Genomic DNA, 52,689 nt, shown 5'->3' with positions numbered 1-52,689 from the left:
ATGGCCGAGGCGGCGGCCTGGCGGAAAATCTCCGTCAGGCGGAGGGTGGGCAGCCGCCGGGAGCGGAGCAGATCCGAGAGCAGATTGCCCGGCCCCACCGAGGGAAGCTGGTGGGGGTCCCCCACCAAAACCAGACGGCATCCGCCGGGCAGGGCGGCCAGCAGGGCCTGCATGAGGACAAGGTCCACCATGGAGGCCTCGTCCAAAATGACAGCGTCGGTGTCCAGAGGCTCCCGTTCGTTGTGGGCGAAGGTGAGTCCCCCCGTCTGGCTGTCGTACCGGGGCTCCAGGAGCCGGTGGATGGTGGAGGCCTCGGCGCCGCAGGTTTCGGAAAGCCGCTTGGCCGCCCGGCCGGTGGGGGCCGTGAGGGCGGTGCGCAGCTGCAAATGGTCGAACAGAGACAGAATGCCCCGGAGAGAGGTGGTTTTTCCGGTGCCCGGCCCGCCGGTGAGGAGCATCACCTGCCGCTGGGCGGCGGTTTTCACCGCCTCCACCTGCAGGGGGGCGTAGGTGAGACCCTGTTCCCGCTGAATTCGGTCCAGGAGCGCGTCCAGGTCCTCTGGGGGGCAGAGCGGTTCCCCCTCCATCTCCAGCAAGGCGTTGGCCACATAGGTCTCGCAGTAGTGGAGCCTGGCCAGGTAGCAGGCATCCTGGCCGGCAATTTCCTCCCGAACGATGGTCCCGCGGTCCGTCAAGCCCTCCAAATGGTCCTCCAGCACGGAGGACTCCGTCCCCAGCAGCCGCTGGGCGGCGGTCAGAAGCTTGGCATAGGGGAGAAAAACATGGCCGTTGTCCAAGTTGTGAGAGAGGGTGTAGAGAAGCCCCGCCTCCAGGCGCAGAGGGTCGTCCGCCTCCAGTCCCAGCTCCCTGGCCAGCTTGTCCGCGGCGGGGAAGGGGGTGAAGAGGGGTTCCTCCGTGAGAAGGTAGGGGTTGGCCCGCAGGGCGGTGAGGGCCAGGTCTCCATACCGCCGGTACAGGGGCATGGCCAGGGAGAGGGAGAGCCCATGGGCGGAGAGAAAATCCAGCAGCCGCCGCATGGAAAGCTGCATACACAGGGACTGGTGGATGGTCTCCGCCCGTTTGGGGGAGATGCCCTTCACCTCGGTGAGCCGGCGGGGGGCCTCCTCGATCACCGTCAGCACATCCTCCCCAAAGGCATCCAGCAGCCGCCGGGCCATGGCGGCCCCCACCCCCTTCACCGCCCCGGAGGCCAGGTATTCCAGCAGGGCCTTTTCCCCCACAGGCATCCGCCGCTCCACGATCTCCGCCCGGAACTGCTCCCCGTAGGTGCTGTGACGGGTCCACTGTCCGTGAACGGACAGGCCCTCCCCCGGGCTGATGCCCGGCATGGTGCCCACCACGGTGACCTCTTCCCCTGCCTCCGGGGCCTCCAGGCGCAGAATGGTATAGCCGTTCTCCTCATTGCGGTAGATGACGGAGGAGACGGTGCCGTCCAGTAAAATCAGTTCAGAGGGAGAAGTATCCATGGTCGTCCTTCCTTTTCAGGATGAGGGTGGCCTCCTCTGCCGGGCAGAAGAGCAGGGAGGTGTCTTTGCGCTGGAGTGCCTGGACCAGGTCCTGTCCGGCGGGGGTCAGTCCCGCGTCCACAATGAGCAGGGTGAACTGGGAGAGTTTTTCCCCCTGCAGCCAGTGCAGGTGGCGCAGGGTTTGCTCCAGCCCGTCGCCGTCCCCCACGGCGGGGATCACGGCAAAGACGGGGACCGTGCCCTGCTGGGCGGGGGAGATCAGGCGGGTGAAAATGAGGCGGTTGAACCACAGCAGCAGCGCCGCGCACAGTAGGGCCATCAGGATTTCCACAAGCAACACCTCCAGCCCATTCTATGCCGGCGCGGGCGGATTGGGACCTGACTGCGGGCAGCCCGGGTGGAAAAGCCCTGCGGCTTACTTTAACAGCTTCTTCAAGTACCGGCCCGTGTAGGAGGCCTCACACTGGGCAACCTCCTCGGGGGTGCCGGTGCACACCACGTGGCCGCCACCGCTGCCCCCTTCCGGACCCAGGTCAATCACGTGGTCGGCCCACTTGATGACATCCAAATTGTGTTCGATGACCACCACGGTGTTGCCCCCCTCCACCAGACGGTCCAGGACCTCCAGCAGCTTGTGTACGTCGTAGGTGTGCAGGCCGGTGGTGGGCTCATCCAGGATATAGATGGTCTTTCCCGTGGAGCGCCGGGCCAGCTCTGTGGCCAGCTTCACCCGCTGGGCCTCGCCGCCGGACAGCGTGGTGGAGGACTGGCCGATTTTCAGGTAGCCGAGCCCCACCGAGGACAGGGTCTCCAGCTTCCGGCGGAGCTTGGGGAGGTTGGCGAAGAAGGCCAGTCCCTCATCCACGGTCATGTCCAGGACATCGTGGATGTTTTTTCCCTTGTACTTGACCTCCAGGGTCTCCCGGTTGTAGCGTTTTCCCTTGCAGACCTCGCAGGGAACGTAAATATCGGGGAGAAAGTGCATCTCGATTTTCAGCAGTCCATCCCCGGCGCAGGACTCGCACCGGCCGCCCTTCACATTGAAGGAGAAGCGACCGGGCCCATATCCCCGGGACTTGGCGTCGGGGGTGGAGGCGAAAAGCTCCCGGATGTCCCCGAACAGCCCTGTGTAGGTGGCCGGGTTGGACCGGGGCGTCCGGCCGATGGGAGACTGGTCGATGTCGATGACCTTGTCCAGAAATTCCTCCCCCTCCAGCGCCGTGTGCTTGCCTGGGCGGACCTTCATCCGGTTCAGGTCGGCCCCCAGCCGCTTGAAGAGAATCTCATTGACCAGAGAGGACTTCCCGGAACCGGACACACCGGTGACGCAGGTGAACGTCCCCAGGGGAAAGGTGACGTCCACGTGGTCCAGATTGTTCTCCGCAGCCCCCCGAATGGTGAGGCTGTGCCCGTTGCCGGTCCGGCGGCGGGAGGGGACCGGAATTTTTTTGGCGCCGGAGAGATACTGGCCGGTGATGGATGCCGGCACGGCCATGATCTCCTCTGCGGTGCCTGCGGCGATGACCTGGCCGCCGTGGACCCCGGCGGCAGGGCCGATATCCACAATGTAGTCCGCGGCCCGCATGGTGTCCTCGTCGTGCTCCACCACAATGAGGGTGTTGCCCAGGTCCCGCAGGCGCTTGAGGGTGTCCAGAAGCATGTCGTTGTCCCGCTGGTGCAGGCCGATGGAGGGCTCGTCCAGAATGTACAGCACCCCCATGAGGGAGGAGCCGATCTGGGTGGCCAGCCGAATCCGCTGGCTCTCGCCGCCGGACAGGGTGCCCGCCTGGCGGCTGAGGGTCAGATAGGACAGCCCCACGCTTTGCAGGAAGGTCAGGCGGGAGCGGATCTCCTTGAGGATCTGCTGGGCAATCTGGGCCTGGGTTTCCGTCAGGGTCAGATGATCCACAAAATCCAGGGCGTCGGTGACGGATTTGTGGCAGAATTCGTCGATATTCAGGTTCCCTACGGTCACCGCCAGGGCCTCCTTTTTCAGCCGGCGGCCCTGGCAGGTGGGGCAGGGGCACTCACTCATGCATTCCTCCAGCTCCTTCCGGGAGGCATCGGACTGGGTTTCTGTGAACCGCCGCTCCACGTTGTGTAAAATTCCCTCAAAGGCCTGGCTGAACGTGCCCTGTCCGTCGGCCCGGTGGTAGGTGAGCTTGAGCTTTTCCCCCCGGGTGCCATGGAGGATGACCTCCTGGGCCTCCGGGGAGAGGTCCTGGAAGGGGGTGGTGAGCTGGAAGCCGTATTGCTTGCCCAGGGCCTCAAAGTACATCCGGGCGATGGAATCCCCCTTCACATTCTGCCAGCCGGAGACGGCGATGGCGCCGTCCAGGATGGACAGGGCGGGGTTGGGGATGACCAGCTGGGGATCGGCTTTCATCTGGCTGCCCAGACCGGTGCAGGTGGGGCAGGCGCCGAAGGGACTGTTGAAGGAGAACATCCGGGGGGCCAGTTCCTCAATGGAGATGCCGCAGTCCTCGCAGGCGTAGTTTTGGGAGAAGGTGAGGTCCCTGTCCTCCTGTACCAGGTTGATGAGCAGAAGACCTCCCCCCAGGGAGGCGGCGGTCTCCACCGAGTCGGTGAGCCGGCGGAGGATGTCCGGCCGGATGACCAGACGGTCCACCACGATTTCAATGTTGTGCTTCTTGTTTTTCTCCAGAGAGATGTCCTCTGTGAGTTCATAGAGAGCCCCGTCCACCCGACAGCGTACATAGCCGGATTTCCGGGCGTTGTCCAAAACCTTGACGTGCTCCCCCTTTTTCCCCCGGACCACAGGGGCCAGCACCTGAATGCGGGTGCCCTCGGGCAGGGAGAGAATCTGGTCGATGATCTGGTCCACGGACTGCTGGCGAATCTCCTTGCCGCACTTGGGGCAGTGGGGGGTTCCCACCCGGGCCCACAGAAGACGGAGATAATCATAGATCTCCGTTACGGTGCCCACGGTGGACCGGGGATTTTTGCTGGTGGTCTTCTGGTCGATGGAGATGGCGGGGGAGAGACCGTCGATGTAGTCCACATCGGGCTTTTCCATCTGGCCCAGAAACATCCGGGCATAGGAGGAGAGGGATTCCACATACCGCCGCTGTCCCTCAGCGTAAATGGTGTCGAAGGCCAGAGAGGACTTCCCGGAACCGGACAGGCCGGTGATCACCACCAGCTTATCCCGGGGGATGGAGACATCAATATTTTTTAAGTTGTTGGCGCGGGCGCCTTTGACGTGAATGTGAGATTGCATGGGAGTATCTTCTTCCTTTTGTGTTATTGCTGGGTGAGGTCCGCCACCTGCCCGCCCACCAGGGCGATCAGATCGTCGGGGGCCACCTCCACCTGATACCCCACTTTTCCGGCGGAGCAGATCATGGTGTCCACCAAGATCACCTCTTCCGCGAAGTAGGTGGGAAAGGACTTGGACATCCCCACCGGCGAGCAGCCCCCGTGGACATAACCGGTGAGGGGGAGCAGCTGCTTTTGGGGGAGCATGGAGACCGATTTCACCCCGGCGGCCCGGGCGGCCTTTTTCAAATCCAGGGTCTCGGCCACGGGGATGACATACACGAAGTGTTCCCCCTTGGGGCCCTGGGCAACCAGGGTCTTGAATACCTGCTCCACAGGCTTGCCCAGCAGGCCGGCGGCGGTGACGCCGTCGGGGACCTTGCCCTTGGGCAGGGGAACCTCATAGGCGGTGCAGGGGATGCCCGCCGCCTCTAATATGCGGACCACGTTGGTTTTTTCTTCCTTATTTTTTGCCATGGGATCACCTCAGAATGTACACGGAGGCCAGAATGCACACCAGGCCCAGAACGACGCCCAGGGTCATTGGTTCCCCGAAAGCGGCGATGCCCACCAGGGAGGCCACCACGGGCTCCACGGAGGCCAGGATGGAGGCCTTTCCGCTGTCGCCCAGGTCGCTGAGCCCCTTGGTGTAGAGCAGATAGGGAATGACTGTCCCCACCACCATAAGCCCCAGGGAGAGGAGAATCCCCATGGGGGAGTGGAAGGTGGTGCTAAGGTCCCCGGGACTCGTCATGAATAGAGAGCCAATGCCGGCGATGAGAAAGGTATAGAAGGTGACGGTAAAGGGCTGGTAATGCTTCAGCGCAAACCGGCCGAAAATGGTGTAGGAGCTGTAAAACAGCCCGCTGCCAATGCCCAGAAGCAGGCCCTCAGGGGTCAGGGTCAGGGCACCGTTGAGGATGCCGGCCACAAAGCAGCAGCCCAGGAAGGCCAGCACCAGCGCGGCCAGTTTCCGCTTGGTGATCCGGTCCTTCCAGAGAAGGGCGGACAGGATCACCACGAAGGTAGGGGCGGTGTAGAGCAGGATCGCGGCCACCGCCAGGGAGGACACCTGCTGGCTGCGGAAGTAGCAGAGGGTAAAAAAGAGAATGCTGATGAGGCCGGAGCAGAGGAAAATGGGCAGATGGCGGAGGCGAATGCGAAAAATACTGCGGTCATAGACCAGAAAAATCAGGCCGAGAATGAGGCAGGCCCCCAGATTCCGCAGCATGACCACGGTCTCCGGGGCGATCCCCAGGGCGGACAAATGCCGGTTAAACAGCCCCAGGCACCCCCACAGGGAGCCGGCAATGAGAATACAGACCATGGCAAAATAACCGGACTTGGGAAGGGCGGCAGCGCCCGCCTGTTTCGTTTGCTTCATCGGGAAAGCTCCTTTCTGTCAATCCAAAATACCGGTACTTGCTGGGGACAAGCAGAGGGACCCGGCCAGCGAAGCGCCAGGAGATACAGGGTCAAAAGACAGCAGTGGTACTGCATGGACATAGAGAAGCCTCCTTCAGGGGTCAGCCGGTCTCGCTGGCCCCCCTCAATTCTATGATTTGATCCCGCAGAATGGCAGCGTACTCGAACTCCAGCCGGCGGCTGGCCTCCTTCATCTCCTGTTCCAACTGGGCGATGAGGCTGGCCTTCTCCTTGGGGGTGAGGGCCTTGGCCCCCTTTCCCTTCCTCTCCTTGCCGTCGGCGGCGTGGGAGATCTCGATCAGGTCCCGGACCGATTTGACAATGGTCTTGGGGACAATGCCGTGGGCCTGGTTGTAGGCGTTTTGAATTTCCCGCCGGCGCTGGGTCTCCTCCATGGCCGCGGCCATGGAGGGGGTCACCCGGTCGGCGTAGAGGATGACCAGGCCCTGGGCGTTTCGGGCCGCCCGGCCGATGGTCTGAATGAGGGAGGTCTCCGAGCGGAGAAAGCCCTCCTTGTCCGCATCCAGGATGGCCACCAGGGAGACCTCGGGCAGGTCCAGCCCCTCCCGGAGGAGGTTGATGCCCACCAGCACGTCAAAGGTGCCCAGGCGGAGGTCCCGGATGATCTCCATCCGCTCAATGGTGTCCACGTCATGGTGCATGTACCGCACCCGGATGCCTGCCCCCTGGAGATAGCTGGTGAGGTCCTCCGCCATCTTTTTGGTCAGGGTGGTCACCAGGACCCGTTCCTGCCGGGGGGTGCGGGCGTTGATTTCCCCGATCAGGTCGTCGATCTGGCCCTCCACAGGGCGGACCTGGACCACCGGGTCCAGCAGGCCGGTGGGGCGGATGACCTGCTCCACGATCTGGCCCGAGCGGCTGCGCTCATACTCCCCCGGAGTGGCGGAGACATAGATCACTTGATTGACCCGCTGGGAGAACTCCTCAAAGTTCAAAGGACGGTTGTCAAAGGCGCAGGGCAGCCGGAAGCCGTAGTCCACCAGGGTGGTTTTCCGGGCCCGATCCCCGGCGTACATGGCCCGCACCTGGGGGAGGGTCACGTGGCTCTCGTCGATGAACAGAAGAAAATCCTTGGGGAAGTAGTCCAGCAGGGTCATGGGAGGGGACCCGGCGGGCCGGCCGGCGATGACCCGGCTGTAATTCTCAATGCCGGAGCAGTAGCCCAGCTCCCGCATCATCTCAATGTCGTACAAGGTGCGCTGGGAGATGCGCTGGGCCTCCAGCAACTGGTCGTTGGCCTTGAAGAAGGCCACCCGTTCCTCCATCTCCCGGTAGATCTCCTGGATGGCGGCGGCCATTTTTTCCTTGGAGGCCACATAGTGGGAGGCCGGGTAGATGGCCACATGGTCCACCACCCGGGTGGGGGTGCCGGTGACCACGTTGATCTCGCTGATCCGGTCGATCTCGTCCCCGAAGAACTCCACCCGGATGGCCCGGTCGTTGGCGTAGACGGGGAAAATTTCCACCGTGTCCCCCCGGACCCGGAAGCGGTTGCGGTCGAAGGCCACGTCGTTGCGCTCATAGCGGATCTCCGTGAGCTTGTTCAGCAGCTGCTCCATGGGCCGCTCCTGGCCGGTGCGCAGGGAGATGACCATGTTGGCGTAGTCGATGGGGTCCCCCAAGCCGTAAATGCAGGAGACCGAGGCCACCACGATCACATCCCGCCGCTCAAAAAGGGCGGAGGTGGCGGAGTGGCGCAGGCGCTCAATCTCGTCGTTGATGGCGCTGTCCTTCTCAATGAAGGTGTCGGTGTGGGGGATATAGGCCTCTGGCTGGTAGTAGTCGTAGTAGGAGACAAAGTATTCCACCGCATTGTTGGGAAAGAACTCCTTGAACTCCGCGCACAGCTGCGCGGCCAGGGTTTTGTTGTGGGCCAGGACAAGGGTGGGACGCTGGACCTGCTCAATGACCTTAGCCATGGTAAAGGTTTTGCCGGAGCCGGTCACCCCCAAAAGGGTCTGTTCGTTCAATCCCAGCTCCACGCCCTGGGCCAGGCTGGCGATGGCCTGGGGCTGATCCCCGGAGGGGGTGTAGTCGCTGACGACCTGAAATTTAGGCATAGAAACCTCCCGTACAGTTGTTTTCAGATGGGGGTTAAAAGGAATTTAAGTGACGGCTGTCCTTCAGGGAGACCATGTCGTCATCGGTCATGATGACATGGTCATACAGTGTGATGCCCAGGGGCTGAAGGGCGTCCCGGATGTAGTGGGTGATAAAAATATCTTCCTGGGAGGGGGTGGCGATGCCGCTGGGATGGTTGTGGGCCAGCACCACGGCGGTGGCGCCCAAGGCCAGGGCCTCCGTGGCAATCTTCCGCAGACTGATCTCATTGGCGCTGGGGCTGCCCTCGCTGAGCAGCCGGACCCCCAGGAGCTTGAGCTTTCCGTCGAAGCAGGCCAGAAAGGACATCTCATTTCGGGCCCCAAAGAAGTAGGGGAGAAACAGGGTGCGCAGGCTGGCGCTGTCGGAGATGATCACGTCGGCGCTGGTTCGGGAGGCCAAGTACCGGGCGGCAACGGCGGGGATGAGTTTCAGGAGGACCACGGTGTTCTCCCCCACGCCGGGGACCTTGGCCAGGTCGGCGGGGGAGGCGTCCAGAACGCCGGACAGGGAGCCAAAGGCCTCCAGCAGGCGGTGGGCCAGGGGGTTGACGTCTCCCTGGAGGCGGGAGTAAAATAGGAGGAGCTCCAGCACCCGGGGCTCGGAGAAATGGCGGAGCCCGCCCTGCAAAAATTCCCGCTTCATTCGGTCCCGATGCCCCTCGTGCACACCCATGACAGGCCCCTTCCTTTCCGGATTTTGTACCTTTTATCATACCGCTTTTTTGCCCCTTCGACAAGGGAAAGATGACCGGAGAAGGGTGAAAATCGGGAGAAAGACGCTGACAAAGGGAGAAACTTATGGTATGATAGCCAGAAAGTGACGAAACTCCCCGGGGTTTCGCAAGTTTGCGTCTGCCATCAGAGGAGGAAACCCAATGCGTATGAGAAGAAAAAAGAATCTGGTGCCCCGGATGGAGCGGTGTGCCCAGTGGCTGATTTCGGACCCCCAGGCTCTGCGGGGCAACTGGCGCTCCCTGCTGCCCGGAGCCAAGGAGCTCCGGATCGAGCTGGGGTGCGGCAAGGGCCGCTTCACCTGCCAGACGGCCGCCGCCGCGCCGGAGGTCCTGTTTGTGGCGGTGGAGCGGGTGCCGGACGCCATGGTCATGGCCATGGAACGGGCCCGGGACATGGAGCTGCACAATGTCTTCTTTATTGACGCCGACGCGGCCAATCTGCCGGCGTTTTTTGCCCCGGATGAGGTGGACCTCATCTACATTAACTTCTGCGACCCTTGGCCCCCCAAGCGCCACGCCAAGCGGAGGCTGACCCACCGGGATTTCCTGCTGCGCTACCGGCAGGTGCTGCGGGCGGGGGGAGAGATTCACTTCAAGACGGACAACGTGGGGCTGTTTGCCTTTTCCGTGACGGAGTTTCCCTTGGGCGGTTTCTATCCAGAGCAGGTGACCCACGACCTCCATGCCCAGGGCATCCAGGGGATTATGACCGACTATGAGGAAAAATTCCATAACATGGGCACCAAGATCAACCGCTGTGTGGCGGTGAAAGGGGATCTTCCCCCCCAGCCTGTACTGGAAGCGAACACTCCGGAGGCGTGAGGGGAGAAGGCCAAAAAGGGACGAAAAACCCCACCGGTTCGAGAGAGTATCTCTAGCCGGTGGGGTTGCCTTTTGAGAGCGGGAGCAAAAAACCCTGGGAACGAAGAAACTTCGGCCCAGGGTATCCAAAAGAAAGGGGAAAGGGGACTACATGCGCCGCCCACCGAACAGGCGGCTGACTTGGTCCTGGAGCAGGTGCACCCATTCCCACCCCATGTCCCAAAGGCGGCTCCACGTTCCCCAGAGGCCGCGGTGCTCCCGGCGGAACGCTTCCTGGGGGTCTCCCCGGAATCCCGAGGCCTGCGGCCCCACATCCGGCCCGGGGCCGGTGTAGGCGTTCTCCTGCGCGCCGCCGGTCCCATCGGGGCCCGGCTGGTCGCCGTCGTCCTCGAAATCGTCGTCGTCCTCGTAGGGGGCCTCGGACACCAGGTACAGCATACGGCGGTACCAGGACGAGCCCTGCCCGTGCCAGAAGAGCAGGGGACGGAAAAAGACCGGGGGATTGGAGAGGGAGCCGGGGGGGTGCTTGGTGATATATTCCCGAAAACGGTGGCGGTCAATCAGGTTCAGCACCACCAGCAGCAGAATAATCCACCAGATATTGACCAGCAGGGTAAAGAGAATCCCCAGCAAAACATCGCCAAGGGAGAGAATCTGAACTTTATTGTCGTTCTGTAAGAACGGGTTGCCCGGTTCCGGGGTGTCATCCAAAACAGGAAGGGTCTCCGCGCACCAGTGCTCCAGATCATCGAACAGGGATAAAATCCCCGCGTCACTCTCGCCCTGGAAAAAATCCGTGTCCAGGTTATCCTTCAGCAGGGCGGCCAGGGCGTCGTTATTCTCCGCATAGGTTCGCAGTCCCCCGCCGTAGACCAGGTACCAGGCCTGGCTGCTGGACTCAATGACCAGCAGCATATCCTTCCGGCCCAGATCGACCTGCTGGAAGAGGTCCTTGGAATAGGATGCGATGTCCTGGCCGTTGAGATAGTTCACTGTCTTCAGCGCCAGCAGACATCCGTAGGTGTTGTTTAGGTCCAGGTTGTTTCGGGCCAGGGTGTCGGTGGTCTCCATGGAAAAGAGACCGGCGCCGTCATCAATCCAGTTGAGAAAGTAGTTGAGGCCGCTCTCCCCGGCCCGCTGGCTCTGCACCACCGAGTCGGGGTCGGAGTGGCTGGCCTCATAGGCCCGGGAGTAGCCCCAGACACAGCACAGGGCCACCAGCAGGGCCGTCAGCAGGATGGCGACGGATGTTTTCTTGAAAAATTTCATAGGAACCTCCAAGAGAGAATAGGTGTTCCAAACGATATCACCGTCTGCGGCGCAAACGATGCGCTGGCAGGAAACACGCGCCCCCAGGGCGGGGCGGAGGGATCATGTCCGCAGGGCCAACAGTTTTTGTTTCAGTTCGCCCTCAATCCGGCCCAGCTCTGCCTCGGCCTCTCTGCGCTTTTGGGTTCCCTCGGTTTGAATCCGCAGGACTTCGTCCAGGGATTCCATCAGCTGTTGGTTGGTATGGCGGAGGGTTTCCAGGTCCACAATGGACCGCTCAGCCTCCCGGGCGGTGTCAATGGTCCCTGTTTTCAGCAGGTCGGCGTTCTGCCGGAGGAGGTTGTTGGTCATCTCCGTGACCGCGTTTTGGGCGGCGGTGGCCTGCCGGGCGTGCTCCAGTCCCAGGGCCAGAACCATCTGGCTCTTCCAGAGGGGGATGGTGTTGACCAGGCTGGACTGAATCTTTTCAATCATCAAGGTGTCGTTATTTTGCAGCATCCGGGTCTGGGGCCCCATTTGCAGGGAGATCATCCGGGTCAGCTCCAGGTCGTGGAGCTTTTTCTCAAAGCGGTTGCACAGGCTGACCATGTCGTTGTACGCCTGGGCATCCGCCTGGGTCCCGCTGGCGGCGGCCTGCTGCTGGAGCTGGGCCAAGTCCTCCCGCTGAATCTGGGCCAGGCGCTGTTTCCCGGCCAGGATGTACATGGTCAGCTCCTGCTGATACTTGGCGTTCAGCTCAAACATCTGGTCCAGGTTGGCCACGTCCTTCATCAGGGTGATCTGGTGGGCCTGCAAGTTTTCCACAATTTGATCCACGTTGGCGGAGGCTTTGGCGTACCCGGCTTTCAGGGCGGCCAGCTGATTCTTTTTCCGGCGGAAAAAGCCGGCAAAGCCTTTTTTCTCCTCCTCCGGGTCAAATTCCTGCAGCTGCCGGACCAGGTCGGCCAAGGTCTCTCCGATCTGCCCCAGGTCCTTGGTGCGAATCTGCTGCAAGGTGTTTTCGGAAAACTCGGAGACATTTTTCTGGGCGGCGGCGCCGTACTGGAGGACCACATTGCTGTCGGTGATGTCAATGGTTCTGGCAAAGTCCTCCACAGCTTTCCGCTGGGCTGGGGAGAGCTTGGCCTCGTCCAGGTCGCTCTCCGGCAAATGCGCCTCTGCCGGCGGGGTGCTTGCTGCCGCCGGGGCGGGGGCCGCGGCGGCCTGTCCCTGGCCAGCCAGGGGAGAGTTGGGATTCAGCGTGAGTTCGGGAATGAATTCGTCTGCCATGAAACCGGTCCTTTCTTAGTCTTGGTCCGGACGCGCGCCGCCGAGCCCCTCCTGGGCCAGCAGATTTTCCATGACGGTGATATCCGAGGCAATGTCCATGGCATCGTCCCGGAAGAGGGCGTCCAGCTGCTTATGGAAGGCCATGACGATGGTGTCCATCATGGTTTCAATCCGCTGCATGGTGCTGTCAATATTCTCCCCGGAAACGCCCGCGGCGCCCATGCGGTCATAGGCGTTGAGGATTTTCAGGGTGGTGGGCAGGTAGTAGTTCATAAAGGTTCGAATCTGCGAGAGCTTTTCCGGGTGGGCCACTACCTGATCAATGATCTTGCCGGTGGTGTCCTCCAGCTGGTCAATGCGCCGGGAGATGATCTCATCCTCAATGGCGTCGTTCAGCCGGCGCATCTCCTGCAGGGCCCGGTCCTTTTCCTGGATCAGGGCATCTATTTTGGGGTCTCCCGTGGAGGACGGGGCTTCTTCCTGGGCCTCCTGGGCGGCGTCCTGCGCTGGGGGTTCCTCTTCCGAAGCAGAGGGCGCTGCTTGGGGTTGGGGGTCCGGCATTTCATAGGATATGGTGGGGAAAATGCCCTTTGCCACAATGAAGACCACGGCGGACAGCAGGATAACTGTCACATAGTCGGAGACCCGATACAGCGGGTGCACCAGGGTAAAAATCACCCAGACCAGGGCAATGGCGTAAATCGGGATGACAGGGCGCTTTTTGAATTTTGCCATGGGCGGGACCCGTCCTTTCCAGAAAGTTGTATACTCTAATATTATAACATTTTACCCGCAGAAAGAAGCCCTGTCAAGGACTGCTTTCCATTGACAGGGAGGAAAAAGGCGGATAGAATGGAAACCGCCGGGCCGGAGAACCGGCCGCGGCGGCCGAATGTCCCGACCAAGGGGGAGAGGCCCGGGGGCCCCAGGGTCCCAAGACTGTTTGAGGGGGCGCCCCAGGCGTCTCCGCGCCCATGGAACAGGGCGCCCTGCCGGACAAAAAAGACCGGCAGAGCCGGCACCCGTTCCAAAGGCTATATGATGCGGCGGGCTGCCAGGTCGTCGCCGTCGGGGCCGGTCCGTGGCGTAAGGAAAGACCGACGGCGGTCCCGGTGCTCCTGGGCGGGGAAGGGCTCCCCGCCGCCGCTTGCCGTATCCTATGCGGCGGGCGGACCATGTGTGCCCTGGCCGGGGCCCTGTCCAGCCAGCGGCTGACGAGAAAGGAATGATGTGTCATGATTACAATCGCCCCCTCCATCCTCTCCGCCGACTTTGCCAACCTGGGCCGGGATGTCCAGCGGGTCCGGGAAGCGGACTGGCTCCATGTGGATGTGATGGACGGTATGTTTGTCTCCAACATCAGCATTGGCGTGCCTGTGGTGAAATCTCTGCGAAAGTTCACCGATCAGTTTTTGGATGTACACCTTATGATTGAAAAACCGGTGCGCTACGTGGATGCGTTTGCGGATGCCGGAGCGGACCTTCTGACCGTCCATCTGGAGGCGGATATGCCCCCCGGCATTCAGGCGGCCCTGGCGGCCATGGAGCGGCGGGGCGTCCGGAAGGGCATTGCCCTGCGGCCCATCACCGCGGCGGAGGCCGTGCTGCCCTATCTGGACAAGGTGGACCTGATTTTGGTGATGACAGTGGAGCCCGGGTTCGGCGGCCAGGCGTTTATGGCCGATCAGCTGCCCAAGATTGCCGCCATCCGCCGCTATATTCAGGAACGTAACCCCGCCTGCCGGCTGGAAGTGGACGGCGGCGTGGACCCGGTGACAGCCCGCCAGGTGGTGGAGGCCGGCGCCGACGTACTGGTGGCGGGCAGCGCAATCTATGGCGCGCCGGACCCCGCCCAGGCCATCCGGGCCCTGCGGGGAGAGTAACCCCGGCCCGCAGACGCTGGCAAGAGGCCCAGCAGTATCCCCAAGAAAAGAAGGAAGAGGTAGCTTCATGGAATACTTCCCCCCCGCATTGGAAAAAATGGTGGAACAGTTTGCCCGCCTGCCCGGCATTGGCCATAAGACTGCCCAGCGCCTGGCGTTTTTTGTCCTGTCTCTGCCCGAGAATGAGGTGGAGCAGTTTGCTCAGGCGATTTTGGAGGCCAAGCGGTCCATTGCCCTCTGCCCCGTCTGTCAGAACCTCACGGAAGGAGAGGGGCTGTGCCCCATCTGCGCCAGTGAGAAACGAGATGGCAGCGTGGTCTGTGTGGTGGCCGATCCCAAGGATGTCATTGCCATGGAGCGGGCCCGGGAATACCACGGGACCTACCATGTGCTCCATGGGGTGCTCTCCCCAATGAATGGCGTGGGGCCCGACGACCTGTATATCAAATCCCTCCTGGACCGGGTGGCGCAGGGGGAGATTCAGGAGGTCATTATGGCGACAAATCCCGACACGGAGGGAGAGGCCACGGCCATGTATCTGTCCCGTATGCTCAAGCCGTTCGGTGTAAAGGTGACCCGTCTGGCCTATGGTGTTCCCGTGGGGGGCCACTTAGAATATGCTGACGATGCTACCCTTATGCGCGCGTTGGAGGGACGGCGGGAGATGTGAAAAGGGAAGAAAGACACTAAATATATAGAAAATATAACAACAGCCGCAACGAAACTAATTTCGTTGCGGCTGTTGTTATATTAGATGCAAAGAGATAAAATTATCCTCTGGTAATGGCACCATTAGGAGCACAATGCAAGGAAAGTCTTACAGGGACATTAATGGGAAAATCCTTTAACGTGGCAGTCAAAGTAGCTGTGCCACCGCTGCTGGAGGAGACATTAGTCGTTGTGATTTTGTGGTTGGTATAGCTCCAGCCGCTTGCAAGGCTTTTCGAGTATTCGGTACCTGTTACACCCGCAGTAATACCATTGTAGGTGAAATAGGCTTTTAAAGAAACAGTAGCGATCCAAACGCCATTGTTTTTAAATTCACTGCTCGAAATGGCACTTGTTGACTGATTGCGAGTCACACCGGGGTAAATTGTGATAGTAGTTTCGACAGTAATGCCATTACCTAAGTCTTCTACATAAAAAAGAGTTTCAGGATCGTTTGCTGCTTGAGCCTGGGAAAAAGGCATTGCACAGAAAACCAAAACCAAGGCCACAATAGTAGAGCATATCTTTTTAGCAGGATTCATCGTTAAGGAATCTCCTTTTGATTGTAATAATTTTCAATGTAGCTCTTTGCGTCTTCTATGTCAGGAGGAACATTGTCTTTGTCAATAACGATAGTGTTTTTCTCACTAATTTTGACACCAGACTGAATAGTTGATGTATAAATGACAAGTGTAGATAAAGCAACTACCACAACTGCGACACAAGCAATGATACTCAAACGAAGACGACGCTTTTTCTTCTTGAATTTCTGAACAACATCCGGAGACAAACGTTCCATAAGCGAAGCTGCTAAACTTTCAGGTTCTCCTAAAAATTCAACGATCCCGTCATAGTCCAAATTAGGATTATCCACTTGTAACTCAATCACCTGCTTGTTAACACTCAAAAGCAGACGATCTTGCTCGTCCTTGGGACAGTCCAAGTAGCGGCGAACTTCATCGTAATAGGTTTTCAAGTCGTTTGCTAACATCATGAGCATTCTCCTATGCGAATGGTGTTGGAATTCTCCTGATCCAGGATCTGATCCACAGCACCGGTGAAGGAACGATACTCCTCGATCAGTTTCTCGAGATAGTCTACTCCGGACGCAGTAATTGCGAAATAAATACGAACTCGATTGTCTTCGGACACCACCTTACCTTCCTCTTGAATGTACTGGAAACTCTGCAGACGATAGATGGCTTGATAAAGGGTATTAAAGGTGATCTTCCCTGTACTCATGCGGTCGATCTCCTGCATCATTTCGTAGGTGTACATTGATTTGTGGCGCAGCACGAAGAGCACCAACATCTCAGTTGTCGCCTTCTTCAACGCCTCACGGATACTTGCGGGAGTCCCGCTGGTTTTTGCGCGTTCGCGTTTTCGTTCAGCCATAGTAGAAAGGTCCTTTCTTTGAGTGAGCTCAAAAGTATATTATTTCAGAAACGCTATCCTGTCAATAACGTTTCTCTACAACAAATAAGGAAGAAATACTTATAACTTCGACCGAAATCGGTGTACTGTTGACAAGTTGTTGCTTCCTTAGAGCGGACAAACCGTTTTCTTCTGCCCATTCTCATTGATATAGTAATACAGATTCCCGGTTCTGTCCATCATCTTTTGAAAGATTTTACAAAAATTTTGGGATTTTTGTTGTTTTTTCAGGAAAAGTTTGGTATAAGCTGTGTGGAATTGCCCCCAATAAGCGGGCGGAAAGGGGAAACCCTCTCCGAAGGGAGGAGAACGGCAGCGGGGTCACTGGATGCCCCAGGCGGGGCGCAGCCCCTCCAACGCCTTAACCAGGGACTCCGGCATCGTGCGATGAATGCCCAAAGTCCGCAGGTGGAGGGTGACGGTGGCCAGCTGTTCCAGACATTCCAAACGGTAGTGGGCCTGCTCCATGGAGGTTCCCCAGGTGACCGCGCCGTGGTATTCCAGCAGCAGGGCCCGGTACGCCTGGCAGTAGGGGGCGACGCTGTCCGCCACCGCCTGGGAACCGGGCAGGGCAAAGGGGGCCACAGGCACGGTGCCCAGCTGCACCACAGCCTCCTGGAGGACAGGGCGGTCCAGGGGAAGGCCCGCCGCGGCGAATGCGGTGGCGGCAGGCGGGTGGGCATGCACCACGGCGCGGACGGCGGGGTTCTCCTGGTAGATGCGCAAGTGCATTTTTGTCTCCGAAGAGGGCTTCCGAGTCCCCTCCAATACCGTGCCATCCAGAGAGAGCTTGACCAGCATATCCTCCGTCATGGCGCCTTTTGAAACACCGGTGGGCGTAACCCACAGGGCGTTGTCCCCCACCCGAACGGACAGATTGCCGTCGTTGGCGGCCACCAGTCCCCGCTGATAAATTTTACGCCCGGCGTCCAAAATTTCCGCCTTGGCCTGGGCGTCTGAGGGATAGGGAGGGTTCATGTGGCCTCCTTTTCCGGGCGGCCGAAGACCTGGGCGAAGCTCTGCTCGAAGGGGGGATAGCAAATGCCTTTTTCTGTGACGATGGCGGTGATAAGGCTGTGATCCGTGACATCAAAGGCGGGATTGTAGCATTTGACCTGGGGCAGGGCGACGGGCGCGGAGAAGAATTTCTCCTTGAGCTCTCCACCGTCCCGCAGCTCGATGGGAATGTGATCCCCGTCGGGGCAGGTAAAGTCAATGGTGGAGGAGGGGCCCAGCACATAGAAGGGGATGCCGTAGTGCTTGGCCAGGATGGCCACCCCGGAGGTGCCGATTTTATTGGCGGTGTCCCCGTTGCGGGCCACCCGGTCACACCCAACAAAGCAGGCGTTGATCTTCCCCTCCTTCATCACAAGGCTGGCCATGTTGTCACAGATGAGGGTGCAGTCGATGCCGGCCTGCTGAAGCTCATAGGCTGTCAGACGGGCGCCTTGCAGGAGGGGGCGGGTTTCATCACACCAGGCGTGAAGGGGGATGCCCCGCTCCTTGGCCAGAAACAAGGGGCCCAAGCCGGTGCCGTACCGGGAGGTGGCCAGGGGGCCGGCGTTGCAGTGGGTGAGGATGCCGTCTCCCGCCTTGACCAGGGACAGGCCGTATTCCGAGATGGCGGTGCACATGGCGATGTCTTCCTGGTGAATGGCCCGGGCCGCCTGGCCCATGGCCGCCTGGATGGAGGGGACGTCGGCGCAGGGCATGGACTCGGCCACCGCCAGCACCCGGTCCAGCATGTGGCGCAGATTGACCGCTGTGGGGCGGGAACTGTTGAGGTAATCTCGGTTCCGGCGGCAGGCCTCTAAAAAGGGACCATATTGGGTTTCCTGACTTTGCAGCGCCAAAACGTACAGGGCATACCCGGCGAAGATGCCGATGGCGGGGGCGCCGCGGACCCGCAGGGAGGCGATGGCTTCGTAGAGATCTTCCGCCTGGGAGAGTTCCAAATAAACCGTCTCGTTGGGGAGCCGGCTTTGATCCAGAATACGCACCGCCCGCCCGCTGTCGGAGAGGCGGACGTTTTCCGCGTGGGTGATTCGTTTCAGTTCCATGGTTGCTTCACTTCCTTTGCAGATGTCTTATTGTAACAAGAACCGCGCGGAAAAGCAACGGAGGGGGGCGGGACAATCCCTGGCCGGGCAGAAAAAAAGGGCCAAATGCTGTCAGGGCAGGGAAAATGGTGCTTGTGCAAAACGACGAAGCACAAAATGACAAAGGAAGCGGGAAAAACTTGAAAAAGAAACGGAGGAAACGGACGAAAACTCCTTGCGGAGGGAAATAAAACCTGAAATTTCAGGGAAAAAAGAAAAAAAGAAAGAAGGACGCGGCGGACGATGCATAAAATCCTGCGTGGGAAATTGTATTTTCGCCAGAAACTGTTGGGAATAATTTGTGCAAAAGGTGCATTTCATTTTTGAGAAATTGGTGCTATTATAGTCACAAGTTACAGGGGATTCGTTGAAAGACGGATTTCCTGGCACGTGATTCAAAACAGACGGAATGAGTAGCCGGCTGTTGTGAATACTGGGCTTGGTTCACAGGCCTGGAAATCCCTATATTTACATTTATTTTTGAATGGGAGGAATTTCTTATGAGACTGAAAGACACTGGTCTGACCGCCGCTGAGCTGAAAGCTCAGGTCAAAAAGTACATGATCGAAACCTACGAGCGTATGGATTTCGTGGCAGATTATGCTGAAGGCATCTATATGTATGATGAGAACGGCGAAGCTTACCTGGACTTCTATGCAGGTATCGCTGTTAACTGCCTGGGCAACTGCAACCCCAAGGTGGTGAAGGCCGTTCAGGAGCAGTCCGCTCTGATTATGCAGACCTTCAACTATCCCTACACCATTCCTCAGGCTGTCCTGTCCAAGGAGATCTGCGAGACCATCGGCATGGACAAGGTTATGTACCAGAACTCCGGCGCTGAGGCCAACGAAGCTATGATCAAGATTGCCCGTAAGTGGGGCATTGAGAACATCGGTCCCGACGCTTGGCACATCATCACCGCAAAGCAGTCCTTCCACGGCCGTACCTTCGGCGCCATGACCGCTACCGGTCAGCCCGAGTCCGCCATCCAGAAGGGCTTCGGCGACCTGACCCCCGGCTTTACTTATGCTGAGTTCAACAACCTGGACGCCTTCAAGGCTGCCTATGTTGAGGGCAAGACCTGCGCCATCATGTTCGAGCCTGTTCAGGGCGAGGGCGGCGTGTTCCCCGCAACTGACGAGTTCATCCAGGGCATCCGTAAGTTCTGCGACGAGAAGGGCATCCTGATGCTGCTGGACGAGGTCCAGGCTGGTTGGGGCCGTTGCGGCGACTTCATGTGCTACATGACCTATGGCATTAAGCCCGACGTTGTCTCCATGGCTAAGGCTATGGGCGGCGGTATGCCCATCGGCGGCATCGCCTGCACCGACCGTGTCGCCACTGCTTTCGGCCCCGGCACCCACGGTTCCACCTATGCTGGCCACCCCGTCAGCTGCGCCGCTTCCCTGGCTGTTCTGCGTGAGCTGAAGGCTGGCAAGTGGCCCGAGAACGCCAAGAAGGTCGGCGATTACTTCGCTGCTGAGCTGGCTAAGATGCCTCACGTTGTGACCGTCCGTCACCGCGGCCTGTTCGTTGGTGTTGTTCTGGAAGACGGCATCAACGCTGTGGAAGTGAAGCGTCACTGCATCAAGAACCACTTCCTGGTCACCGCCATTGGCGCCAACATCATCCGTATGGTGCCTCCGCTGACCATCCGTGAAGTTGACTGCGACGAGGCTGTTGCAAGACTGTCCAAGTCCATCAATGAGGTTGCTGAGGGCAAGTAATTGACCCTTGTGAACCACTGATGAATCAGTAAAGATCGTCCCCCACCACACTGTGGTGGGGGACGTTTTTTGTTTTAACCGCAACCGGATAGAGAAATTTTATTTGACAGATCGTGTTTTGAGGTCTTTATGTTAAAATTTCTTGCCCAAGGAAAACAGAAAAATGAATAGAAAAAATTCCCCTCGCTCACCTGAGCGAGGGGAATTTTAGGTGTATTTAAGGGATTATTCCTCTTCATCCAAAATGAAGGAAACCAACAGATCTTCCGTGTTGACCCGGTCGCCGGGGGCCACATAAAGCTTATCGACCTTGCCGTTGACCTTGGAGACGAAGGTGGTTTCCATTTTCATGGCTTCCACGATCATCAGGGGCTGGTTGACCTTAACCTCGTCGCCCTCCTTCACCAGGACGGTTTCCACCGTGCCGGGAATGGTGGAGCCCAGGTGGCAGGGGTTGTTCTTGTCGGCCTTGAGTTTCCGGTCCTCCAGAACCTCCAGGGTCTTATCCAGCACCTTCAGCTCCCGGAGGATACCGTTGACCTCGAAGGTCAGCACGCGATAGCCTTCCTTGTCGGGATCGGACATGCCGACGAACTTGATCAGAATATCGCGGCCTTCACTGGCCTTCAGGACGGTCTCCTCTCCCTTGCGCAGGCCATAGAAGTAGACATGGCTCTCCAGGGTGGTGACGTCGTTGTAGGCCTCGAAGTGGGTGCAGTAGTCCTCATAAACCTTGGGATACAGGGCGTAGCTGACCGCCTTTTGCTCCATTTCGAAGTCAGAGAAGCCCTTCATATCAAACTTCTCCCGGAGGTGATGCTTGATATCCTCGAAGTCCACATCAGGCAGCAGGGTACCGGGACGGACGGTGATGGGCTCGATGTCCTTCAGAACAATCTTCTGCAGTTCCTTGGGGAAGCCGCCCTCGGGCTGCCCCATCATCCCCTTGAAGAAGTCGATGACGGAGTCGGGGTAGGACAGGGAGGCGCCCTCGGTGAGGATGTTGTCCTTGGTCAGGCCGTTCTTCAGCATGAAGATGGCCAGGTCACCGACCACCTTGGAGGAGGGGGTCACCTTGATCAGGTTGCCCAGAAGGATGTTGGCCTGGCGATAGAGCTCCTTGATCTTCTCAAACTCATCCTTGGAGCCCATTTCGGTGACCTGGGCCAGCAGGTTGGAGTACTGTCCGCCGGGGATCTCATACTTATAAATCTGGGCGTTGGGGGAGACCATGCCGCTCTCGTTGGCTTTGTAGACCTTGCGGACATGCTCATAGTAGCGGCTCAGCTCATCCAAGCCCTCAAAGTCCAGACCGGTATCCCGCTCGGTGCCCTTCAGGGCTTCCACCACCACGTTGAGGGAGGGCTGGCTGGTGCAGGAGCTCATGGACTCGATGGCCAGGTCCACGATATCCACGCCAGCCTCGGCAGCCTTCAGCACGGTGGCGACGCCAGCACCGGTGGTGTCGTGGGTGTGCAGGTGAACGGGGATGTGGAGCTCGGACTTGAGGGTTTCCACCAGCTTCTGGGCCGCATAGGGTTTCAGCAGGCCGGCCATGTCCTTGATGGCCAGGATGTGGACGCCCATGGCCTCCAGCTCTTTGGCCTTTTCCACATAGTAGTCTAAGGTGTACTTGACCTCGTTGGGGCTCATGATGTCGCCGGTGTAGCACAGGGAGCCCTCGACGATTTTGCCGGTTTTCAGGGCCTCTTCCACAGGCATCTTCATGTTCTCGATCCAGTTCAGGCTGTCAAAGACACGGAAGACATCCACGCCCTTGATGGCGGAGATCCGAATGAATTCCTTCACCAAGTTGTCGGGATAGTTGCTGTATCCCACGGCGTTGGAGGCCCGCAGCAGCATCTGGATCAGAGTGTTGGGCATTCTCTCGCTGAGGATCTCCAGACGCTTCCAGGGAGACTCCTTCAGGAAACGATAGGCGGTGTCGTAAGTGGCGCCGCCCCAGGCTTCCACGGAGAAAGCGTTCTGGAAAATCACGTTGGAGGCCTTTGCCGCGCCCACAATATCCTTGGTCCGCATCCGGGTGGCGATCAGGGACTGCTGGGCGTCACGCATGGAGGTGTCGGTGACATACAGGCGCTTTTCGCCCAAGATCTTCTGGGTAAAGCCCTTGGCGCCCAGCTTCTTGAACTCGTCCTTGGCACCGTAAACCAGGGCGGTCTCGTCGTACTTGGGCAGGACACGGTCCTCGAAGTAGGGCTTTTCTCCCTTGGAGACGTTGACAATTTTGTCCCCCAGGAAGTCCAGAATCTTGGAGACCCGGTCCGGGCTCTGGGACAGGGAGAAGAGCTCGGGTGTCTCCTCAATGAAGGTGGTATAGCACGCACCCGCCTGGAAGGTGGGGTTGTTGATGACGTTAATCAGGAAGGAGATATTGGTCTTGATGCCCTGAATCCGCATCTCCCGCAGGGCACGCAGGGACTTGACCGCGGCGCCCTTGAAGGTCCGGTCAAAGGAGCAGACCTTTACCAGCAGGGAGTCGTAATAGGGCAGAATCTCGGCGCCGGTGTAAACGTTGCCCCCGTCCAGACGAATGCCGTTGCCGGAGCCGGAGTGATAGACACTCACCTTGCCGGTGTCGGGCATAAAGTTGTTGGAGGGGTCCTCGGAGGTGACACGGGTCTGGATCGCGTAGCCATGGCATTCGATGGCCTTCTGGGAGGTGATGTTGATCTCCGGGGAGTTCAGGGGATAACCCTCGGCAATCAGGATCTGGGAGCGGACAATATCCACGTCGGTCACCAGTTCAGTGACGGTGTGCTCCACCTGAATCCGGGGATTCATCTCAATGAAGTAGGGGTTGCCGTCCGAGTCCACCAGAAACTCGCAGGTGCCGGCGTTGCGGTAGCCCACCTGCTTGCACAGACGAATGGCACTGTCAAAGATCTTCTGCCGGGAGGCCTCGGGAACGGAGAAGGCGGGCGCATACTCCACCACCTTCTGGTGCCGGCGCTGCACGGAGCAGTCACGGTCAAACAGGTGCACCACATTGCCGTAGTTGTCGGCCAGGACCTGGACCTCCACGTGCTTGGGGCCCTTCAGGTATTTCTCAATAAAGACCTGGTCGTCGCCAAAAGCCTTCTTGGATTCGTCAATGGCCTCCTTGAACTCCTTGGGCATATCCTCTTCCCGGGAGACGATCCGCATGCCCCGGCCGCCGCCGCCGTTGGAGGCTTTCAGCATCACGGGATAGCCGACCTTCTTGGCCACCTCCATGGCTTCCTCCACGGTCTTCATGGCGTGGTCCACGCCGGGGATGATGGGAACCTGGGAGGCAATGGCGATCTGCTTGGAGGAGATCTTGTCGCCCATGGCGTTCATGCTGTCCACGGTGGGGCCGATGAAGGTGATACCGTTCTTTTCACACTCTTCCACCAGAACTGGGTTTTCCGCCAGGAAGCCATACCCGGGGTGGATGGCGTCCACATTGTGGTCCTTGGCAATCTTCAAAATGGTGGGGATGTCCAGATAGGCGTCGATGGGGCCCTTCTCCGGGTTCAGGGGATAGGCCTCGTCCGCCAGGGTGCGGAACATGGCGTACTTGTCTTCCTTGGAGTAGACGGCTACCGAGGTGATGCCCAGCTCGTTGAGCGCCCGGAACACGCGGATGGCGATCTCTCCGCGGTTTGCCACCAGTACTCGCTTGAAGTTCTTGATACGTACTTCACTCATAAGCAAACTCCTTCTTAACGTCGTGTTGGGATAGAAATCAAGATATCCTTCGAGGCAGCTCCTCTGCCAGTGTTCACTTTGCAAGAACAAATGTGTTTCTATTCGTGTTTCATTATACACGAAAAGAAAAAACCTTGCAAGTACTCTGACGGTGAAGGAGCCTGAGGGGAAACCGTCAAAATGACCTGTGGCTTGGGCGGAAAACACTGGGCAGAGGGAGGGGAAGCGGGGATTCCGCTCTATTATCATAAATTTTAAGGGACTTTCCCTTGGGCTTTTATCATAATTTTCACAAGAAATCATTCGGCAGAATTTTCCAAAAAATGGGACCAAAAAAGAGCACCAAACATCGGGGAAAAACCGTGGGAAAAATCTGATAGATTGACGAAGAGGTTTTCCGGCTTCCCTTCCTTTACAAGGGGATACCGTGGGACTATAATAAACCTGATAATATGAGAAAAAACATTTTTGTGCCAGGTGGCATGGCCAGTTTGTGGGAAGGAGGCCCGGAATTTGCTCACCTATTCCTTTGAAAACATTGACACGGAGAGCATGTATGAGCATCTTTACCGGTGTATTAAGCAGGATATTCTCCAGAAAAAGCTGCGGGCGGGGGAGAAGCTGCCCTCCAAGCGGACCTTTGCCAAGAATTTGGGGGTAAGCACCATCACCGTGGAGAGCGCCTACGCACAGCTGGTGGCGGAGGGCTTCCTCTACACCCTGCCCAAGCGGGGGTATTATGTCTGTGAGCTGGAGCGGGAGGAGCCGGTGGCGCCGCTTCCTCCCCGGCCCAAGGGGCCCGCGCCCCGGGAGCCCGACAAGCGGGCCTATTGGGCGGATTTTGTGGGCAGTTCCGTGGCCCGGGATATGTTTCCCTTCTCTGTGTGGGTAAAGCTTCTGCGGGATGTCACAGCGGGGGAGGATGAGGCGACGTTGCTCACCGATACCTCTGCGGGAGGCATCCGGCAGCTCCGGCAGGCCATTTCCGACCACCTCTATCAATTCCGGGGGATGACCATTGACCCGGAGCAGATCGTGGTGGGGGCGGGGACGGAGTACCTGTACAGCGTCCTGATCCAGCTCCTGGGACGCCAGTGGGGCTATGCGGTGGAGGACCCGGGTTATCTTCGGCTGAGTAAGATCTATGAGAAGAACGATGTGGTGACCTATCACATTCCCATGGACCAGGCCGGCATTATTCCAGAGAAGCTGGAGGAGAGCGGCGCGGAGATTCTCCACATCACCCCCTCCCATCACTTCCCCACGGGGATTGTCATGCCGGTCAGTCGGCGGTATGAGTTTCTCAGCTGGGCCTCCAAAGGGGAGAACCGGTATATCATTGAGGACGATTATGACTGTGAGTTCCGTCTGGCCGGCCGGCCCATCCCCACATTGCAGAGCATTGATGTGATGGAGAAGGTCATCTATATCAATACCTTTTCCAAGAGCCTGGCCCCGGCCTTTCGGATCAGCTATCTGGTTCTGCCCAAGCACCTGGTCACCCGGTTTTATGAGACCCTGGGGTTTTATTCCGGCACGGTCTCCTGCCTGGAGCAGATGACCTTGGCCCGGTTCCTCTCCGAGGGATATTTTGAAAAACACATCAACCGGATGCGCAACCACTACCGGGCACTTCGGGACAAGCTCCTGCTGGCCCTGCGGCAGTCCCCTCTGGCGGGCAGGGTGAAGATCAGCGAGGAGCATGCGGGCCTTCATTTCCTGCTGGAGCTGGACACCCAGCGCAGCGACGAGGAGATTCTCCAGGCGGCCCAGGCCCAGGACCTGCGGATCTCCTTCGTGTCCCAATATTATGTTGCCGCCCAGAACCGCCGTCCTCATGTGCTGGTGATGAATTATTCCGGCCTGGAGGAGGAGAAGGTGGAGGAGGCGGTTTCCCGCCTGTGCCGGGCGGTGCTGGGATGAGAATTCCCCTTCGGCCCTTGCATCGGCGGTGAGATAGTGCTACAATAAACTGGTTGATTTCGTAAGAAAAAGACGGAACCGTCTTGTATTTGGAGGTAACCTATCATGTTTGCAAAACTGATCGAAACCCTGAAAGCCAATCCCCGCACCCTGGTTTTTACCGAGGGCTCTGACGCCCGGATTCTGGAGGCCACCGCCCGCCTGAAGAAGGATGGTTTCCTGACCCCCATCCTGGTGGGTGTGGAGACCGAGGTCAAGGCCGCAGCGGAGAAGGGCGGCTTTGACATTGAAGGCGTGCGCATTGTGGACCCGGCCACCTATGCCGGCATGGACGCCATGGTGGAGAAGATGGTGGAGCTGCGCAAGGGAAAGATGACCCCCGAGGACTGCCGGAAGAACCTGATGAAGGGCAACTACTTCGGCACCATGCTGGTCAAGATGGGGGAGGCCGACTGCCTGCTGGGCGGTGCCACCTACTCCACCGCGGACACCGTCCGGCCTGCGCTTCAGCTCATTAAGACCAAGCCCGGCAACAGCAACGTGAGCTCCTGCTTTATTCTCCAGCGGGAGAAGGACGGCGTGGACGAGCGCCTGTGCATGGGGGACTGCGCCATCCAGATCGATCCCGACGAGGACGCCCTGGTGGAGACCGCGCTGGAGTGCGCCAAGACCGCCGCGACCTTCGGCATTGACCCCAAGATTGCCTTCCTGAGCTATTCCACCAAGGGCTCCGGCAAGGGTGACGCGGTGGACAAGGTGAAGAACGCCTGCGACAAGGCCAAGGCCGCCGCTCCTGAGCTGGCCATCGACGGCGAGATGCAGTTCGACGCCGCTGTGTCCCCGGTGGTGGGGCAGCAGAAGTTCCCCGGCTCCAAGGTGGCCGGCCACGCCAATACCTTTATCTTCCCGGAGATTCAGTCCGGCAACATTGGCTATAAGATTGCCCAGCGCCTGGGCGGCTTCGCCGCCTACGGCCCCATTCTCCAGGGCCTGAACGCCCCCATCAATGACCTCTCCCGGGGCTGTGACGCCGATGAGGTTTACAAGATGGCCATCATCACCGCTGCGCTGGCCTGAGCCCAGGCAATCCAACCAGACAAAACCCCGGACGGGATTCCCGTCCGGGGTTTTCTGCGTCCAATATCATTCCCTGGAACGCCAATGGGCCAGCTTGGGCAGCAGCTCGGTAAAGTAGGCGCGGACCTGCTCCGGGGGCCAGTGGCTGTTGGACAGGTGGCCGGCAAGAAATGCGATCAGCTCCTCCAAATTGGAATAGGTGAACGTCCCATCTGCATAGCACCACTTGCAGTATGCCTCATTGGGGGTGCCGTCGGGTTCCTTGCTGATGGAGGACTCCTCCAAAGGCATTCCGCAGCACTGACAGATCAGCTGCCTCGGGGCCCCCAGCAGTGCATGAAGGGATACGTCAAACAGGGCGGACAGCTGCTTCAGGGTCTCTGGATTTGGCGTGGTTTCTCCAGTTTCCCAGCGGGACACCGCCTGCCGGGTTACACACAGTTTTTCCGCGAGTTCCTCCTGGGTCCATCCGTTTTGGATGCGTAGCTGCAGGATCACATCCTTTGTCTCCATGTCATCACCTCGCGGCCATTGTACCATCTCCGGTGGGGAGAGGCAAGCAACAGGTGGTTGCGGCAACGCCTGGTGGTTGGATATCTGCTCTGCGGACGGACAAAAAGAGAGGGGGATGCCAGCGAAGGCACCCCCTTTTTGTACGCGATTTTCTGCTGTCTCAGGTATTTCCTGCAAACGCACGGGGGTGCTCAGTCCTCCGCCTGCCACCCCTTGCAGAAGTCCCCCCAGCCCTGGACATTCTGGGCATACTGCTCCAACTGGTCGCAGGTCAGCTCGATGGCGCTGTTGGCGGACCCGGCGGCGGGGAAGACAGAAGGAAAGCGTTTCATGGAGCAGTCCAGATAGACTGCCACATCTTCCTTGATGGCGAAAGGGCAGACCCCGCCCACGGCATGGCCCACCAGGTCCACCACCTCTTCGGGGGTGAGCATCTTGGCTTTGGTGTGAAAAGCGTTTTTGAATTTGGCGTTGTCCACCTTGGCGTCCCCGGCGGTGATAATGAGGATGGCCTTGCCATCCACCTTAAAGGACAGGGACTTGGCGATCCGGGCGGGGATGACGCCGGCGGCCTGGGCGGCCAGCTCCACCGTGGCGCTGGAGGTGGAGAACTCCAGCACGTTGTCTGCCATGCCAAACTGGGCAAAATAGTCACGTACGGCTGCGATTGACATAGGGGATTTCCTTCTTTCTGTTGTATTAGTATGGAAAGGTGTCCATTCGTCCTTCCCAGAGCAGGCTTCCTTGGGAGGAGTAGACTTTCATGGAGGCGGCGCCCTCCGGACCGTCTTCCGGCGTGGAGACGGCGCTGCCAGAATCGGGCTGGAGGGAAAGCTGGTCCACAAGAATGACGTAGCGGAGGCCATAGCTGTCCACAACCTCCGCGGACAGAGTAAAGACACGGCCGGAAGCGGCGGGATAGGCGGTGTCAAAGGGGAAGTAAGCCTCGGAACCCTCTGGGACATCCTCCCAGGGAATCGGAGTTTTGCCCACTTCTTTGCCATCCACGGCGGCCACCATGGTGACAGACTGGACCTGGCCGGGTGTCATCTGTGCGATGGAAAGGGAACCGTCTTCATATACAAGCTGGTCATTTTCCAGGGAAGCGGTGGTGTCCAGGGTGATCCACGGGTGGAGCAATTCCTCCGTGCCGGCCGCCTCCTGCAAGTCCAGTGCCTCGATTCGCTGCTGCGGACCCTCTGCCAGAATGACCTGTTGAAACGCCAGGGATTGGAGGAGGGGAACCTCTACCGTGACGGTGAAACTGCCGGTGTCCTGGGCCTCCATGGGATAGGATTTCCCGTTGCAGACAAGGGTGGCGGTGGTGACACTGGCGGTCTGCTCCTTGGGCACGGCGGTGAAGGTGACAGGGAGGGTTCCGGTCTCCGGGTTCAGGTCGCCGTAATGCCAGTCATAGTTGGCCAGCAGGGAGGCCTGGGTGTGGAGGGCGTCCTCCATCTGGTGAGGGAGGGCCTGCAGGGTGGCGTCCATCGCGGAGAGCTGTTCTGCCTGGGACAGAGTGGTGTCCTTCAGCTGACTCTTCAGCTGGAGGACCTGCCACAGACAGAGGGCAGCCAGGCCGCAGGCCGCAGCGGCAAGGATAAGAGGGAGAAAACGGGGCGGATGAAGTGGTTTCATGGGGCATCCTCCTATTTGTGTGTCGCGGGGCTTTAGGGACTTTATTTTTTATTCTACTATATCTGCCCTGGAATGGCAAGGGAAAGGGAGGTTTGCTGGAAGAGCGGACCTGTGATACAATGGGGAAAATGCAGCGGGAGGAGAATACCATGGCAACCAATGCAACGGTCCGGGGCCGCTTTGCCCCCAGCCCCAGCGGGAGAATGCACCTGGGGAATCTGTTTGCCGCCCTGCTGGCCTGGCTGGATGTGCGGCACCTGGGGGGAGAGCTGCTCCTGCGGATGGAGGACTTAGACCCAGACCGGTGCCGGCCGGAATATTTATCCCAACTGGCCGACGACCTAATCTGGCTGGGACTGGACTGGGACCTGGGCTGGCGGCCTGGGGAGACGGCCTATTGTCAGAGCTGCCGGACCCCGTTCTACCAGGCGGCGTTTAAAACGCTGGCCAGCCGGGGGCTGGTCTATCCCTGCTATTGCAGCCGGAAGGAGCGTTTGGCCGCCTCGGCCCCCCACGCCGCCGACGGCGCCCGAATTTATTCCGGCCGGTGCCGCCGCCTCTCGGCCCAAGAAAAAACCGCCCTCCAAGAGAGCGGCCGTTCTCCCGCCTGGCGCGTCCAGGTGCCGGGAGAGATCATTTCCTTTGTGGATGAGGTGTTTGGCCCCCAGCAGGAGAGGCTGGACCGGGACTGCGGGGACTTTATTCTCCGGCGGTCCGATGGGATTTACGCCTATCAGCTGGCGGTGGCGGAGGACGACGGACGGATGGGGGTGACCCGGGTGGTGCGGGGATGGGACCTCCTCTCCTCCACCCCCCGGCAGATTTGGCTGCTGGAACAGCTGGGCTACTCCGTCCCGACCTATTGCCATGTTCCCCTGCTCAAAAGTCCCGCAGGGCGGCGCCTGTCCAAACGGGACCGGGATCTGGACATGGGCTATCTGCGGGCGCATACCACCCCGGAAAAACTGGTGGGGCTTCTGGCCTATCTCGCAGGGCTGATTCCCCGGCCCACGGCCCTGCGCCCCTCTGACTTGGTCCCGGAATTCTCCTGGTCCAAGGTTGGGCAGGCAGACCGGATCGTGGACGATGGAATCTGGGAGGCACTCTAATCGTCACTGAGCTCCCCCCGGAGAAACAGGATGGACTTTTTCTCCAGCCGGGAGACCTGGACCTGGCTGATGCCCAAGACCTTTGCGGTTTTGTCCTGGGTGAATCCTTTGTAGTAGCGCAGGAAAATGAGCTTGCGCTCCCGCTCTGGCAGCCGGTTGATGGCGGTGTGCAGGGCCACCTTTTCCACCATGCCCTCTTCCGGGGACTCACTGCCCACCATGCCCTCCAGGGACAGACCGTTCTCCCCGGACTCAGCCTGGAGGGAGGCCACGGAGGCGACAGCCAGATCAGCCGCGGCGATGTCCTCCGGGGTGAGCCCTGTGACCTGGGCCAGCTCGGACAGGACCGGCTCCCGGCCCAGCTGGGCGGTCAGCTGGGTGCGGGCCCGGTGGATGAGCAGTGCCTGTTCCTTCCTCCCGCGGCCCACCTTGACCATGCCGTCGTCCCGGAGAAACCGCCGGATTTCCCCGGCGATCTTGGGCACGGCGTAGGTGGAGAATTGGGTGCCGAACTGGGTGTCAAACCCCTGCACCGCTTTTAGAAAGCCCAGGCAGCCCAGCTGGTAGAGGTCATCGTTGTCCACCGTCTTTCGTGTGTACCGCTTGACGATGCTCCAGATGAGCCCCAGGTTTTCTTCCACCAGACGGCCGCAGGCCTCCTTGTCCCCGGCCTGGGCGGCCTGAATGAGGGTGACGGTGTCTGGCGCGATCACACGGACCCTCCCGCCCGGATGGCGAATCGCTTGCGCATGGTGACTGTGGTCCCCTTCCCCGGGTGTGAGCGGACCTTAACAGAGTCCATGAAGCTCTCCATAATGGTAAAACCCATGCCGGAGCGCTCCTCATTGCCTGTGGTGAAGAGGGGAGCCCTGGCCTGTTCAACGTCGGCAATGCCGATGCCCCAGTCCCGGATAATGAGCTCCAGCTCGTTGCCGGGGTAAAGGCGGAGCTTGAGCTCGACCTTTCCCAAGGAGTCGGGGTAGGCGTGGACAATGGCGTTGGTCACGGCCTCGCTGACGGCGGTTTTCACATCCCCCAGCTCGTCCAAGGTGGGGTCCAGCTGGGCGGCGAAGGCGGCGGCAGCAGACCGGGCAAAGGACTCGTTGGCCGACCGGGAGGGAAAGACCAGGGAGACCTGGTTGGTGTATTTGATGGTACGCATGGATGTAGCACTCCTTTCAGGTGAGTGGAATGAGCCGCTGAAGGCCGGCGGCTCGGAGCACCCGGGCGGGCTGATCGGGCAGCCCGGTGACCTGGATGGTCCCCGCCAATTCCTCCATCCGCTGCCAGAGCCGGAGCAGGACAGCAATGCCCGAGCTGTCCATGAAGGTGATGCCGGCGCAGTCAACAATGAGCTGGCGGGGAAGCACTTCGTCGATCTCCCGCTCCAGGTCCTGCACCAGGCCTTTGACACGATGGTGGTCGATGTCCCCCGACAGGGCGACGGTGAGCATGCGGTTATGGGTGGTGTAGGCAACAGCCATAGAGAAAATCCCCTTTCTTTTGAGGGTGGTTGAAAAAGAACATCGCCGTGTACCAGCTTGTCCGGTACACGGCGATTATACTGCTTTTTGATGGAAAATATTGTCAAAGCGGGAGAGGAAAGCCCTCCTTTGGATCAATCCTGGAAGTTCTGCCCCCTTCTATGGTGGAAGTGGTGCAGAGGGGAACGGGTTGAGCCATCCCGTCAATGAGAAATCCCCAACCGGCCGTGCTTTCTGCGTGGGTCGGTTGGGGATTTTATTCCCTAACGGAGAAAGTTCACGGCTGTGTTTTCTTTTCCGTGGGCGGAGTATCAATACTATATTTGTCTTTGATCAGCGTAAGTTTATCTGTGGTGCCCGCAATGACTTTCTCCTCACGGACTACTTTTATGCTTTCCTGCCCATTGGCATCGGTGACGGTCTGGGTGGTGTAGGTGACCTCATAGGCGTTTAGGGCATTCCAAATCATCTGAGCGGCTTCATCCCGGGTTAAGACTTGGGTAGGGGACAGATTCAACCCGTCAAAGAGCTTAGCTTGTGTGGCCAGAATGGTAACGTTGGTGGACCAAGCGGCCCCAGTGAATCCCTCATAATCTGTGGAATATCCTAAGGTGACCAGCAACATTTTCGCAGCTTGAGCGGCGGTTACATGGCCGTCAGGGTGAAAACGGTCCTCACTGACCCCAGAAACGATGTCCTGGGCGTAGCAGGCGGCGATGTAAGGTGTGGCCCATCCCTGAATGTCGATGAAGCTGGTGGAGGGAGTTGTATCCAATGCGGGTTCCCGCCCTCCATTACACAGCAGACAGATCATTTTGCACATCTGTGCGCGGGTGACCTTCCCGTCCGGCCGGTAGAAACCATCCGGATATCCGCCGATGATATTCAGAGAGACACAGACGTCTACCGCCTCGGTGTTTTGAATTTGATCTTGGTCGGAAAATGTTGCGCTGGCTCCTATGGCACTAAGCATGAACAGTAAGCAGATAAAAACGCTGAGAAATCGTTTCCAATGTTTCATAAGAGAGCCCCCTTTGGACGAAAAGTGTCTCAGCTGTGGTGTATATTATCCCCCAGACATTTCCCAAGGGCTGACCCAAATTTCGCAATAGTCAGCATCTACATGAGACGCATCTGTCTTTGCCGTTGCTGTTACGGTGCTTCCATCAGTTAAGAAGACGTTACCCATCCCAGTATACATGACAAGAGTGATTGTGGTGGATGGCATGGGAGAAATGTCGGTTGTTATTGTGTGGCTTCTATCTGGGTTTTTGCCACCGCTCACGACTACAGACATTTTCTTTGCACCGAAATTAGCATAATTACCAAATTGAACAACAAGAGTAATGTAATCGGGGCCGGGGATGGTTCCACTTCCAACAAAAGTATATCCGTTGGAATTTACAGATACGTCAGTTTCTCTGGAAATCAGATCCATAACGTTACGGGCAGCATATGTGTCGGTGTCGCTGGTTTTATTAAAGGCGGCGGCTTGGATGATCTGGTCTTCCTGAGCTTTTGTGGCGCCTTCAGGAATGGTTACGCTAATGACAGAAGACTCAGGGGTGTTGTTATCAGTGCATTTAACAATTTGACACTGAATTGTTTCCCCTGCATATTCGGAGATCCTGTTGTCTTCAGGAATATTTGCTGCATTGGCGAACAACGTGGACGTCATTAAAACACAGAGGGAAAAAGCGGAACAAGCGAAACGTCGAATTTTCATTTTTCTTTCCTCCTGATTGTTGTATATTTGGCAGAGTACTGATGTGCTTGGGGAGTGGAATTGAATAGTGGCGACATGTTACATCTGCACAGGAATCACCTCCAAATTGATATTAAAATCTATATATAAATATAAACTATTAACTATGATATGTCAATAAGAATAAATAAAAGTATTATAAAAATTGTTCCTGTAATAAAAAGGTGGATACCATTTTTAGTGTAACAAATAAGAGTACAAAGGACATGGTTTATGCGGTGGACCGAATGGCGGAACGGGCAGAGAGACCAGTGGGCGGGGTGAGCCGGAACATTCAGCGGCTGACACGTGCGTGCTGGGATGCGGAAAATCGAAAAAATCTGCTTCCCTTCCTTGGCCGGGATATGCCCATCCGGGTGCCCAAAGAGCTGTTGTTTCATCTCGCTTACTATTCTCGTACGGGGATTCCCTATATAAAAGCAATGAAACACCATGCAGCCCCGCCCGTTTAAGACGGGTGGGGCTGCATAAGGGGGAAGGGAGGGATAAAACCTTGCTTACAGAGAGGCTTCCTGGGCCTCCAACTGGGCAATCAGGGCGGTGAGTTTTTCCGCCCGCTCCTTTTCCGCGGCGACAACCTGCTCCGGCGCTTTGGCCAGGAAGCCGGGGTTGTTGAGTTTGTTGCTGAGCTTTTCCAGCTCGCCTCGGTTCTTTTTCAGCTCCTTGGCGATTCGGGCCTTTTCCTTCTCCAGGTCCACCAGCTCAGCCAGGGGCATACCGATGCGGGCTGCGTGGGTGATGACGGTGACCACGCCCTTGGCGGCCTCCTCCTTGTCGCTGCCCAGACCGGCAGGGCCGGTAACGGTGACCTGGCTGGCATAACCCAGGCGTTTGAGGAAGGGAATGCCGGCGGTGAAAATATCGGCTTCCTGGGTGGCAATGGTGAGGTGTGCCTTTTTGGAGGGGGGGACGTTCATCTCGGACCGGCGGGCGCGGACGGCTTTCACGGCCTCCATGAGCATCTCCACCGCTTTCTCCTCCTGGGGGAAGGCCAGGCCGGCCTGGGCCTGGGGCCAGGACTGGAGCATGAGAAACTTCACTTGGTTGTCCGCCGCATGGGGCAGGGCCTGCCAGATTTCCTCGGTGAGGAAGGGCATGAAGGGATGCAGGAGCTTGAGCGTCTCCGTGAGCACATAGCACAGTACCCGCTGGGCCTGCTCCTTGGCGGCGAGGTCCTCCCCCTGCAGGCGGGCCTTGGTCATCTCAATGTACCAGTCGCAATAGGTGTCCCAGATAAAGTCGTAAATCTTCTGGGCGGCCACCCCCAGCTCGTAGTGGTCCATGTTTTCGGTGACTTCCGCGATGACGGTGTTGAGCTTGGAGAGAATCCACTTATCTTCCAGCTCCAGCTTCTCCGGCAGGGCATTGTCCTCGATGGTCAGGTTCATCATCAGGAAGCGAGAGGCATTCCAAATCTTATTGGCAAAGTTTCGCATGGCCTCGCACCGCTCCGTGTAAAAGCGCATGTCGTTGCCGGGGGAGTTGCCGGTGACCAGGTTAAAGCGCAGGGCATCGGCGCCGTATTTCTCCGCCATTTCCAAGGGGTCAATGCCGTTGCCCAGGGACTTGGACATCTTCCGCCCCTGGTCGTCCCGGACCAGGCCGTGGATGAAAACGGTGTGGAAGGGGGTCTGTTTGGTCTGCTCACAGCCGGAGAAGATCATCCGGGCCACCCAGAAAAAGATGATGTCATAACCGGTGACCAGCACGTCAGTGGGGTAGAAATAGTCCAAATCCTGGGTTTTCTCCGGCCAGCCCAGGGTGGAGAAGGGCCACAGCGCGGAGGAGAACCAGGTGTCCAGCACGTCAGGGTCCCGCTGGATATGGGCCGAGCCGCACTGGGCGCAGACGGTGGGATCGGTGCGGGAGACGGTCATGTGGCCGCAGTCGTCGCAGTACCACACGGGAATCTGATGCCCCCACCACAGCTGCCGGGAGATGCACCAGTCGTGGACGTTTTCCATCCAGTTAAGATAGGTCTTGGAGAAGCGGTCGGGGACAAACTTGGTCTCTCCTTCCTCCACCACCCGGATGGCCTCCTTGGCCAGGGGGGCCATCTTCACGAACCACTGGGCGGAGATGATGGGCTCCACGTCGTTGTGGCAGCGGTAGCAGGTCCCCACGTTGTGGGAGTAGTCCTCCACCTTTTCCATGAGCCCCAGCGCCTCCATATCGGCCACCACGGCCTTCCGGGCGGCGTAGCGGTCCATTCCTTCATACTTGCCGCCGTTGGCGTTGACCACCCCGTTGTCGTCCAGCACCCGGATGGTGTCCAGATTGTGGCGCAGGCCCACCTCAAAGTCGTTGGGGTCGTGGGCGGGGGTCATCTTCACGCAGCCAGTGCCGAAGTCCATCTCCACATACTCGTCGGCCACAATGGGGATCTCCCGGTTCATCAGGGGCAGAAGGCAGGTCTTTCCCACCAGATGCTGGTACCGGGTGTCATTGGGGTTTACCGCCACGCCGGTGTCGCCCATCATGGTCTCAGGCCGGGTGGTGGCCACCACCAGATAGCCGGACCCGTCAGACAGGGGATAGCGCATGTGCCACAGGTGACCGGGCTTGTCCACATACTCTACCTCGGCGTCGGACAGAGCGGTGACGCAGTGGGGGCACCAGTTGATGATCCGGCTGCCCTTGTAGATGAGACCTTTCTCATAGAGCTCACAGAAGGTCTCCCGCACTGCCTTGGAGCAGCCCTCATCCATGGTGAACCGGGCCCGGTCCCAGTCGCAGGAGGCGCCCATTTTTTTCTGCTGGGCCACAATGCGGTCGCCGTACATGGCCTTCCAGTCCCAGACCCGCTCCAGGAATTTCTCCCGGCCCAGGTCATAGCGGGTCAGGCCCTCCTTCACCCGGAGCTCCTCCTCCACCTTGATCTGGGTGGCGATGCCGGCGTGGTCGGTGCCCGGGACCCACAGGGCGGCATATCCCTGCATTCGCTTAAAGCGGATGAGGATGTCCTGCAGGGTGCAGTCCATGGCGTGGCCCATGTGGAGCTGGCCGGTGACGTTGGGGGGAGGCATGACGATGGTATAGGGCTTCTTTTTGGCATCCCGGACGCCGGCGAAGCACTTGTTTTCCTCCCATTGCTGATAAATTCGGCCTTCCACCTCATGGGGGTCGTAGACCTTGGACAGTTCTTTTCTCATAGTGGTTTCTCCTCCATCACGTTGCAGCATTCCGGTTCTCTGGCACCGGAAGCGGATTTCTTTTCTGGGTTTTGGGGGATTGTTTCCCCTTAGAACTCTTGGATCGGCAGCTGGGTGTGCTGGCCGATGAAGGCTTTGAAGGACATTGCGTCTCCGGTGGTGAAGCCGGCCTTGTCCAGAATGATGCCGTGGCTCATGTCGAAAAAGATGACGTACCAGTTCTGGTCGGATACCACGGCGAAAGCCTGCTCATAGGAGTACCGGGTGATGCCGGCCTCGGTGTTGCAGATGATTTCCTCCTCATCAAATTCATAGGTGCACTCCCGCATCCCCCGGGGGAGCTGCCGCTGGGAGGAGCGTAGCTGGAAATTCTTCCAGGAGATGGCCACCAGCAGCAAAATCACGCCGTACAGCAGCAGCAGGCTGCCCACCAGGTTTTGGTGGGGATAGCAGTAAGCGCCGCCCACCAGGCCCACCACGCCCAGCAGCCAGCACAGGCTTTTGGTCCGGCGGGATTTTTCCTTTCGGACACTGGCCTCCGCCAGCCGGTTCAGGGCGGAGAGGGCCTTGATGTCATAGGTGGTGTGATTGACAAAGGGATACAATGACTCGTTCATAAACAACCTCCTTTTCCCGGGTCAAGGGAACAAAAAAACCCTGATCCCCATGGGGGCTCAGGGCGAATCGTTTCCGCGGTACCACCTGAATTCGGACGGGCAGGGCGCCGTCCGCGCTCGTTTTCCCGTAACGGGGGAATGCCGTCCTGCCGTACTGTGGTTCCGGCAGGCAGCTCCGGGACGACCTTCCGCGCCGCTGGGGGGAGACTTGCACCGCCGTCTCCTCTCTGGGCCCCGCACTGCCGCGTACTCCTTCCCATCCTTGCCTTTGCTACATTAAAAAATAGTATAAGAAAACCCGGGGAAGTTGTCAAGGGGAGGGGAAAATTTTTCCCGAAGAAACGGCAGAAAGGGCCGGGACCGGTTGCCGGCCCCCCCGGGCTTGTGCTATGATGGGGAAAACGGCTGCCTTGCCAGAGAGAAGGGGAACCATGGAGCTCAATGCCCGCAACGGTCCGAAGATGACGGAAGAACAGATCACAGCCTACCTGGCCCGGATTGGGATTTCCAGCCCGGTGCCCCTGACTTTGGAGGGGTTGGGCAAACTCCAAATGGCCCACAGACTGACGGTGCCTTTTGAAAACCTGGATATTGTGGCTGGACGCCCCCTATCCCTGGAGCTGCCCCATCTGTATGATAAAATTGTTCGGCGCCGCCAGGGCGGTGTGTGCGCGGAACTGAACACGTTGTATAACTGGCTGCTCTACTCCTTGGGGTTTCAGGTGACCAGCTACAATGCCCGGATGCTCTCGCCGGACACCTATCTCTTCCGCCGTCACCGGATTTTGGCGGTGCGGCTGGCGGGTGGGACATATACCACAGACGTGGGCTTTGCCACGGAGAATGCCCGTGTGCCCCTTTTGCTGGCGGAAGGGGTGGTGCAGCGGGACGGGCACTGCACCTATCGGTATCAGCAAGAGGAATTTTACGGCTGGGTTCAGTGCCAGCGCCGGCCGGGGCATGACTGGGAGCGGATTCAGGCCTTTACCCTGGAACCCCAGATCGACCGGGATTTTGATCCGGTGCTCTTCTTTTTTGAAAAGAGCCCGGCCTCCAATATGAACCAGTTCCCCCGCCCCTCCCTCTATACGCCGGAGGGGATGCTGGCCCTCCGCAGGCATGTTTTTCAGGTGGAGCGTCAGGGGCTGGTGGTACAGGCCACCCCCACCACGCCGGCGGAGGAGCTACGGCTGATTCGGGAGGTATTTCATCTGGACCCGGCGGGGATTTACGAGGATGCCCCGGCGGAGGGGAAGTGAGCCCCGGGGAGCAGGTCCTGGTCCCGGAAAAGGGACTGGGCGGCAAAGGTGTAGTCGGTGAGGGTTTTGGCTTTCCGCATGGCCTTGAGGGGCTTCTCCGGTGCGGGGAAGAGGCGGGCCCAATAGGACCAGAGCTCCTTCATCTTGCCCAGTACAGGCCAGTCCCCGGAGAGGACGGATTGATACCCGTCCAGCAGACGGTCATGGAACGCCTGCAGCTCTGCCTTGGTGAGGGGCGGCCCGCCCTGCAGCTGGCGGCCCAGAGCGGGGTTGCAGACCAGACCACGGCCTGCCATGAGGCGGTCAACCGAGGGGAACTGGCGGGCTAAGTCCCAACAGTCCTGGGGAGAGAACAGGTCCCCGTTGTAGCACAACGGCAGGCGGCTGTGTGCCACGGCGTAGGTGAAGGCCTCCCGCCGGGGCTGTCCCCGGTAGAAGTCCCGGCGGAGGCGGGGATGGATGATGAGTTCACAGATGGGATAGCGTTGGAACAGATCCAGCAGAGGGGGCCACTCCTCCAGATTTTCCACCCCAATCCGGGTTTTGATGGAAATATTTACGTCCAGGGTCTGGAAAATTTGGTCCAGGAAACGTGCCAGCGCCTGAGGCTGGCTGAGAAAGCCGGCGCCCTTCTTTTTGGCCACCACTGTGCCCGAGGGACAGCCTAAGTTCAGGTTCACCTCTTTGTAGCCCAAGTCCTGGAGCAGCCGGGCCGAGGCGATGAAATCCTCTGCCCGGTTGGTGAGAAGCTGGGGCACCACCGGGACCCCGCGGTTGTGGTCGGGGTGCATGTCCCGCAGCCCCCTGCCAGTGAGGGGACTGTCCGCGGTGGGGGCGAAGAAGGGGGTATAATACCGGGAGAGCCCGGGAAACATGGCATGGTGAACCTGCCGGAATATCCAGCCGGTGATGCCCTCCAGCGGGGCGAAGGACAGCGGGGGCAGCGTGTGTGGATCAGTCATGGGAACCTCCCGTAGGGTAGTCTGCATATAGTATACAGGGAGATTAGGCCGGTGGGCAAGGGGAATTTTCCGCCCAGCGGCTCCGCCCCTTGCGAAAGAGACTCGGAATGGGTATAATAGAAGAAGCAGAAAGGATATGTTACATCCCACCAAAGGAGGCAGCAATCATGGCAGAATGGAAAGAGTTGGGCAATAAGGCGAAAAACCTCACGTTAGCCGGCCTGGGCAAGGCCCGGGACCTGGGGCAGAGTGCCAAGCTGAACTTGGATAATGTTTCGGAAGAGGAGAACAGAAAACGGATCTACGTGGAGATCGGAAAACGGTTCGTGTCCGAGCACGCCACAGCGCCGGAGGGATATGAAACCTTTTACCGTCAGCTGGAAGAGGTGGAGGGCCGCATTGAAGCCAACAAGGCCCGGCTGAACCAGCTCAAGGACGAGGGTTGAACATCAGAAAACAGAGGAGGGGAGCACCCATTGGGTGCTTCTCTCTATTTGTTACAGAGGAATGAAAGAAAAGTATGCCGCCAAATCATAGCAGCTGCTTTTACTCAGCTGGGAAGAGTGGCGGGAGAGCACAGACAAAACCCGGTGCACTTAAAGTGCACCGGGTTTTCAACCGTGAATCGCTCTTGTGCCGCCGCGCTCAAAGAATCCGACGGGCGGCGAAATAGTTGTCCATGTAGTAGCTGGTGTCCAGACTGCTGATCTTGACCCCGTCCTGGGGGGTGGAAGCGTGGACAATGTTGTTGTCTCCGATGTAAAGGCCCACATGGGTGGGGTACTGTCCGTTGGTGGAGAAAAACACCAGGTCGCCCTGCTGTAAATCCTCTTTGGAAATGGCCACCCCGTTCTTCACCTGATCCCGGGAGGACCGGTTCAGGGTGTAGCCAAACTGGGAATACACATAATAAGTAAAGCCGGAGCAGTCAAAGGTATTGGGCCCGGCTGTGCCGTAGACGTAGGGATAGCCCACATACTGAAGGGCATACTCTACGATTTCCTGTCCCAGCGGGTTGGGAGAGATGTCGCTCCCGTCGCCATCGGGCTTGGTAACCGTGTCGTTGTCCTGGACAACCACAAACTCGGCCGAAACATAGCCGGTGCGCCCATTGCAGAGAATCTGGTACCAGCCGTTGGTCTTGCCGGTGATGGGGAACCGGTCTCCGTCATAGACGGAACAGAGAATGCCGTAGTTGGTACCCGGGCCCTGACGGACCCGCAGCGGGTCGCCGCCGGCATTGATGCAGGCGTAGTTCTCCGCCTGAGCGGCCACAGCGGAGATGGTGGCGCTGTGCTCCTTGCCGTTGGCATCCTGATAGACGACCTCAATCTCCCCCGTTGCCTGACTGGGGTCCACCGGAACAGGGCTGTCATTGGCGGAGACCGACTGGCTGGCGGAGTTGGGGGCGGGGTCCCGGTCCACCCGGATGGCGGTGGAGCTGCCGTCTGCCGGCGCGGCAAAGGCGGGGATGGACAGGGCCGAAGCGGCCAGCAGGCCCATGGCGAGAACCCGGGGGGCAAATTTTACGTGGTTCATTGGTATCTACCTCCATTCTGAGGGGGTGGTCAGCGAGCGGCCAGCGCCCGTTCCAGCCAGACGGAGGCGATGTCAATGGCGGCGTACAAACTGTCTTTCTCGCTGCGTTTGACGACCCGGTCCCGGCCCTTCAGGTCGGGGGCGGTGAGCTGCAGCTGGATGCTGACCTTGGTGGCTACGTTCATGTCTCCCACGGGCTTGGTGTCCATGATCTGGAGCAGAATGATGTGGGAGTCTGCCATGTCGCCGTAATAGATCAGATTGTCCTTCCGGCGCAGGGGATGACCTTTATACATCAGGGGGATCTTTTCGTTTGCCATAAAAACCTCCGTCATCGCATAGAATGGGGGAAACCGCCCTGTCGATTCCCAGGCGGACCGGGGGATGGACAGACGCTTCCCAATACAAATGTAACCAAATTGTAACACATCTGGCCGGCCTTGTCAAATTTCATTCTGTAAACAATGTTTGAACAAAGGGGAAGATCCGTCTGGGCACTTGACAGACAGGGGAGAATGAAGGATAATAAACATCTACCATCCCCGCTGTTTTGTGGGGCGGAGAGGAGGTGCCCGTTTTGGCTGGAGAGGGCAGAAAGCAGATTGCTGGGAACCGGAAAGCTTTCCATGATTATTTTGTGGAGGATAAATATGAGGCGGGCATCGAGTTGGCGGGGACAGAAGTCAAATCCATTCGGATGGGGAATGTCAACCTGAAGGATGCCTTTTGCACCATCAAGGATGGGCAAATGACTCTCAATGGGATGCATGTGAGCCCCTACGAAAAGGGCAATATTTTCAACCGGGAACCCCGCCGCCCCCGCCGCCTTCTGATGCACAAGCGGGAGATCCTGCGGCTTTTCGCAAAGATCAAGCAGGACGGTTATACATTGGTTCCTCTGAGCCTTTACTTCAAAGGCCCCCGGGTCAAGGTGGAGATCGGCCTGTGTAAGGGCAAAAAGCTCTATGACAAACGAGAGGCTGCGGCCAAGAAGGATGCCAAACGGGAGATGGACCGGGCCCTGAAGCAGCGGCGCTGACCGGCAAACCTTACTATGACATAAAAGGAGAGCAGAACTATGGCACAGAATCCCATTGTTACCATTGAAATGGAGGACGGCGGTAAAATCGTCGCGGAACTGTACCCTGAAATGGCCCCCATCAGTGTAAATAATTTTATCAGCTTGGTGAAGAAAGGGTTTTATGACGGACTGATTTTCCACCGGGTGATTTCCGGCTTTATGATCCAGGGAGGCGATCCCCAGGGCGTGGGCATCGGCGGCCCCGGTTACTGCATCAAAGGGGAGTTTTCCGCCAACGGGGTGAAGAATCCTCTCAGCCATAAGCGGGGGGTCCTCTCCATGGCTCGGGCCCAGGCGATGGATTCTGCCGGGAGCCAGTTCTTCATTATGCACGCTGATGGCGAGTTCCTGGATGGGCAGTATGCCGCGTTCGGCATGGTGACCGAGGGCATGGACGTGGTGGACCGCATCGCGGCCACCAAAACCGGCCTGAACGACAAACCCAAGGCCGACCAGCGGATGAAAAAGGTTACGGTGGAAACCTTCGGTGTGGAGTACCCTGAGCCGGAAAAAATGTAAGTGACCAACGGTTTCGCAGCCAAACCGTTCCCGGGGAGCCAGGGGCCGATATATAGCCCCTGGTCTCCCGGCGAGGTGTCGGGGAAGAGACACCTCTGCCTGTGCTGAACCAATGGGCTTGTTGCAAAGCCTCAATCTGGGGGCGTACTGGTTTCGACGGGGACATGGGTGCGGGAATAGCGGGCGGATGGGCCTGTCATCCGAAAAACGGGCAACTTATAAATTAAAGAACAACGACAACGAAGTTCTCGCCGCTGCTTGATCAGCGGCCGTCCAACCCGGAAGGACCACGAGCCGGACTTGGGCGTGATCTAAGTGGTGCACGTGACTGGAGTAAGCTTTGCCTCCAGCATGCACAATGAAGCTACCAACCCATGAAGCATGACGGCTTGCGTCATGGCACGGGAATGTAAATAACCGTCTGCGCCCGGAGAGGTTCCCGAGGAAGTGTTTTCGGACGGGGGTTCAACTCCCCCCGCCTCCACCAATTGACCCTTAAGTGAACTCACTTCCTTAAGGTCAATATCAAAGTGACCGTCTTGTGTATTACACAGGACGGTCATTTTTTTATCGTAGAGGTAGATTTTATTGACATCAGTCCCTGATAATACTTTGGGTCATTGATGTCCCCTAAATTATCTGTCACTGTTTCATTTTAGGATTTATCTCGACGAGCGGTTATACGCTGCTAATGTTTTCCTTGAATGTAGTATGATTTCTCATATATGGGAATAGGTGAAGACGACTTAAAATAAATATTGTCATTTTAGAAAGATATTGATATAATATAACATGTCGTTTTTTAGTATTTCCGAGAATTTTTGGTCGAAATGATAGTATCCTTTCAGATGGGTGATGCTTTAATGGCAGATAAACGGAACATATATCCAAAACCTTTCTTGAGATGGGCAGGAGGAAAGTCGTGGTTAATAAAATATTTGGATTCTATCGTCGGAGATTATAAATTCAATTGTTATCACGAACCTTTTCTGGGCGGTGGTTCAATATTTTTTTATTTTGCTTCAAAGATGAATACTGCCTATTTATCTGACTTTAATAATGAACTTATTGATACATACAGTGCAATTAAAAATGACCCAGATGGTGTAATTTTACATTTAGAGAAATATGTAAATACTGCGGAAGAATACTATCGAATTCGAGCCTTGCGTCCAGAGACTCTTATTGAGGCTGCAGCGAGATTTATTTATTTAAATCAGACATCATTTAATGGAATTTATCGTGTTAATACAAAAGGTGAATATAATGTTCCTTATGGAAATAGAACAAAAGATTTTATTGAAGCAGATAAATTGAGAGCAGCATCAAAAATGCTGCAATCTGCTATATTGCAAGCAGAGGACTTCGATTGTGTTAGAATAAATGTTGCTCCTGGTGATTTGGTATTTCTGGACCCGCCATATACGGTTTCACATAATCACAATGGCTTCATCAAATATAATCAAAAGTTGTTTTCTCTCGAAGATCAATACAGGCTCAAGGCTTTAATCGATTTTATTAAAAAGAAAGGTGCTTATTATATTCTAACAAACGCTGCACATGCCACAATCTATGAGATTTTTTATGAAAAAGATGATCGATGCTTGGAATTAAGTAGAGCAAGTTTGATTGGTGGCGAAAACGCAAAACGTGGAAAAATTCAAGAATATATTTTTACGAACCTTTAGGGGGCTTTGAAATATGGGCTTTATGGACAAGCTTGTGTCTGGTAAAGAATTGATAGGGGTCAAAAAACGTCGCAGCCAGTCATATATATTTGAAAAATTTGAATATGAGCTCCAGGAGAAACGAGAAAGCGAGGGGTGGATTGTCGACAAGGAACTAAAGTCGATGGTTCGTATGAAACGTCCCAAGCCTTTAGATAGGCAATTTGAGGATGATGTCTGGTGTCTGTTTTCTAACCTCGGTTTTTCTTATATGAATAAGGATAGACGTCTGGAAATTCCATATGGAACAGAAGATTTGAATACCACTAAGCAAATTGATGTGTTTGCTGCGGATGAGGAGACCGTCCTTTTTATAGAATGTAAATGTGCTTTTTCTGGGAAAAAAGGAGATTTTAAAACTGACCTTGAGGCGATCAAAGGAATTAAAGAAGGTCTATTTAAGACCGTTCGACGGGAAAAAGAGTTTAAGAAGAAAAAAGTAAAATATATTTTTGCTACGAAAAATTATGAGATAACCGAGCCTGATCGAAACCGTATGAGAGACCTGGGGATCTATCACTTTGATGAATACGGTATAAAATACTTTGCGGAACTTGCAAAGCATTTGGGGGCTTGTGCAAGATACCAACTTTTGGGGACACTTTTTGCAGGGCAAAAAATTGGAACAATGGAGAATAGAATTCCTGCCATTGAAGGCCAAATGGGGGGGCACACATATTATTCATTTTCCATTGAGCCTGAGAAACTTTTAAAGTTAGCCTATGTTTTACATCGTAACGAGGCAAATAGTGATATGATGCCTACGTATCAGCGAATTATAAAGAAGCAAAGATTGAAGGAAATTAGGAAGTTTATTGATAATAAAGGTTTTTTTCCTAATTCCTTAATCATTAGTATTGATACCAACGGAAAAAAGCTGCGGTTTGATCTTGCTACACCTCAGATTGAAAATGCTATTTCTCGTATTGGCATTCTTTACTTGCCTCAATTGTATCGCTCTGTTTATATTATTGATGGACAGCACCGTTTGTACGGATATGCTGACTCTGCGTACGCAGGGAAGGATACCATTCCAGTGGTTGCTTTTGTTAATTTAGATAAAGATAAACAGGTAGAGCTGTTTATGGAAATTAATGAAAATCAAAAAGCGGTTTCTAAAAATCTCCAAAATACGTTAAATGCGGATTTGCTGTGGACGTCTGAGGATAAAAATAAGCAAAGGAAGGCACTTCGATTAAATATTGCCCAGCGATTGGGTGAGTTACAATCATCTCCATTTTTTAACAGAGTCATAATAGGAGAGAATGAGACTTCTGCTTATTGCTGCCTGACGATTGATACCATTGAAAATGCGTTAAAATCAACACATTTTTTAACGCGTTTTGGAAAGGACAATCATGAAATAGAAGCTGGTACATTTGATCGCGGGAGTAACGATGTTACGCGTGGTGTTTTGTTACCATTTCTCATGGAAGCTTTCCAATATTTCAAAAATGAACTACCAGAGGAATGGGAACTCGGAGATGCTAATTCTGGCGTTCTTACAATTAATAATACTATCCATGCACTTCTTCGCATTCTAAATGATATAATTGATTTTCTCATTGAAAGAGATAAAATCAATCCTAAAATTATGGATACAAGAGTTCTTTTGGAAAAGGTTGAACCTTACTTGGCCCCCCTTGTGTCTTATTTTGGCTCTATAAATGAGACAGAGAGGGAAGGAATCCGTAAAAATTATGGTAGTGGAGGCAAAGCGCGAGTTTGGCGTACTTTCCAGTCAGTTATTAACGAGGCACAACCAGAATTTGAACCAGATGGCCTTAGAGCGTGGATTCGCGATAATTCAAAGCAATTCAATGCAGAGTCCTATACGCTGATACAAGACATTGAACTCATAATTAAATCTGACTTTGCCGATAAGCTCCAGAAAAAGTACGGAGAAAAATGGCTTACACGTGGGATTCCGCCGAGAGTTTATAAACAAGCGAATGCATTAATGGGAAAACAAAATTATGAAAACAGCATCAACGGTATAAATAAAGTTGTAGATATATGGGATTGTGTTACCATTGCAAACTGCAGAGATATTGCTATTTTTAGTTCCAACTGGACAGAACTATTTGAGAATAGCTATACTCGGCCCGAGGAGATATCGATAAGAGGAGGAAAGACGGCAAAAACAGCGTGGATTGCAAAATTTGCAACGATTGCGAATAACAGTAATGCAAGCTATAGTTTTTCAGAAGAAGAGTATTTATTCCTGAAGGCAATTCATTCTTGGCTAAATCATAGAACCTTATCTTAATTGTTTTGATGAAATCAATACGATAGCTGCCCACCAGGATATAGTGATAACTGGTAGGGCAGCTTGTCTCGTTTATAGATAAAGGTCCAAAAATTTTTTTAGATATACATCAAACAAGAGTCTGGATATACAATAAAAGATCAGCAATCGTATAAAGGATATTGATTTTAACCGCCTCTTTTCAATAAAAAGCTGCGTTTCAACCTGCAATCTGAGGTTAAAACGCAGCTTTTTATAAAAATAGCAAAAAGGAGAAGAAAGGGATACCCGCTCAGATAGCCCACTTCTCACAACGCATGTTCAGAGCTGTTAGATACCACTTCCAGTTGGGAAAATGAGATGTTTCTGGCGTTCGACGTATGAGTGTAGTCTTTAAGGTCGTATATTTTGTGAACCTTGAATCTGACCGTGTCGCCCACCTTGCACCGGGCCTCTTTCTGATCCCAATCTGCCAGCCAATGGTTTTCTCCGGAAACCGGTTCCTCTTTCAGGAGAGACGTGGGCAGGAGACCGTCAATCTGGTAAAAGTGATCCCCTCGGAAGCGATTGTAAAATATGCGTTTGATGTCCGCCACATAAAAATCTTGCCGAAAACAGATCGGGGTTCGCTCCTGGGGCAGATGGTCCGGGGAATCATATGGGTCCGGCTCTTCCTTCCGTGGTGCCTGGTCCCAATGTTCTTCCAGGTATCGAATTTGAGGGGCAAAGGTTTGCGTGCAAAGCTCGGTGCTTAGGTGTCGGATGAGCTCCCGCTGCGTGTATAGGGGCAGCACAGAGGCGTCATAGAGATAGTCCACAAAAAACGTGTGTGGGGCAGCATCTCCAAAGTCCATGCGGCGCATCTGAAGGGTGTGGCCCTTAGGAAGGTCATGGGAGAGCGCACGGACCCTTTCATTCAGCAGACAGGCGATTGCGGCATGGAGTTTGCAGAGGGACGCATGCTGCGATGTCAACAGGACGCGGCAGCCCATGCAGTCCAGCCAGAGGGAAGCGGTTTGCAATTGCATGCCCAGGGCCTCGGCCTTGGAAATGGCGCGTGTTTCCTCGGGGCTCCAGTTCTCGTTGTCCTCCGCTTCAGCAGGGACATTTAGAACCGCGCTTTGGCGGGGGGCTGTGGATGGAATTGTTTTGTCCGAGTGGCTTAGCCGGGAAAGAACTTGTTTCAGTGTGGCCTGGAGCTCCTGGGACAAGGTTTGATTCCAGTCAACATCCATGCGGTTATATTGCAGGTATCTCAGATGACGGTAGTCGGAAGGGACATCCTTGGCTTCGGCGGTGAGGAGGATGACCTCCTTTTTCAGCGCGTGAGCGATGCCCAGTTCATAGTTGACGTTTGGGTTTCGCCCTGTGACATCTGCCAGGATGACCTTGGCGTGGTGGATGGATTGGGTGATATCCCGTATGATCGGCTGATTGTCGTAGATTTCATCCGCGCGTAAGGGGGATAAACCCTGCGACTGGATCGCTGGAACATATACTTTTTCATAGAGATCATCAAAGCCAATGCCAAAAGGCATGATAACAAAACAGATGTTGTCCATATAATCATCTCTCTTCTGAAATGGTATTGCTATTTTAATAATTATAGCAAAAAAGAAGGAAAAAGGGAACCTGCTATGTTTTCTCTCCGAAGAACTGTTTTTATAGAAGAACTGCGCCGCCTGATGAGGTCCTTCTCTGTGAAAGGAGAGAAAGTTGCTCATTTTTGAAGAACGAAGATGGAAAGAAACTTGACGTATCCGCTCAGATATAACAAAATGACAATGAAATGACGTGTTAAACATGTTTCAAATGGGAGGCTGTTATGAGATGGGAGGTGTGGTCACCATATATTCAAGAGAGCTTTGAGCCGGGGGTGAAAACGAAGTCCTTCCAGAGGGAAACGATTCAGGGAGAGTCTGCTGAGAAGTTGGAGAGGAGGTGGTCCTTTTGGCGTTGTCAGCTAAAGACCAGCGGGAGCGGGATTGGCTGGCATTTTACTGCCTTGCGGAACAATACCGACGGGAACACGGGGATCTCTTGGTCCCCAATGACTATGTCTGCCAAGGAAAACGCCTTGGAGCCTGGATTGGCACCCAGCGTATGGAATACAAAAGCCGTACCAATCTGCGGTTTACCCAGGCGCGGGTGGATCTACTCAATGCCATTGGTATGGTCTGGGATGTCAGGCAGTTTCAGTGGAACAGAATGTACCAGGCATTGGAACGGTATCTGCAAAAGCATGGCACGGCGCGGGTCCCTCAGTCCTATGTCACAGAGGAGGGGGTCAAGCTGGGAATCTGGCTAAACAAGGTTCGCATGGAGTACAAACGGGGACGCTTGTCCCAGGCGCGACAGGCCCAGTTAGAGGCCCTGGGCGTGGTTTGGGAGCCAGAAGTTCTGCGCAGGGAGAGCTGGGAGCATTTTTTTGCGCTGCTGGAGGACTATGTTGTTTGTAACGGGACATTTCCGCCTGCCACGTACCAAACGGAGGCTGGCGTGAAGCTGGGGATTTGGCTGTCCAATCAGAAACAGGACAGAAAAAACGGAGCACTTGCACCTGACCGCCTTCAGAAGCTGGAGGCTCTGGGGGTGATATGGGATGTGCCGGAGCAGGCGTGGATGGACCGCTACCGACAGGCAGAGGCATATTTTCAGTGTCATGGGCACCTTTGCCCTTACCAGAGACGGAATGCGCCCTTGCCCGCAGGGCTTTCCCAGTGGCTGACTGCCCAGCGAAAAGCCAAGCAGGCCGGAAAGCTATCGCCGGAAAAGAGCCGTATGCTGGAGTCTGTTGGCATGATCTGGGACGTGTACCAATCCCTTTGGGAGACGGCCTACCAGCAGGCGGAAGCATACGTTCAGCGCCACGGGCATTTGCGGGTCTCCAAGGACAGTGGGCCGGACCAGTTTTTAGGGCGCTGGATCAGCACCCAGCGAAAAAACTACAAAAAGGGGGTCCTGAACGAGGAACGGACCCGAAAGCTGGAGACCCTTGGAATGGTGTGGGATGCCGGGGTAGATTCGGAAGAGCTGTGGGAACAGTGGTTTCGAAAAGCCTCTGCGTATTATGCGGCCCACGGGCATCTCAATCCCATGGAGGGAGAGTTGCGTACTTGGGTGCTGGCCCAGCGGGCGGCAAAGAAAGGAAAGCGCGGCTGCTTGACAGAAGCACAAATCCAACGGCTGGAAGGGATTGGTATGGTCTGGGAGCCGCTCACCGACCAGTGGCAGGAGATGTATCAGCATGCCAAGGCGTATTATCAGGTCCATCAGATGCTCAATGTTCCCTGCAATTATAGCACGGAGACGGGGGTGCGGCTGGGACACTGGATTGCCCGGCAGCGGCGGTGCTATAAAAACTTTCTGGCCGGGAAGGAGGGCCAGGGCATTGGCACCATAACGCCAGAGCGCATTGCTCAGCTCAACGAACTGGGTATGATCTGGGATGGAACCCAGGCCACGGCAAAGACCTCTTTTCGGGAAAAGGCGCTCCTTTTCTATCTGAAGAAACCGTTTCCTGATGTTGTGAAAGTTTCCCAATGGCAGGCGGTGGGAGTGGAGTTGGACCTCTATATTCCCTCCCTTCGAATCGCCATAGAATACGATGGATACCAATGGCATCACAACAAGCTGGCGCTGGATGAGCGAAAAGGGGAAATCTGCCGCCGCTTTGGCATTCGCCTGATCCGCATACGAGAGCCCGGCTTGCCTCAGGCCTCCCGGTGTGAACGAGTGATTGTGCTGGATGATTCGGGAGAGGCGGCTTTTGCGGAAGCCATCTGTACGTTGTTTCGCTGGCTGAACCTCCCTGATCCCGCGCCGGATATCGCCCGGGACCGCCCAGCCATTCTGGAAACCTACCGGGATGTTACGGCCAGGGCTTGGGATCAGAGCTATCAGGCGGTTTATCGTTATCACCGTAGACACGGTACCCTCTCTATCCCCGCCGATTTGACCAGTCCCTCCGGGGTTAATTTGGCCGGCTGGCTCCATTCCCAGCGGGAGGCCTACCGCAGCAATGAGCTCACGGCCCTGCAAATTCAGAAGCTGGAGGCCCTTGGCATGCAGTGGGCCCCCTTTGAGGCGCGCTGGCAACGGATGTATCAGCTGGTAGCGGCCTATGCCCAGCGCCACGGGGACCTGCGGATTCCCCATGATTATGTCACAGAGGAGCATGTGCGCCTGGGGTCCTGGTTGGCCCATCAGCGTGAGCTGTACCGCAAGCAGGCGCTGACGCCCCAGCGTGTCAACCGATTGGAGCAGCTGGGGATCTGCTGGGCGCCCAACCAGTCCAGGCGGCAGGAATATCTGCAGGCTGCCCAGGCCTATCATCAGGCGACGGGAGGACTGGATATCCCAGCGGATTGTACCACGGAGACGGGGCTGCGCCTTGGTGCTTGGCTGGCAAACCAGAGGAAACGGTATCGGGCGGGGACACTGAGCTCCCGGCGGATTCGCGAATTGGAGGCGTTGGGGGTCCAGTGGGAGCCGCCGTCACCGGACCGATGGGAGGAGATGTTCTCCCTGGCCCGTGCCTATTATCAGGACCACGGACATCTTCGCATTGGGGTCAGTTATGTCACCGAGGACGGACGTGCATTGGGACGATGGATTGCCCAGCAGCGCCGGAAATTTCGCAGAGGTGCCGGGGAGGGGGTGCGCACGGCACAGGAACACCAAAAACACAGGCTGGACGAGATCGGAATGGTATGGGACCCGTATTGGGAACGATGGTGGGAGAAATACCAGGTGGCAAAGACCTACTACCAGGCCCATGGCCATCTGAACCTCCCTGTGAACTATGTCACGGAGGAGGGAGTCAAATTGGGCATGTGGCTGTCCTCCCAGCGGCAGGCCATGCGGGGGAATCCCAATTTCCTCATGACGCCGGAGCGGAAGGCGCTGTTGGATCAGATTGGAATGCATTGGACCCTCCGGCGGATGAATCCGAATGCCCGGCGGCGGCCATAATATCGGAACTTTTGCCCAGGAAAAAACCGGCGGTTAAGCTTGACCGCCGGTTTTTTCTATGGATGCATCTGGCCTTCCCTTGCAAGTGCCAGAGAATGTGCCTGGACAAAAGTGTTTCAAAATGATAATATTGTGAAAAATTTTGAGAAAGTGCACTGGGAGGGAGCCTGTAAAGAGTGAAGGGGAAAAACTGGCGGGGCGAAAGCCCCGCTTTTTGACGCAAAAAACAGGCATACTATTTCCTAAGTCAGAAAAATGAAAAAGAGCACCTTGCGAAGGAGGATTTTCTATGAAAAGGCGTGTCATGAGGCAAGAGGATGTTGCGGAATTCTGCCGGTATTTGCAGGGGGAGGAACGGAGCCAGGGGACCATCGAAACATACCGCCGGGAGATCAGGGCGTTTGCGGCCACGCTGCCGGAGAATCGCGTGGTTACCAAGGAGGTGGTGGTGGCCTGGAAAGAGACCCTGGCAAAGCGGTACGCGGTGAGCACGGTCAACGGGAAACTGGCGGCACTCAACGGCCTATTTTCCTTCCTGGGATGGCGGGAGTGCCGGGTGAAGCCTCTGCGGCGGCAGCGGGAATTGTTCCGGGATAAGGGACGGGAACTGGACAAGGGGGAGTATCTCCGCCTGCTCGCTGCGGCCAAGAGGAGGGAGAACTGGCGGCTGTACTATCTCATGGAGACTCTGGCCTCTACGGGGATGCGGGTGTCGGAGCTGCGTTTCGTCACAGTGCAGGCGCTGGCCGCCGGCCGGGTGCGGGTGGACTGTAAGGGGAAACACCGCACGATCTTTTTGACAGCCAAGCTGTGCAGGGCTTTAGGGAATTACTGCCGGCGGCAGAAGAGAACGTCGGGGCCGGTCTTTGTCACCCGGACCGGGCGGCCTGTGGACCGTTCCAACATCTGGCGGGAGATGCGGGCCCTCAGCACCCAGGCGGGGGTGGGGGAGAGAAAGGTGTTTCCCCACAACTTCCGGCATTTGTTTGCCCGGGCGTTTTACAGCCTGGAGAAGGATATGGCAAAGCTGGCGGACCTTTTGGGACACGCCAGCGTAGAGACGACTCGAATCTATATTATGGAGAGCGGTGCGGAGCATAAACGCCAAGTAGAACGGCTGGGATTGGTCATTTAACAACAAAATTCTGAT

47 protein-coding genes, 1 other RNA gene and 1 other annotated feature are annotated in these 52,689 nt (G+C 56.9%); of the genes, 18 read left to right on the top strand and 30 right to left on the bottom strand.

All coding sequences use genetic code 11. From position 1 onward, the window contains the following. From recD2 to DV520_RS08305, 7 genes are all read right to left on the bottom strand, one after another. Positions 1–1,487: SF1B family DNA helicase RecD2 (gene recD2, locus DV520_RS08335; RefSeq protein WP_117142424.1), on the bottom strand; the 1,487-nt coding region annotated here is incomplete at its 3' end. Then, entirely contained in the window at positions 1,468–1,818 is a 351-nt protein-coding gene (locus tag DV520_RS08330; RefSeq protein WP_117142423.1) for a hypothetical protein, read from the bottom strand. The genes recD2 and DV520_RS08330, both read right to left, overlap by 20 nt. Before the next feature lie 84 nt (positions 1,819–1,902). Then, entirely contained in the window at positions 1,903–4,728 is a 2,826-nt protein-coding gene (gene uvrA / locus DV520_RS08325) for an excinuclease ABC subunit UvrA (protein WP_021920556.1), read from the bottom strand. A 23-nt stretch (positions 4,729–4,751) separates the two neighbouring features. Further along, positions 4,752–5,243 (bottom strand): aminoacyl-tRNA deacylase, encoded by a 492-nt coding sequence (locus tag DV520_RS08320; protein WP_021920555.1) that lies wholly within the window; start codon positions 5,241–5,243, stop codon positions 4,752–4,754. A 4-nt stretch (positions 5,244–5,247) separates the two neighbouring features. Then, positions 5,248–6,150, bottom strand: a complete 903-nt coding sequence (locus DV520_RS08315) for a DMT family transporter (RefSeq protein WP_117142422.1) — start codon at positions 6,148–6,150, stop codon at positions 5,248–5,250. A 142-nt stretch (positions 6,151–6,292) separates the two neighbouring features. Next, positions 6,293–8,272: an excinuclease ABC subunit UvrB gene (gene uvrB, locus DV520_RS08310; protein WP_021920553.1), complete on the bottom strand. Its 1,980-nt coding sequence runs from the start codon at positions 8,270–8,272 to the stop codon at positions 6,293–6,295. Positions 8,273–8,306: 34 nt separating this feature from the next. Continuing rightward, positions 8,307–8,987, bottom strand: coding sequence for a JAB domain-containing protein (locus DV520_RS08305; protein WP_021920552.1), 681 nt, complete (start codon positions 8,985–8,987; stop codon positions 8,307–8,309). A 202-nt stretch (positions 8,988–9,189) separates the two neighbouring features. On the opposite strand from DV520_RS08305, the gene trmB reads away from it, so the two are divergent. Beyond that, a complete protein-coding gene (trmB, locus tag DV520_RS08300; protein ID WP_117142421.1) occupies positions 9,190–9,870 on the top strand; it encodes a tRNA (guanosine(46)-N7)-methyltransferase TrmB in 681 nt (226 codons plus the stop codon). A 147-nt stretch (positions 9,871–10,017) separates the two neighbouring features. Here the strand turns inward: trmB and DV520_RS08295 are convergent, their stop codons facing one another. The 3 genes from DV520_RS08295 to DV520_RS08285 form a co-directional block, all read right to left on the bottom strand. Then, a complete protein-coding gene (locus DV520_RS08295) occupies positions 10,018–11,139 on the bottom strand; it encodes a TPM domain-containing protein (protein ID WP_117142420.1) in 1,122 nt (373 codons plus the stop codon). Between the two features lie 102 nt (positions 11,140–11,241). Continuing rightward, positions 11,242–12,408 (bottom strand): toxic anion resistance protein, encoded by a 1,167-nt coding sequence (locus DV520_RS08290; protein WP_117142419.1) that lies wholly within the window; start codon positions 12,406–12,408, stop codon positions 11,242–11,244. 15 nt (positions 12,409–12,423) lie between these two features. After that, positions 12,424–13,143: a 5-bromo-4-chloroindolyl phosphate hydrolysis family protein gene (locus DV520_RS08285; protein WP_021920548.1), complete on the bottom strand. Its 720-nt coding sequence runs from the start codon at positions 13,141–13,143 to the stop codon at positions 12,424–12,426. Between the two features lie 239 nt (positions 13,144–13,382). Between DV520_RS08285 and DV520_RS08280 the strand changes: the two genes are divergently transcribed. The 3 genes from DV520_RS08280 to recR all read left to right on the top strand — a co-directional run bounded on the left by DV520_RS08280 (position 13,383) and on the right by recR (position 14,961). After that, positions 13,383–13,637, top strand: coding sequence for a hypothetical protein (locus DV520_RS08280; protein ID WP_117142418.1), 255 nt, complete (start codon positions 13,383–13,385; stop codon positions 13,635–13,637). A gap of 6 nt (positions 13,638–13,643) precedes the next feature. Continuing rightward, positions 13,644–14,291 (top strand): ribulose-phosphate 3-epimerase, encoded by a 648-nt coding sequence (gene rpe, locus DV520_RS08275; RefSeq protein WP_117142417.1) that lies wholly within the window; start codon positions 13,644–13,646, stop codon positions 14,289–14,291. Positions 14,292–14,358: 67 nt separating this feature from the next. After that, positions 14,359–14,961 (top strand): recombination mediator RecR, encoded by a 603-nt coding sequence (recR, locus tag DV520_RS08270; protein ID WP_021920547.1) that lies wholly within the window; start codon positions 14,359–14,361, stop codon positions 14,959–14,961. Positions 14,962–15,061: 100 nt separating this feature from the next. Here recR and DV520_RS12160 read toward each other — a convergent pair whose 3' ends face one another. The 5 genes from DV520_RS12160 to mtnA all read right to left on the bottom strand — a co-directional run bounded on the left by DV520_RS12160 (position 15,062) and on the right by mtnA (position 18,493). Next, positions 15,062–15,541 (bottom strand): hypothetical protein, encoded by a 480-nt coding sequence (locus DV520_RS12160; protein ID WP_133308845.1) that lies wholly within the window; start codon positions 15,539–15,541, stop codon positions 15,062–15,064. Positions 15,542–15,543: 2 nt separating this feature from the next. Next, a complete protein-coding gene (locus DV520_RS08265) occupies positions 15,544–15,993 on the bottom strand; it encodes a hypothetical protein (protein ID WP_117142416.1) in 450 nt (149 codons plus the stop codon). Then, the gene (locus DV520_RS08260; protein WP_021920545.1) at positions 15,990–16,394 is read right to left on the bottom strand and encodes a PadR family transcriptional regulator; all 405 of its coding nucleotides are present in this window, start codon (positions 16,392–16,394) and stop codon (positions 15,990–15,992) included. The genes DV520_RS08265 and DV520_RS08260 overlap by 4 nt, the downstream gene beginning before the upstream one ends. A gap of 360 nt (positions 16,395–16,754) precedes the next feature. Next, positions 16,755–17,411, bottom strand: coding sequence for a class II aldolase/adducin family protein (locus DV520_RS08255; RefSeq protein WP_117142415.1), 657 nt, complete (start codon positions 17,409–17,411; stop codon positions 16,755–16,757). Next, positions 17,408–18,493 carry an S-methyl-5-thioribose-1-phosphate isomerase gene (gene mtnA, locus DV520_RS08250; RefSeq protein WP_021920543.1) on the bottom strand — a complete coding sequence of 362 codons (1,086 nt, stop codon included), beginning with the start codon at positions 18,491–18,493 and terminating at the stop codon, positions 17,408–17,410. Before mtnA ends, DV520_RS08255 begins: the two co-directional genes overlap by 4 nt. A gap of 539 nt (positions 18,494–19,032) precedes the next feature. Here mtnA and DV520_RS08245 point away from each other — a divergent pair. Continuing rightward, positions 19,033–20,259: an aspartate aminotransferase family protein gene (locus DV520_RS08245; protein ID WP_117142414.1), complete on the top strand. Its 1,227-nt coding sequence runs from the start codon at positions 19,033–19,035 to the stop codon at positions 20,257–20,259. Positions 20,260–20,484: 225 nt separating this feature from the next. On the opposite strand, the gene DV520_RS08240 is transcribed toward DV520_RS08245, so the two are convergent. Further along, entirely contained in the window at positions 20,485–23,952 is a 3,468-nt protein-coding gene (locus tag DV520_RS08240; RefSeq protein WP_021920541.1) for a pyruvate carboxylase, read from the bottom strand. Between the two features lie 513 nt (positions 23,953–24,465). Here DV520_RS08240 and pdxR point away from each other — a divergent pair. Continuing rightward, positions 24,466–25,875 carry a MocR-like pyridoxine biosynthesis transcription factor PdxR gene (gene pdxR / locus DV520_RS08235; RefSeq protein ID WP_021920540.1) on the top strand — a complete coding sequence of 470 codons (1,410 nt, stop codon included), beginning with the start codon at positions 24,466–24,468 and terminating at the stop codon, positions 25,873–25,875. 105 nt (positions 25,876–25,980) lie between these two features. Beyond that, positions 25,981–26,952, top strand: a complete 972-nt coding sequence (pta, locus tag DV520_RS08230) for a phosphate acetyltransferase (RefSeq protein ID WP_021920539.1) — start codon at positions 25,981–25,983, stop codon at positions 26,950–26,952. A 66-nt stretch (positions 26,953–27,018) separates the two neighbouring features. On the opposite strand, the gene DV520_RS08225 is transcribed toward pta, so the two are convergent. The 3 genes from DV520_RS08225 to DV520_RS08215 form a co-directional block, all read right to left on the bottom strand. After that, the gene (locus DV520_RS08225; protein ID WP_117142413.1) at positions 27,019–27,465 is read right to left on the bottom strand and encodes a zinc ribbon domain-containing protein; all 447 of its coding nucleotides are present in this window, start codon (positions 27,463–27,465) and stop codon (positions 27,019–27,021) included. A 191-nt stretch (positions 27,466–27,656) separates the two neighbouring features. Beyond that, positions 27,657–28,139 (bottom strand): YbaK/EbsC family protein, encoded by a 483-nt coding sequence (locus DV520_RS08220; RefSeq protein WP_021920537.1) that lies wholly within the window; start codon positions 28,137–28,139, stop codon positions 27,657–27,659. Between the two features lie 25 nt (positions 28,140–28,164). After that, a complete protein-coding gene (locus DV520_RS08215; RefSeq protein WP_117142412.1) occupies positions 28,165–29,103 on the bottom strand; it encodes an early set domain-containing protein in 939 nt (312 codons plus the stop codon). A 149-nt stretch (positions 29,104–29,252) separates the two neighbouring features. Here DV520_RS08215 and gluQRS point away from each other — a divergent pair, with 149 nt between their 5' ends. Beyond that, on the top strand, positions 29,253–30,212 hold the full coding sequence (gene gluQRS / locus DV520_RS08210; RefSeq protein ID WP_117142427.1) for a tRNA glutamyl-Q(34) synthetase GluQRS: 960 nt from the start codon (positions 29,253–29,255) through the stop codon (positions 30,210–30,212). On the opposite strand, the gene DV520_RS08205 is transcribed toward gluQRS, so the two are convergent. The 5 genes from DV520_RS08205 to DV520_RS08185 form a co-directional block, all read right to left on the bottom strand. After that, positions 30,209–30,925, bottom strand: coding sequence for a sigma-70 family RNA polymerase sigma factor (locus tag DV520_RS08205; protein WP_021920534.1), 717 nt, complete (start codon positions 30,923–30,925; stop codon positions 30,209–30,211). The two genes, gluQRS and DV520_RS08205, sit on opposite strands and share 4 nt — an antisense overlap. After that, a complete protein-coding gene (gene spoIIAB, locus DV520_RS08200) occupies positions 30,922–31,365 on the bottom strand; it encodes an anti-sigma F factor (RefSeq protein WP_423240915.1) in 444 nt (147 codons plus the stop codon). The genes DV520_RS08205 and spoIIAB overlap by 4 nt, the downstream gene beginning before the upstream one ends. A gap of 25 nt (positions 31,366–31,390) precedes the next feature. Further along, on the bottom strand, positions 31,391–31,696 hold the full coding sequence (locus tag DV520_RS08195; RefSeq protein ID WP_021920532.1) for an STAS domain-containing protein: 306 nt from the start codon (positions 31,694–31,696) through the stop codon (positions 31,391–31,393). Positions 31,697–31,973: 277 nt separating this feature from the next. Next, entirely contained in the window at positions 31,974–32,717 is a 744-nt protein-coding gene (locus DV520_RS08190) for an S-layer homology domain-containing protein (RefSeq protein ID WP_117142410.1), read from the bottom strand. 45 nt (positions 32,718–32,762) lie between these two features. Further along, a complete protein-coding gene (locus DV520_RS08185; protein WP_021920530.1) occupies positions 32,763–33,422 on the bottom strand; it encodes a hypothetical protein in 660 nt (219 codons plus the stop codon). 245 nt (positions 33,423–33,667) lie between these two features. Between DV520_RS08185 and DV520_RS08180 the strand changes: the two genes are divergently transcribed. Continuing rightward, on the top strand, positions 33,668–33,913 hold the full coding sequence (locus DV520_RS08180) for a hypothetical protein (protein ID WP_117142409.1): 246 nt from the start codon (positions 33,668–33,670) through the stop codon (positions 33,911–33,913). A gap of 45 nt (positions 33,914–33,958) precedes the next feature. Here DV520_RS08180 and DV520_RS08175 read toward each other — a convergent pair whose 3' ends face one another. Further along, the gene (locus tag DV520_RS08175; RefSeq protein ID WP_117142408.1) at positions 33,959–36,613 is read right to left on the bottom strand and encodes a valine--tRNA ligase; all 2,655 of its coding nucleotides are present in this window, start codon (positions 36,611–36,613) and stop codon (positions 33,959–33,961) included. Positions 36,614–36,702: 89 nt separating this feature from the next. Continuing rightward, positions 36,703–37,230 carry a YcxB family protein gene (locus tag DV520_RS08170; RefSeq protein WP_021920528.1) on the bottom strand — a complete coding sequence of 176 codons (528 nt, stop codon included), beginning with the start codon at positions 37,228–37,230 and terminating at the stop codon, positions 36,703–36,705. 55 nt (positions 37,231–37,285) lie between these two features. After that, positions 37,286–37,502: a binding site (T-box leader), on the bottom strand. A 159-nt stretch (positions 37,503–37,661) separates the two neighbouring features. Between DV520_RS08170 and DV520_RS08165 the strand changes: the two genes are divergently transcribed. Then, positions 37,662–38,489: an arylamine N-acetyltransferase family protein gene (locus DV520_RS08165; RefSeq protein ID WP_165850074.1), complete on the top strand. Its 828-nt coding sequence runs from the start codon at positions 37,662–37,664 to the stop codon at positions 38,487–38,489. Here DV520_RS08165 and DV520_RS08160 read toward each other — a convergent pair. Next, positions 38,459–39,451, bottom strand: coding sequence for a tRNA dihydrouridine synthase (locus DV520_RS08160; RefSeq protein WP_117142406.1), 993 nt, complete (start codon positions 39,449–39,451; stop codon positions 38,459–38,461). The genes DV520_RS08165 and DV520_RS08160 overlap by 31 nt on opposite strands. Before the next feature lie 167 nt (positions 39,452–39,618). Between DV520_RS08160 and DV520_RS08155 the strand changes: the two genes are divergently transcribed. Continuing rightward, a complete protein-coding gene (locus DV520_RS08155) occupies positions 39,619–39,897 on the top strand; it encodes a hypothetical protein (RefSeq protein ID WP_021920525.1) in 279 nt (92 codons plus the stop codon). A gap of 199 nt (positions 39,898–40,096) precedes the next feature. On the opposite strand, the gene DV520_RS08150 is transcribed toward DV520_RS08155, so the two are convergent. Continuing rightward, positions 40,097–40,990 (bottom strand): C40 family peptidase, encoded by an 894-nt coding sequence (locus DV520_RS08150; RefSeq protein ID WP_117142405.1) that lies wholly within the window; start codon positions 40,988–40,990, stop codon positions 40,097–40,099. Between the two features lie 29 nt (positions 40,991–41,019). After that, positions 41,020–41,310 carry a hypothetical protein gene (locus DV520_RS08145; protein ID WP_021920523.1) on the bottom strand — a complete coding sequence of 97 codons (291 nt, stop codon included), beginning with the start codon at positions 41,308–41,310 and terminating at the stop codon, positions 41,020–41,022. A gap of 257 nt (positions 41,311–41,567) precedes the next feature. On the opposite strand from DV520_RS08145, the gene smpB reads away from it, so the two are divergent. The 5 genes from smpB to DV520_RS08120 all read left to right on the top strand — a co-directional run bounded on the left by smpB (position 41,568) and on the right by DV520_RS08120 (position 46,586). Continuing rightward, entirely contained in the window at positions 41,568–42,029 is a 462-nt protein-coding gene (gene smpB / locus DV520_RS08140) for an SsrA-binding protein SmpB (RefSeq protein WP_021920522.1), read from the top strand. Positions 42,030–42,068: 39 nt separating this feature from the next. Beyond that, positions 42,069–42,590, top strand: coding sequence for a peptidylprolyl isomerase (locus DV520_RS08135; protein ID WP_021920521.1), 522 nt, complete (start codon positions 42,069–42,071; stop codon positions 42,588–42,590). Between the two features lie 138 nt (positions 42,591–42,728). Continuing rightward, positions 42,729–43,077, top strand: a transfer-messenger RNA (tmRNA) gene (ssrA, locus tag DV520_RS08130). Positions 43,078–43,453: 376 nt separating this feature from the next. Next, complete coding sequence (locus tag DV520_RS08125) at positions 43,454–44,278, top strand: DNA adenine methylase (protein ID WP_117142426.1); 825 nt, start codon at positions 43,454–43,456, stop codon at positions 44,276–44,278. 13 nt (positions 44,279–44,291) lie between these two features. Continuing rightward, complete coding sequence (locus DV520_RS08120) at positions 44,292–46,586, top strand: DGQHR domain-containing protein (RefSeq protein ID WP_205727608.1); 2,295 nt, start codon at positions 44,292–44,294, stop codon at positions 46,584–46,586. A 287-nt stretch (positions 46,587–46,873) separates the two neighbouring features. Here the strand turns inward: DV520_RS08120 and DV520_RS08115 are convergent, their stop codons facing one another. Next, entirely contained in the window at positions 46,874–48,289 is a 1,416-nt protein-coding gene (locus DV520_RS08115) for a hypothetical protein (RefSeq protein ID WP_133308844.1), read from the bottom strand. A 226-nt stretch (positions 48,290–48,515) separates the two neighbouring features. Between DV520_RS08115 and DV520_RS08110 the strand changes: the two genes are divergently transcribed. Beyond that, complete coding sequence (locus DV520_RS08110) at positions 48,516–51,539, top strand: helicase associated domain-containing protein (RefSeq protein WP_165850073.1); 3,024 nt, start codon at positions 48,516–48,518, stop codon at positions 51,537–51,539. A 289-nt stretch (positions 51,540–51,828) separates the two neighbouring features. Continuing rightward, complete coding sequence (locus DV520_RS08105) at positions 51,829–52,674, top strand: tyrosine-type recombinase/integrase (RefSeq protein WP_117142402.1); 846 nt, start codon at positions 51,829–51,831, stop codon at positions 52,672–52,674. Positions 52,675–52,689 lie beyond the last annotated feature (15 nt).

Origin of the sequence: Evtepia gabavorous (assembly GCF_003425665.1) — a bacterium.
Lineage (GTDB): Bacteria > Bacillota > Clostridia > Oscillospirales > Oscillospiraceae > Evtepia > Evtepia gabavorous.
This window is presented reverse-complemented; position numbering and strand designations above follow the sequence as displayed.

Coding starts and splice junctions, on each gene's coding strand:
- uvrA (WP_021920556.1), bottom strand. CDS start 4,728: ATGCAATCTCACATTCACGTCAAAGGCGCCCGCGCCAACAACTTAAAA.
- DV520_RS08320 (WP_021920555.1), bottom strand. CDS start 5,243: ATGGCAAAAAATAAGGAAGAAAAAACCAACGTGGTCCGCATATTAGAG.
- DV520_RS08315 (WP_117142422.1), bottom strand. CDS start 6,150: ATGAAGCAAACGAAACAGGCGGGCGCTGCCGCCCTTCCCAAGTCCGGT.
- uvrB (WP_021920553.1), bottom strand. CDS start 8,272: ATGCCTAAATTTCAGGTCGTCAGCGACTACACCCCCTCCGGGGATCAG.
- DV520_RS08305 (WP_021920552.1), bottom strand. CDS start 8,987: ATGGGTGTGCACGAGGGGCATCGGGACCGAATGAAGCGGGAATTTTTG.
- trmB (WP_117142421.1), top strand. CDS start 9,190: ATGCGTATGAGAAGAAAAAAGAATCTGGTGCCCCGGATGGAGCGGTGT.
- DV520_RS08295 (WP_117142420.1), bottom strand. CDS start 11,139: ATGAAATTTTTCAAGAAAACATCCGTCGCCATCCTGCTGACGGCCCTG.
- DV520_RS08290 (WP_117142419.1), bottom strand. CDS start 12,408: ATGGCAGACGAATTCATTCCCGAACTCACGCTGAATCCCAACTCTCCC.
- DV520_RS08285 (WP_021920548.1), bottom strand. CDS start 13,143: ATGGCAAAATTCAAAAAGCGCCCTGTCATCCCGATTTACGCCATTGCC.
- DV520_RS08280 (WP_117142418.1), top strand. CDS start 13,383: ATGGAACAGGGCGCCCTGCCGGACAAAAAAGACCGGCAGAGCCGGCAC.
- rpe (WP_117142417.1), top strand. CDS start 13,644: ATGATTACAATCGCCCCCTCCATCCTCTCCGCCGACTTTGCCAACCTG.
- recR (WP_021920547.1), top strand. CDS start 14,359: ATGGAATACTTCCCCCCCGCATTGGAAAAAATGGTGGAACAGTTTGCC.
- DV520_RS12160 (WP_133308845.1), bottom strand. CDS start 15,541: ATGAATCCTGCTAAAAAGATATGCTCTACTATTGTGGCCTTGGTTTTG.
- DV520_RS08265 (WP_117142416.1), bottom strand. CDS start 15,993: ATGATGTTAGCAAACGACTTGAAAACCTATTACGATGAAGTTCGCCGC.
- DV520_RS08260 (WP_021920545.1), bottom strand. CDS start 16,394: ATGGCTGAACGAAAACGCGAACGCGCAAAAACCAGCGGGACTCCCGCA.
- DV520_RS08255 (WP_117142415.1), bottom strand. CDS start 17,411: ATGAACCCTCCCTATCCCTCAGACGCCCAGGCCAAGGCGGAAATTTTG.
- mtnA (WP_021920543.1), bottom strand. CDS start 18,493: ATGGAACTGAAACGAATCACCCACGCGGAAAACGTCCGCCTCTCCGAC.
- DV520_RS08245 (WP_117142414.1), top strand. CDS start 19,033: ATGAGACTGAAAGACACTGGTCTGACCGCCGCTGAGCTGAAAGCTCAG.
- DV520_RS08240 (WP_021920541.1), bottom strand. CDS start 23,952: ATGAGTGAAGTACGTATCAAGAACTTCAAGCGAGTACTGGTGGCAAAC.
- pta (WP_021920539.1), top strand. CDS start 25,981: ATGTTTGCAAAACTGATCGAAACCCTGAAAGCCAATCCCCGCACCCTG.
- DV520_RS08225 (WP_117142413.1), bottom strand. CDS start 27,465: ATGGAGACAAAGGATGTGATCCTGCAGCTACGCATCCAAAACGGATGG.
- DV520_RS08220 (WP_021920537.1), bottom strand. CDS start 28,139: ATGTCAATCGCAGCCGTACGTGACTATTTTGCCCAGTTTGGCATGGCA.
- DV520_RS08215 (WP_117142412.1), bottom strand. CDS start 29,103: ATGAAACCACTTCATCCGCCCCGTTTTCTCCCTCTTATCCTTGCCGCT.
- gluQRS (WP_117142427.1), top strand. CDS start 29,253: ATGGCAACCAATGCAACGGTCCGGGGCCGCTTTGCCCCCAGCCCCAGC.
- DV520_RS08195 (WP_021920532.1), bottom strand. CDS start 31,696: ATGGCTGTTGCCTACACCACCCATAACCGCATGCTCACCGTCGCCCTG.
- DV520_RS08190 (WP_117142410.1), bottom strand. CDS start 32,717: ATGAAACATTGGAAACGATTTCTCAGCGTTTTTATCTGCTTACTGTTC.
- DV520_RS08185 (WP_021920530.1), bottom strand. CDS start 33,422: ATGAAAATTCGACGTTTCGCTTGTTCCGCTTTTTCCCTCTGTGTTTTA.
- DV520_RS08180 (WP_117142409.1), top strand. CDS start 33,668: ATGGTTTATGCGGTGGACCGAATGGCGGAACGGGCAGAGAGACCAGTG.
- DV520_RS08175 (WP_117142408.1), bottom strand. CDS start 36,613: ATGAGAAAAGAACTGTCCAAGGTCTACGACCCCCATGAGGTGGAAGGC.
- DV520_RS08170 (WP_021920528.1), bottom strand. CDS start 37,230: ATGAACGAGTCATTGTATCCCTTTGTCAATCACACCACCTATGACATC.
- DV520_RS08165 (WP_165850074.1), top strand. CDS start 37,662: ATGGAGCTCAATGCCCGCAACGGTCCGAAGATGACGGAAGAACAGATC.
- DV520_RS08160 (WP_117142406.1), bottom strand. CDS start 39,451: ATGACTGATCCACACACGCTGCCCCCGCTGTCCTTCGCCCCGCTGGAG.
- DV520_RS08155 (WP_021920525.1), top strand. CDS start 39,619: ATGGCAGAATGGAAAGAGTTGGGCAATAAGGCGAAAAACCTCACGTTA.
- DV520_RS08150 (WP_117142405.1), bottom strand. CDS start 40,990: ATGAACCACGTAAAATTTGCCCCCCGGGTTCTCGCCATGGGCCTGCTG.
- DV520_RS08145 (WP_021920523.1), bottom strand. CDS start 41,310: ATGGCAAACGAAAAGATCCCCCTGATGTATAAAGGTCATCCCCTGCGC.
- DV520_RS08135 (WP_021920521.1), top strand. CDS start 42,069: ATGGCACAGAATCCCATTGTTACCATTGAAATGGAGGACGGCGGTAAA.
- DV520_RS08125 (WP_117142426.1), top strand. CDS start 43,454: ATGGCAGATAAACGGAACATATATCCAAAACCTTTCTTGAGATGGGCA.
- DV520_RS08120 (WP_205727608.1), top strand. CDS start 44,292: ATGGGCTTTATGGACAAGCTTGTGTCTGGTAAAGAATTGATAGGGGTC.
- DV520_RS08115 (WP_133308844.1), bottom strand. CDS start 48,289: ATGAGCAACTTTCTCTCCTTTCACAGAGAAGGACCTCATCAGGCGGCG.
- DV520_RS08105 (WP_117142402.1), top strand. CDS start 51,829: ATGAAAAGGCGTGTCATGAGGCAAGAGGATGTTGCGGAATTCTGCCGG.